At 67.1% G+C, this 54,771-nt stretch carries 52 protein-coding genes and 1 tRNA gene (2 of these 53 running past the window's edge); 27 read left to right on the forward strand and 26 right to left on the reverse strand.

Annotated features, from left to right (window positions below):
• The 4 genes from atpA to ACQKLX_RS13400 all read left to right on the forward strand — a co-directional run.
• A protein-coding gene (atpA, locus tag ACQKLX_RS13385; RefSeq protein ID WP_427362059.1) for a F0F1 ATP synthase subunit alpha crosses the window boundary here: on the forward strand, positions 1-1,229 show its 3' portion. 304 nt of this gene lie to the left of the window's left edge; only the last 1,229 of its 1,533 coding nucleotides appear in the window; the start codon falls outside the window, past its left edge; the stop codon is at positions 1,227-1,229.
• A gap of 97 nt (positions 1,230-1,326) precedes the next feature.
• Positions 1,327-2,196 (forward strand): F0F1 ATP synthase subunit gamma, encoded by an 870-nt coding sequence (locus ACQKLX_RS13390; protein ID WP_427362060.1) that lies wholly within the window; start codon positions 1,327-1,329, stop codon positions 2,194-2,196.
• 63 nt (positions 2,197-2,259) lie between these two features.
• Positions 2,260-3,720, forward strand: a complete 1,461-nt coding sequence (gene atpD, locus ACQKLX_RS13395) for a F0F1 ATP synthase subunit beta (RefSeq protein ID WP_427362061.1) — start codon at positions 2,260-2,262, stop codon at positions 3,718-3,720.
• A gap of 152 nt (positions 3,721-3,872) precedes the next feature.
• Complete coding sequence (locus tag ACQKLX_RS13400; RefSeq protein ID WP_427362062.1) at positions 3,873-4,286, forward strand: F0F1 ATP synthase subunit epsilon; 414 nt, start codon at positions 3,873-3,875, stop codon at positions 4,284-4,286.
• A gap of 79 nt (positions 4,287-4,365) precedes the next feature.
• Here the strand turns inward: ACQKLX_RS13400 and ACQKLX_RS13405 are convergent, their stop codons facing one another.
• The gene (locus ACQKLX_RS13405; protein WP_427362063.1) at positions 4,366-5,241 is read right to left on the reverse strand and encodes an HpcH/HpaI aldolase/citrate lyase family protein; all 876 of its coding nucleotides are present in this window, start codon (positions 5,239-5,241) and stop codon (positions 4,366-4,368) included.
• A gap of 102 nt (positions 5,242-5,343) precedes the next feature.
• On the opposite strand from ACQKLX_RS13405, the gene ACQKLX_RS13410 reads away from it, so the two are divergent.
• From ACQKLX_RS13410 to ACQKLX_RS13420, 3 genes are all read left to right on the forward strand, one after another.
• Positions 5,344-7,056: a serine/threonine dehydratase gene (locus ACQKLX_RS13410; RefSeq protein WP_427362064.1), complete on the forward strand. Its 1,713-nt coding sequence runs from the start codon at positions 5,344-5,346 to the stop codon at positions 7,054-7,056.
• Positions 7,053-7,781: an aspartate/glutamate racemase family protein gene (locus ACQKLX_RS13415; RefSeq protein ID WP_427362065.1), complete on the forward strand. Its 729-nt coding sequence runs from the start codon at positions 7,053-7,055 to the stop codon at positions 7,779-7,781. Before ACQKLX_RS13410 ends, ACQKLX_RS13415 begins: the two co-directional genes overlap by 4 nt.
• Positions 7,782-7,856: 75 nt before the next feature.
• A complete protein-coding gene (locus ACQKLX_RS13420) occupies positions 7,857-8,918 on the forward strand; it encodes a MaoC family dehydratase (protein WP_427362066.1) in 1,062 nt (353 codons plus the stop codon).
• An 8-nt stretch (positions 8,919-8,926) separates the two neighbouring features.
• On the opposite strand, the gene ACQKLX_RS13425 is transcribed toward ACQKLX_RS13420, so the two are convergent.
• Positions 8,927-9,163: a hypothetical protein gene (locus ACQKLX_RS13425; RefSeq protein ID WP_427362067.1), complete on the reverse strand. Its 237-nt coding sequence runs from the start codon at positions 9,161-9,163 to the stop codon at positions 8,927-8,929.
• Positions 9,164-9,291: 128 nt separating this feature from the next.
• Positions 9,292-10,116 carry a hypothetical protein gene (locus tag ACQKLX_RS13430; protein ID WP_427362068.1) on the reverse strand — a complete coding sequence of 275 codons (825 nt, stop codon included), beginning with the start codon at positions 10,114-10,116 and terminating at the stop codon, positions 9,292-9,294.
• A gap of 261 nt (positions 10,117-10,377) precedes the next feature.
• Here ACQKLX_RS13430 and sdhC point away from each other — a divergent pair, with 261 nt between their 5' ends.
• Genes sdhC through ACQKLX_RS13450 form a run of 4 tightly spaced genes read left to right on the forward strand, consistent with a single transcriptional unit; the run spans position 10,378 to position 13,809 of the window.
• Complete coding sequence (sdhC, locus tag ACQKLX_RS13435) at positions 10,378-10,770, forward strand: succinate dehydrogenase, cytochrome b556 subunit (RefSeq protein WP_126114902.1); 393 nt, start codon at positions 10,378-10,380, stop codon at positions 10,768-10,770.
• A gap of 11 nt (positions 10,771-10,781) precedes the next feature.
• Entirely contained in the window at positions 10,782-11,174 is a 393-nt protein-coding gene (gene sdhD, locus ACQKLX_RS13440) for a succinate dehydrogenase, hydrophobic membrane anchor protein (protein WP_236846383.1), read from the forward strand.
• Between the two features lie 2 nt (positions 11,175-11,176).
• Positions 11,177-13,009 (forward strand): succinate dehydrogenase flavoprotein subunit, encoded by a 1,833-nt coding sequence (gene sdhA, locus ACQKLX_RS13445; RefSeq protein WP_427362069.1) that lies wholly within the window; start codon positions 11,177-11,179, stop codon positions 13,007-13,009.
• A gap of 14 nt (positions 13,010-13,023) precedes the next feature.
• Positions 13,024-13,809 carry a succinate dehydrogenase iron-sulfur subunit gene (locus tag ACQKLX_RS13450; RefSeq protein WP_091832860.1) on the forward strand — a complete coding sequence of 262 codons (786 nt, stop codon included), beginning with the start codon at positions 13,024-13,026 and terminating at the stop codon, positions 13,807-13,809.
• Between the two features lie 160 nt (positions 13,810-13,969).
• On the opposite strand, the gene ACQKLX_RS13455 is transcribed toward ACQKLX_RS13450, so the two are convergent.
• Positions 13,970-15,214: an NAD(P)/FAD-dependent oxidoreductase gene (locus ACQKLX_RS13455; RefSeq protein WP_427362070.1), complete on the reverse strand. Its 1,245-nt coding sequence runs from the start codon at positions 15,212-15,214 to the stop codon at positions 13,970-13,972.
• The gene (locus tag ACQKLX_RS13460; RefSeq protein WP_427362071.1) at positions 15,211-16,008 is read right to left on the reverse strand and encodes a glutamine amidotransferase; all 798 of its coding nucleotides are present in this window, start codon (positions 16,006-16,008) and stop codon (positions 15,211-15,213) included. Before ACQKLX_RS13460 ends, ACQKLX_RS13455 begins: the two co-directional genes overlap by 4 nt.
• Positions 16,009-16,258: 250 nt before the next feature.
• Here ACQKLX_RS13460 and ACQKLX_RS13465 point away from each other — a divergent pair, with 250 nt between their 5' ends.
• Genes ACQKLX_RS13465 through ACQKLX_RS13475 form a run of 3 tightly spaced genes read left to right on the forward strand, consistent with a single transcriptional unit; the run spans position 16,259 to position 21,337 of the window.
• Positions 16,259-16,900: a TetR/AcrR family transcriptional regulator gene (locus ACQKLX_RS13465; RefSeq protein WP_427362072.1), complete on the forward strand. Its 642-nt coding sequence runs from the start codon at positions 16,259-16,261 to the stop codon at positions 16,898-16,900.
• Between the two features lie 15 nt (positions 16,901-16,915).
• On the forward strand, positions 16,916-18,100 hold the full coding sequence (locus ACQKLX_RS13470; protein ID WP_427362073.1) for an efflux RND transporter periplasmic adaptor subunit: 1,185 nt from the start codon (positions 16,916-16,918) through the stop codon (positions 18,098-18,100).
• A 12-nt stretch (positions 18,101-18,112) separates the two neighbouring features.
• On the forward strand, positions 18,113-21,337 hold the full coding sequence (locus ACQKLX_RS13475) for an efflux RND transporter permease subunit (protein ID WP_427362074.1): 3,225 nt from the start codon (positions 18,113-18,115) through the stop codon (positions 21,335-21,337).
• A gap of 45 nt (positions 21,338-21,382) precedes the next feature.
• Here the strand turns inward: ACQKLX_RS13475 and ACQKLX_RS13480 are convergent, their stop codons facing one another.
• Positions 21,383-21,904, reverse strand: a complete 522-nt coding sequence (locus ACQKLX_RS13480; protein ID WP_427362075.1) for a hypothetical protein — start codon at positions 21,902-21,904, stop codon at positions 21,383-21,385.
• 195 nt (positions 21,905-22,099) lie between these two features.
• On the opposite strand from ACQKLX_RS13480, the gene ACQKLX_RS13485 reads away from it, so the two are divergent.
• A complete protein-coding gene (locus ACQKLX_RS13485) occupies positions 22,100-22,660 on the forward strand; it encodes a dihydrofolate reductase family protein (protein WP_427362076.1) in 561 nt (186 codons plus the stop codon).
• Positions 22,661-22,692: 32 nt separating this feature from the next.
• Here ACQKLX_RS13485 and ACQKLX_RS13490 read toward each other — a convergent pair whose 3' ends face one another.
• A complete protein-coding gene (locus ACQKLX_RS13490) occupies positions 22,693-23,580 on the reverse strand; it encodes a DMT family transporter (protein ID WP_427362077.1) in 888 nt (295 codons plus the stop codon).
• A 253-nt stretch (positions 23,581-23,833) separates the two neighbouring features.
• Between ACQKLX_RS13490 and ACQKLX_RS13495 the strand changes: the two genes are divergently transcribed.
• Positions 23,834-24,700, forward strand: coding sequence for a LysR family transcriptional regulator (locus ACQKLX_RS13495; RefSeq protein ID WP_427362078.1), 867 nt, complete (start codon positions 23,834-23,836; stop codon positions 24,698-24,700).
• A 9-nt stretch (positions 24,701-24,709) separates the two neighbouring features.
• On the opposite strand, the gene ACQKLX_RS13500 is transcribed toward ACQKLX_RS13495, so the two are convergent.
• Together ACQKLX_RS13500 and hppD are read right to left on the reverse strand one after the other, a co-directional pair.
• A complete protein-coding gene (locus tag ACQKLX_RS13500) occupies positions 24,710-26,035 on the reverse strand; it encodes a dicarboxylate/amino acid:cation symporter (RefSeq protein WP_427362079.1) in 1,326 nt (441 codons plus the stop codon).
• A gap of 145 nt (positions 26,036-26,180) precedes the next feature.
• Positions 26,181-27,314 carry a 4-hydroxyphenylpyruvate dioxygenase gene (gene hppD / locus ACQKLX_RS13505; RefSeq protein WP_427362080.1) on the reverse strand — a complete coding sequence of 378 codons (1,134 nt, stop codon included), beginning with the start codon at positions 27,312-27,314 and terminating at the stop codon, positions 26,181-26,183.
• A gap of 126 nt (positions 27,315-27,440) precedes the next feature.
• Here hppD and ACQKLX_RS13510 point away from each other — a divergent pair, with 126 nt between their 5' ends.
• The 7 genes from ACQKLX_RS13510 (at position 27,441) to ACQKLX_RS13540 (ending at position 32,924) form a co-directional block, all read left to right on the forward strand.
• Positions 27,441-27,911: an Lrp/AsnC family transcriptional regulator gene (locus ACQKLX_RS13510; RefSeq protein ID WP_427362081.1), complete on the forward strand. Its 471-nt coding sequence runs from the start codon at positions 27,441-27,443 to the stop codon at positions 27,909-27,911.
• Between the two features lie 43 nt (positions 27,912-27,954).
• Entirely contained in the window at positions 27,955-28,536 is a 582-nt protein-coding gene (locus tag ACQKLX_RS13515) for a cob(I)yrinic acid a,c-diamide adenosyltransferase (protein ID WP_427362082.1), read from the forward strand.
• Between the two features lie 118 nt (positions 28,537-28,654).
• Positions 28,655-29,356, forward strand: a complete 702-nt coding sequence (locus ACQKLX_RS13520) for a rhomboid family intramembrane serine protease (RefSeq protein WP_427362083.1) — start codon at positions 28,655-28,657, stop codon at positions 29,354-29,356.
• 135 nt (positions 29,357-29,491) lie between these two features.
• Complete coding sequence (locus tag ACQKLX_RS13525) at positions 29,492-30,238, forward strand: electron transfer flavoprotein subunit beta/FixA family protein (protein WP_427362084.1); 747 nt, start codon at positions 29,492-29,494, stop codon at positions 30,236-30,238.
• Positions 30,238-31,185 carry an electron transfer flavoprotein subunit alpha/FixB family protein gene (locus tag ACQKLX_RS13530; protein WP_427362085.1) on the forward strand — a complete coding sequence of 316 codons (948 nt, stop codon included), beginning with the start codon at positions 30,238-30,240 and terminating at the stop codon, positions 31,183-31,185. The genes ACQKLX_RS13525 and ACQKLX_RS13530 overlap by 1 nt, the downstream gene beginning before the upstream one ends.
• A 71-nt stretch (positions 31,186-31,256) precedes the next feature.
• Entirely contained in the window at positions 31,257-32,138 is an 882-nt protein-coding gene (locus tag ACQKLX_RS13535; RefSeq protein WP_427362086.1) for a 3-hydroxybutyryl-CoA dehydrogenase, read from the forward strand.
• Positions 32,139-32,366: 228 nt separating this feature from the next.
• Complete coding sequence (locus tag ACQKLX_RS13540) at positions 32,367-32,924, forward strand: HNH endonuclease (RefSeq protein ID WP_427362138.1); 558 nt, start codon at positions 32,367-32,369, stop codon at positions 32,922-32,924.
• Between the two features lie 12 nt (positions 32,925-32,936).
• Here the strand turns inward: ACQKLX_RS13540 and ACQKLX_RS13545 are convergent, their stop codons facing one another.
• The 6 genes from ACQKLX_RS13545 to ACQKLX_RS13570 are packed head-to-tail and all read right to left on the reverse strand — an operon-like array spanning position 32,937 to position 38,660.
• On the reverse strand, positions 32,937-33,803 hold the full coding sequence (locus ACQKLX_RS13545; RefSeq protein WP_427362087.1) for an ABC transporter permease: 867 nt from the start codon (positions 33,801-33,803) through the stop codon (positions 32,937-32,939).
• Positions 33,800-34,744 carry an ABC transporter permease gene (locus ACQKLX_RS13550; RefSeq protein WP_427362088.1) on the reverse strand — a complete coding sequence of 315 codons (945 nt, stop codon included), beginning with the start codon at positions 34,742-34,744 and terminating at the stop codon, positions 33,800-33,802. The genes ACQKLX_RS13545 and ACQKLX_RS13550 overlap by 4 nt, the downstream gene beginning before the upstream one ends.
• Positions 34,741-35,871: an NAD(P)/FAD-dependent oxidoreductase gene (locus ACQKLX_RS13555; RefSeq protein WP_427362089.1), complete on the reverse strand. Its 1,131-nt coding sequence runs from the start codon at positions 35,869-35,871 to the stop codon at positions 34,741-34,743. Before ACQKLX_RS13555 ends, ACQKLX_RS13550 begins: the two co-directional genes overlap by 4 nt.
• The gene (locus ACQKLX_RS13560) at positions 35,868-37,268 is read right to left on the reverse strand and encodes an FAD/NAD(P)-dependent oxidoreductase (RefSeq protein WP_427362090.1); all 1,401 of its coding nucleotides are present in this window, start codon (positions 37,266-37,268) and stop codon (positions 35,868-35,870) included. Before ACQKLX_RS13560 ends, ACQKLX_RS13555 begins: the two co-directional genes overlap by 4 nt.
• A complete protein-coding gene (locus ACQKLX_RS13565; RefSeq protein WP_427362091.1) occupies positions 37,265-37,561 on the reverse strand; it encodes a (2Fe-2S)-binding protein in 297 nt (98 codons plus the stop codon). Before ACQKLX_RS13565 ends, ACQKLX_RS13560 begins: the two co-directional genes overlap by 4 nt.
• Positions 37,542-38,660, reverse strand: a complete 1,119-nt coding sequence (locus ACQKLX_RS13570; protein WP_427362092.1) for an NAD(P)/FAD-dependent oxidoreductase — start codon at positions 38,658-38,660, stop codon at positions 37,542-37,544. Before ACQKLX_RS13570 ends, ACQKLX_RS13565 begins: the two co-directional genes overlap by 20 nt.
• Positions 38,661-38,750: 90 nt before the next feature.
• On the opposite strand from ACQKLX_RS13570, the gene ACQKLX_RS13575 reads away from it, so the two are divergent.
• Positions 38,751-39,674 carry a LysR substrate-binding domain-containing protein gene (locus ACQKLX_RS13575; protein WP_152013397.1) on the forward strand — a complete coding sequence of 308 codons (924 nt, stop codon included), beginning with the start codon at positions 38,751-38,753 and terminating at the stop codon, positions 39,672-39,674.
• A gap of 159 nt (positions 39,675-39,833) precedes the next feature.
• Here the strand turns inward: ACQKLX_RS13575 and ACQKLX_RS13580 are convergent, their stop codons facing one another.
• The 8 genes from ACQKLX_RS13580 to ACQKLX_RS13615 form a co-directional block, all read right to left on the reverse strand.
• Positions 39,834-41,384: an ABC transporter substrate-binding protein gene (locus tag ACQKLX_RS13580; protein ID WP_427362093.1), complete on the reverse strand. Its 1,551-nt coding sequence runs from the start codon at positions 41,382-41,384 to the stop codon at positions 39,834-39,836.
• Between the two features lie 122 nt (positions 41,385-41,506).
• Entirely contained in the window at positions 41,507-43,684 is a 2,178-nt protein-coding gene (locus ACQKLX_RS13585; protein WP_427362094.1) for a tetratricopeptide repeat protein, read from the reverse strand.
• Positions 43,675-44,694: a family 8 glycosyl hydrolase gene (locus tag ACQKLX_RS13590; protein WP_427362095.1), complete on the reverse strand. Its 1,020-nt coding sequence runs from the start codon at positions 44,692-44,694 to the stop codon at positions 43,675-43,677. Before ACQKLX_RS13590 ends, ACQKLX_RS13585 begins: the two co-directional genes overlap by 10 nt.
• Positions 44,691-47,144 (reverse strand): cellulose biosynthesis cyclic di-GMP-binding regulatory protein BcsB, encoded by a 2,454-nt coding sequence (locus ACQKLX_RS13595; protein ID WP_427362096.1) that lies wholly within the window; start codon positions 47,142-47,144, stop codon positions 44,691-44,693. Before ACQKLX_RS13595 ends, ACQKLX_RS13590 begins: the two co-directional genes overlap by 4 nt.
• On the reverse strand, positions 47,141-49,324 hold the full coding sequence (gene bcsA, locus ACQKLX_RS13600; RefSeq protein ID WP_427362097.1) for a UDP-forming cellulose synthase catalytic subunit: 2,184 nt from the start codon (positions 49,322-49,324) through the stop codon (positions 47,141-47,143). The genes ACQKLX_RS13595 and bcsA overlap by 4 nt, the downstream gene beginning before the upstream one ends.
• A 21-nt stretch (positions 49,325-49,345) precedes the next feature.
• Positions 49,346-50,071, reverse strand: a complete 726-nt coding sequence (gene bcsN, locus ACQKLX_RS13605) for a cellulose biosynthesis protein BcsN (RefSeq protein ID WP_427362098.1) — start codon at positions 50,069-50,071, stop codon at positions 49,346-49,348.
• A gap of 403 nt (positions 50,072-50,474) precedes the next feature.
• The gene (locus ACQKLX_RS13610) at positions 50,475-51,005 is read right to left on the reverse strand and encodes a disulfide bond formation protein B (RefSeq protein WP_427362099.1); all 531 of its coding nucleotides are present in this window, start codon (positions 51,003-51,005) and stop codon (positions 50,475-50,477) included.
• A gap of 8 nt (positions 51,006-51,013) precedes the next feature.
• Positions 51,014-51,625, reverse strand: a complete 612-nt coding sequence (locus ACQKLX_RS13615; protein WP_427362100.1) for a YqaA family protein — start codon at positions 51,623-51,625, stop codon at positions 51,014-51,016.
• A 116-nt stretch (positions 51,626-51,741) separates the two neighbouring features.
• Here ACQKLX_RS13615 and ACQKLX_RS13620 point away from each other — a divergent pair.
• The 3 genes from ACQKLX_RS13620 (at position 51,742) to ACQKLX_RS13630 (ending at position 53,291) form a co-directional block, all read left to right on the forward strand.
• Positions 51,742-51,826 (forward strand) — tRNA-Leu (locus tag ACQKLX_RS13620).
• A 97-nt stretch (positions 51,827-51,923) separates the two neighbouring features.
• Complete coding sequence (locus ACQKLX_RS13625) at positions 51,924-52,694, forward strand: class I SAM-dependent methyltransferase (RefSeq protein WP_427362101.1); 771 nt, start codon at positions 51,924-51,926, stop codon at positions 52,692-52,694.
• 105 nt (positions 52,695-52,799) lie between these two features.
• Positions 52,800-53,291 (forward strand): DUF3617 domain-containing protein, encoded by a 492-nt coding sequence (locus tag ACQKLX_RS13630; protein ID WP_427362102.1) that lies wholly within the window; start codon positions 52,800-52,802, stop codon positions 53,289-53,291.
• Positions 53,292-53,303: 12 nt separating this feature from the next.
• Here ACQKLX_RS13630 and ACQKLX_RS13635 read toward each other — a convergent pair whose 3' ends face one another.
• The 3 genes in view from ACQKLX_RS13635 to ACQKLX_RS13645 are tightly spaced (at most 4 nt apart) and all read right to left on the reverse strand, a layout consistent with a single transcriptional unit that may run on beyond the window.
• A complete protein-coding gene (locus ACQKLX_RS13635) occupies positions 53,304-53,759 on the reverse strand; it encodes an RbsD/FucU family protein (protein ID WP_427362103.1) in 456 nt (151 codons plus the stop codon).
• A 1-nt stretch (position 53,760) separates the two neighbouring features.
• On the reverse strand, positions 53,761-54,600 hold the full coding sequence (locus tag ACQKLX_RS13640; protein ID WP_427362104.1) for an amidohydrolase family protein: 840 nt from the start codon (positions 54,598-54,600) through the stop codon (positions 53,761-53,763).
• Positions 54,601-54,604: 4 nt separating this feature from the next.
• Positions 54,605-54,771: the 3' end of an aldo/keto reductase gene (locus tag ACQKLX_RS13645; RefSeq protein ID WP_427362105.1), read on the reverse strand. It continues 856 nt past the right edge of the window; only the last 167 of its 1,023 coding nucleotides appear in the window; the start codon falls outside the window, past its right edge; its stop codon occupies positions 54,605-54,607.

Below are 54,771 nucleotides of genomic sequence, written 5' to 3' on the forward strand. Positions count from 1 at the left end.
AGCTGCTCGGCCGCGTCGTCGACGCGCTCGGCAACCCGATCGACGGCAAGGGCCCGATCAAGTCCAAGACCCGCGCCCGCGTCGACGTCAAGGCGCCCGGCATCATCCCGCGCAAGTCGGTGCACGAGCCGATGGCGACCGGCCTCAAGGCGATCGACGCCCTGATCCCGATCGGCCGTGGCCAGCGCGAGCTGATCATCGGCGACCGCCAGACCGGCAAGACCGCCGTGGCGCTCGACGCGATCCTGAACCAGAAGCCGCTCAACGTCGAAGGCGCCCCGGAGAGCCAGAAGCTCTACTGCGTCTACGTCGCCGTCGGCCAGAAGCGTTCGACCGTCGCCCAGCTCGTGAAGGTGCTCGAGGAGCGCGGCGCGATGGAGTATTCCATCGTCGTGGCGGCCACCGCCTCCGACCCCGCCCCGATGCAGTTCCTGGCGCCGTTCGCCGGCTGCTCGATGGGCGAGTATTTCCGCGACAACGGCATGCACGCCGTGATCATCTATGACGACCTGTCGAAGCAGGCCGTCGCCTATCGCCAGATGTCGCTGCTGCTGCGCCGCCCGCCGGGCCGCGAGGCCTATCCCGGCGACGTGTTCTATCTCCACTCCCGTCTGCTCGAGCGCGCCGCCAAGATGGGCGACGCTGCCGGCAACGGCTCGCTGACGGCGCTGCCGGTCATCGAGACCCAGGCCAACGACGTCTCGGCCTACATCCCGACCAACGTGATCTCGATCACCGACGGTCAGATCTTCCTGGAGACGGACCTTTTCTACCAGGGCATCCGCCCGGCGGTGAACGTCGGTCTCTCGGTGTCGCGCGTCGGCTCCTCGGCGCAGACCAAGGCGACCAAGAAGGTCGCGGGCAAGATCAAGGGCGAGCTCGCCCAGTATCGCGAGATGGCCGCCTTCGCCCAGTTCGGCTCGGACCTCGACGCGGTCACCCAGCGCCTGCTCAATCGCGGCGCCCGCCTGACCGAGCTCCTGAAGCAGCCGCAGTTCTCGCCGCTGAAGATGGAAGAGCAGGTCGTGGTGATCTATGCCGGCGTCAACGGCTATCTCGACCCGCTCCCGGTCAACAAGGTGCGCGCGTTCGAGGACGGGCTGCTCTCGCTCGTTCGCGGCAAGCACACCGACCTCCTGAACGAGATCGGCTCCTCGAAGGACCTTTCGGACGCGAACGCCGCGAAGCTGAAGGGGATCGTCGAAGGCTACGCCAAGTCCTTCGCCTGATCATTGCGAGCGCAGCGAGGCAATCCAGCCCCGCTGCGCACCAGTTCTGGATTGCTTCGTTGTTGCCTGCCAATGACGGATAGGGGATCAAGACCGGATGCCGTCCCTTAAGGACCTACGCAACCGCATCGCCTCGGTGAAGGCGACGCAGAAGATCACCAAGGCCATGCAGATGGTCGCGGCGGCGAAGCTGCGCCGCGCGCAGACCGCGGCCGAGGCGGCCCGTCCCTATGCCGAGCGCATGGAAGCGGTGCTGGCCAACCTCGCCGGCGGCCTCGCCAATGGCAGCGCCCCGCGCCTGATCGCCGGCACGGGCTCGGACAAGGTCCAGCTGCTCGTCGTCTGCACGGCCGAGCGCGGCCTGTGCGGCGCCTTCAACTCCTCGATCGCTCGTCTTGCCCGCGACAAGGCGAACGCGCTCAAGGCCGAAGGCAAGACGGTCAAGATCATCTGCGTCGGCAAGAAGGGCTATGACATCCTGCGCCGGCAGTTCGCCGCGGATATCATCGAGCTCGTCGACCTGCGCGCCTTCAAGCAGCTCGGCTTCGTCAATGCCGAGACGATCGCGCAGAACATCCTGACGCGCTTCGCGGGTGGCGAGTTCGATGTCGCGACGCTGTTCTTCTCGAAGTTCAAGTCGGTGATCGCGCAGATCCCGACGGCGCAGCAGATCATCCCGGCCGAGATTCCGGCTGGCGCCAAGACGACCGACGCGGTCTACGACTACGAGCCGGAAGAGAGCGAGATCCTCGAGACGCTGCTGCCGCGCAACCTGACCGTTCAGGTGCTGCGGGCGCTGCTCGAGAACGCCGCCTCCGAGCAGGGCGCGCGCATGTCCGCCATGGACTCCGCCACGCGCAATGCCGGCGAGATGATCAAGAAGCAGACGACGATCTACAACCGCTCGCGTCAGGCGATGATCACCAAGGAACTGATCGAGATCATCTCCGGCGCGGAAGCGCTCTAACCGCCTAACTATTCAGGCCGGCGTGCCGGCCACCCGACACGCTTCGCATCCGAGGTTCGAACCATGGCCAAAGCCGCTACCAAGACCAAGACCGACAAGCCCGCCAACACCGGCACCGGCCGCGTTTCGCAGGTCATCGGCGCCGTCGTCGACGTGCAGTTCGACGGCGCGCTGCCGGAGATTCTGAACGCGCTCGAGACCGAGAACCTCGGCAACCGCCTCGTCCTCGAGGTCGCCCAGCACCTCGGCGAGAACACCGTTCGCACCATCGCCATGGACTCGACCGAAGGTCTGGTCCGCGGCCAGTCGGTGACCGACACCGGCGCGCCGATTTCGGTTCCCGTCGGCGACGAATGCCTCGGCCGCATCATGAACGTCATCGGCGAGCCGGTCGATGAGGCCGGCCCGATCAAGACCACCAACACCCGCGGCATCCACCAGCCGGCTCCGTCCTATGCCGAGCAGGCGACGGACGCGCAGATCCTGGTCACCGGCATCAAGGTCGTCGACCTGCTGGCTCCCTACGCCAAGGGCGGCAAGATCGGCCTGTTCGGCGGCGCCGGCGTCGGCAAGACCGTGCTGATCATGGAGCTGATCAACAACGTCGCGAAGGCCCACGGCGGCTACTCGGTGTTCGCCGGCGTCGGCGAGCGCACCCGCGAAGGCAACGACCTCTATCACGAGATGATCGAGTCGGGCGTCAACAAGAAGGGCGGCGGCGACGGTTCGAAGTGCGCCCTCGTCTACGGCCAGATGAACGAGCCCCCGGGCGCCCGCATGCGCGTCGCCCTGTCCGGCCTGACCGTCGCGGAAGACTTCCGCGACCGTGGCCAGGACGTGCTGTTCTTCGTCGACAACATCTTCCGCTTCACCCAGGCCGGCTCGGAAGTGTCGGCGCTGCTGGGCCGCATCCCGTCGGCGGTCGGCTATCAGCCGACGCTCGCCACGGACATGGGCAATCTGCAGGAGCGGATCACGACCACCAACAAGGGCTCGATCACCTCGGTGCAGGCGATCTACGTGCCGGCGGACGACCTGACCGACCCGGCGCCGGCGACCTCCTTCGCCCACCTGGACGCGACGACTGTGCTCTCGCGCTCGATCGCGGAAAAGGGCATCTACCCGGCGGTCGACCCGCTCGACTCGACCTCGCGCATGCTCTCGGCCGCGATCGTCGGTGACGAGCACTACGGCGTCGCCCGCCAGGTCCAGCAGATCCTCCAGCGCTACAAGGCCCTGCAGGACATCATCGCGATCCTGGGCATGGACGAGCTCTCGGAAGAGGACAAGCTCGCCGTCGCCCGCGCCCGCAAGATCGAGCGCTTCCTCTCGCAGCCGTTCTTCGTCGCGGAAGTCTTCACCGGCTCGCCGGGCAAGCTCGTCGCGCTCGAGGACACGATCAAGGGCTTCAAGGGCCTGGTCGAGGGCAAGTACGACCACCTGCCGGAGGCCGCCTTCTACATGGTCGGCTCGATCGAGGAAGCGGTCGAGAAGGCCCAGCGCCTGGCTGCCGAGGCGGCGTAAGTTTCACGGGCCGTTCCGGTCGGCTTTGGCTGGCCGGGGGGCGTGACACGCGTCATTCTCGGGCTTGCCCCGAGAATCTCTGGACGAGCAGACACTGGTTTCAGGGATGGTCGGGTCAGGCCCGACCATGACGAGCCTGGAGAGATTTTACGATGGCCACCTTCACATTCGAACTCGTCTCACCGGAGCGCATCCTGTTCTCGGGTGAAGCCGTCAGCGTCATCGTGCCGTCGGTCGAGGGCGAGATGACCGTGCTCGCCGGTCACGCGCCGGTCGTCGCCGTGCTGAAGCCCGGCATCGTCCTGGTCCAGACCGACTCCAGCAACGGCAAGGAATTCTTCGTCTCGGGCGGCCTCGCCGAGGTCAACGCGACGAGCGTCACCATCCTGGCCGAGCAGGCCCGCTTCCTTGAGGACGTCGACAGCGCCGTTCTCGATGCGGAGATCCTGACCGCCGAGACCCGCCATGCCGGCTCGCATGACGAGGCCGAGAAGAAGCGCCTGCACGACCAGCTCGTGCAGCTGCGCGAGTTCAAGGGCGTGTTCGAGCAGCGCAAGGCGGCTTGAACCAAGCTTTTTATCTGACGGAATCGAAAAGGCCGAGAGCTTGCTCCCGGCCTTTTCGTTTGGCCTCAGTGGGGCGTGATCAGGCTGCGATCGCCTCGGCGAGCGCCACCACGCGCTTGGCCATCTCGGCGTGCAGGCGCTCGACCATGCGGCCGTCGAGCTGGATCGCGCCCTTGTCGGCATTCGCCGGCTCGGCGAAGGCGGAGATGATGGCGCGGGCGCGGGTCAGCTCGCTTTCCTCCGGCGCGAAGACGGTGTTGGCCACCGCGACCTGGTTCGGATGGATCAGGGTCTTGCCGTCGAAGCCGAGGTCGCGGCCCTGCTCGCATTCGGCCCTGAAACCGGCCTCGTCCTTGAGGTCGTTGTAGACGCCGTCGACCACATCGACGCCATGGGCGCGGGCGGCGAGGATCGCCGTGGTCAGCCAGGGCAGCATCGGCGCGCGGCCCGGCACGAAGCGGGCGCGGGTTTCCTTGGCGAGGTCGTTGGTGCCGAGGATGAAGCAGGCGAGGCGGGTCGAGGGATCGCGGGCGGCGCGTGCGATCCTCTCGCAGTCGAGGATGGCGAGCGGCGTCTCGATCATCGCCCAGACCCGCGTCTCCGGCTTGGCCCAGAGCCCGGTCAGGCGATGGCCGATCTCGACCAGCGTCTCGGGCGAGGAGACCTTCGGGATCAGGATCGCATCGGGGGCAGCTTCGGACGCGGCGGCGAGGTCGGCGTCGAACCAGGGCGTGTCGATGCCGTTGGTGCGGATGACCAGCTCGCGCCTGCCATAGCCGCCGGCCTTGACCGCGGCGCAGACTTGGCTGCGCGCCAGCTCTTTGGCGTCGGGGGCGACCGCATCTTCGAGATCGAGGATCAGCGCGTCGGCGGCGATCTCGCGGGCCTTTTCGAGGGCGCGGGCATTGGAGCCCGGCATATAGAGGACGCTGCGGCGCGGACGGATGTCGGTCATATTGTCTCTCCGGATTGAAGGGTCGCCGGGTTCGCTGCAGTGCACACTAGACTGCGCCGCAATGCAATGTCAGTTCTGCGAAAGACGGATGACGGGCCTGTGATGCGCTGGATTGTCGGTGTCGACGGCTGCAAGGCGGGCTGGATCGCGGCCTTCGCCGACCAGACGGGGCAGGGGCCGCCCTTCTTCCGTGTCTTTTCGCGTTGGAGCGATCTGCTCGCCGGGCCGCCAGTGCCGGAGCTGATCGCGGTCGACATGCCGATCGGCCTGCCCGATCGGATCGCCGGGTCCGGGCGCGGACCGGAGCAGGCGGTTCGGGCGCTGCTCGGCGACCGGCAGTCCTCGGTGTTCTCGATTCCCTCGCGCAGCGCCGTCCATGCGGCCGATTATGGCGATGCCTGCCGACTGGCGCTGGCGACGTCGGAGCCGCCGCGCAAGGTCTCGAAGCAGGGCTTCCATCTCTTCCCGCGCATCCGCGAGATCGACGCGCTGCTGCGGACAGAGCCCGGCTGGTGCGAGCGCATTGTCGAGACGCATCCCGAGCTCGCCTTCCGGACCATGCGGGGCGCGCCGCTCCTGCATCCCAAGAAGATCAAGGGCGTGGTCAACCCGGCGGGGATGGCCGAGCGCCGGGCGCTATTGCTGGCGGCCGGGCTGCCGACCGAAATCGTACATGCCCGGCCGCCGCGCGGCGCCGCCGCCGACGATGCGCTCGATGCCCTCGCGGCGTTGGTCGTCGCCCGGCACATTGCCGCCGGGCGCGGGAAGCCCTTCCCCGAACCGCCGGGACGCGATAGCCACGATCTACCTATCGCGATCTGGACCTTCGTCGCGGATCGTTCCCTCGTCCAGGATATCGCCATGACAGAGAAGCCTGTGCCGCGCTCGATGATCGAGGCCGCGGCCGATCGCATTGCCGGCCATGCCCGCACCACGCCGGTGATGCGACTCGGCACCGGCGCTTTCGGCTCGCGCGCCGATGTCTCGCTCAAGCTCGAAAGCCTGCAGCATGCCGGCTCCTTCAAGACGCGCGGCGCCTTCAACAACCTGCTCTCGCTCGATGTTCCCGCCGCCGGCGTCGCCGCGGCCTCGGGCGGCAATCACGGCGCGGCCGTCGCCTATGCCGCCGGCAAGCGCGGGGTGAAGGCGACGATCTTCGTGCCGGAGATCTCGCCGGCGGCAAAGATCGAGGCGATCCGCCGCTTCGGCGCCGAGGTCCGGATCGGCGGCGCGCAGTATGACGATGCCCAAGCGGCCTGCGACAAGTTCGTGGCCGAGACCGGCGCGCTCAAGATCCACCCCTTCTCGGCCAAGGAGACGATCGCCGGCCAGGGTACGCTCGGCCGCGAATGGCAGAGCCAAGAGCCCGATCTCGACACCGTGCTGGTCGCGGTCGGCGGCGGCGGATTGATCTCCGGCATCGCTGCCTGGTTCGCCGGCACCAGCGTCAAGGTCGTCGGTGTCGAGCCGGAGGGCTCGCGGGCGCTGCAGGCGGCGTTCGAGGCGAAGGGGCCGGTGACGGTGACCGTCGCTTCGGTCGCGGCCGATTCGCTCGGAGCCCGCAATGTCGGCCAGCTGGTCTATGATGTCTGCAAGGACGCGGTCGATCATGTCGCTTTGGTGCCGGATGCGGCGATCGTCGAGGCGCAGCGCGTGCTCTGGCGCGATTTCCGCCTCGCGGTCGAGCCGGGCGGCGCTGCGGCGCTCGGCGCACTGATCGGCGGTTCCTACAAGCCGCAGCCCGGCGAGCGCCTCGGCGTCCTCGTCTGCGGCGCCAATGTCGATCTGACGAAGCTGGTCGAGATCACCGCATGAGCAAGCGGGGCATCGCGAAGGGCGGCAAGGCGCTCTATGGCGCGCCGCTCGGCGTGCTGATGCTGGAGGCGCGCTTTCCGCGCATTTTCGGCGACATGGGCAATGCCACGACCTGGCCCTTCCCGGTGCTCTACCGCGTCGTGCAAGGCGCAAGCCCCGAGAAGGTGGTGCTGAAGGGAGCAGCAGGGCTGCTCCCTGACTTCGTCGTGGCCGCGCAGGAGCTGGTCCGGCTCGGCGCCGAGGCGATCACCACCAATTGCGGCTTCCTCTCGCTGTTCCAGCTGGAGCTGGCTTCTGCTGTCGGCGTTCCCGTCGCGACCTCCTCGCTGATGCAGGTGCCGTGGGTGCAGGCGACCCTGCCGCCCGGCAAGCGCGTCGGCCTCGTCACCGTCTCGGCGGCGACGCTGACGCCGCAGCATCTTCGGGCGGTCGGTGTCCCCGCCGATACGCCGGTGACCGGCACCGAGAACGGCCGCGAATTCTTCCGCGTTCTGATCAGGGCCGAGAAGGAGGATATGGATATCGACCTCGCCGAGCAGGACGTGGTCGAAGCAGCCCGGCGGCTGGTCAAAGAGCATCCCGAGGTCGGCGCCATCGTGCTTGAATGCACCAATATGCCGCCCTATGCCGCGGCAGTGCAGGCGGCGACGGGGCTGCCGGTCTACGACATCTATTCGATGATCACCTGGTTCCATGCCGGCCTCAGGCCACGCGACTTCCGCTAGCCTTCGACTTCGGACCAGCTTTACGACGGCCCGCGCCGCAGCGCACAATGAAGGCCCGCCGCGAAAGCCGAGCCGATGTCCGAGATCACCAGCAAGACCAATACCGGCCGCTTCTTCGAGGATTTCCGGCTCGGCGAGACCATCGCCCATGCGACGCCGCGCACGGTCACGGTCGGTGACGTCTCGCTCTATACCGCGCTCTACGGGCCGCGCTTCGCTGTGCAGTCCTCCGACGCCTTCGCCAGCGCGATCGGCTATCCCGCCGCGCCGGTCGACGATCTCCTGGTCTTCCACATCGTCTTCGGCAAGACGGTGCCGGACATCTCGCTCAATGCGGTCGCCAATCTCGGCTATGCCGATGGCCGTTTCCTCAAGCCGGTCTTCCCGGGCGACACGCTCTCGACGACGTCCGAGGTGATCGGGCTGAAGCAGACCTCGGGCGGCGATGCCGGCATCGTCTATGTCCGCTCGATCGGTCGCAATCAGCGTGGCGAGATCGTGCTGAGCTATGCCCGCTGGGTGCTGGTGCGCAAGCGCCGGCCCGGCACACCGGCAGAGTTCGAGCAGGTGCCGGAACTGCCGAAGAGCGTCGCGCCGGAAGCGCTGGGCGAAGGCTGCCCGCCGCTGCAGCTTGCCGCCTATGACGACGCGCTCGCCGGCTCGCCTTTCCGCTGGGGCGACTACCGGGCGGGCGAGCGCATCGACCATGTCGACGGCATGACCGTCGAGGAAGCCGAGCACCAGATCGCGACCCGGCTCTACCAGAACACCGCCAAGGTGCATTTCGACGGTTATGGTGCCCGCGAGACCCGCTTCGGCAAGCGCCTGATCTATGGCGGGCACGTCATCAGCCTGGCGCGCGCCCTGTCCTTCAACGGGCTCGGCAATGCCTTCCACATCGCCGCGATCAATGCCGGCCGCCATGTCTCGCCGCTGTTCGCCGGCGACACCGTCTTCGCCTGGAGCGAGGTGCTGGAGACCGCGGAGGTGCCGGGGCGTTCGGATGCCGGTGCGCTGAGGCTGCGCCTCGTCGCGACCAAGAACCTGCCCTGCAACGAGCACCCGCTGAAGCACGCCGACCAGTATGCCGACGGCGTCATCCTCGACTTCGACTACTGGGCCCTGCTGCCGCGCTGAGGCATCCCTCAGCGCGACTTCGTGTCCTCGCCGGTCTTCCTGACGCTGACCTTGCCCTTGGCGTCGACCGTGGCCTCGTAGGTCAGGAGGTCGACCCGTTCCTCCTGCGAGATCGAGACGGTGAAGGACGTCGTCGAGTTCTGCTTGATCGCGCTGATGCCGCCGCCGCCGACCTGGCTGTAGGTCCGGCTGATATCGGCGAGGATCGCCTCGATGATGCACTTGGAGCGTTCGATCGCGTTCATCTGGCAGCGCTTTCCTGTGGCGTGGGCGGGGCCGAGGAGTCCGGCCATCCCGCTGAGAACGAGAATGAGCATCGAAAGGTTTCGTCGGGTGAGGCGCATCATCGCGGTCCGAACAGGCTGGATGAAGGTCATTTGCGCAGGGGCCGGTGCGTGAGCATGGCGTTGGTGGCGACTTCCGCCGGGATGCGTGGATAGATGCGCTGCATCTTGGCCTCCCAATCGGTCGCCGTCAGCACATTGCCCTTGCCGGACAGCGCGACCATCGCCTTGCGCCAGGGCACGGCATGGACGAGGCGCAATTGCATGCCCTGGCCCATCACCGAATATTTGTCGACATCGGCGACGCCATAGCAGTTCGAGGCATTGGTGTTGCCACCGGGGGGGCAATGCGCCTTGCCGATGTCGACATGGCCGAGGCCGAGCAGATGGCCGACCTCGTGGACATGGGCGCGCTGCATGATCGCTTTGCCCTTGCTGTTGGTGCCCTTCTTCACCGAATTGGTGTCGAGGCTGTCGTAGAGCTTGGAATGCGAGCCGAACCAGGTCTCGCTGCTGTGCAACCGGACGACGTCGATGACGTGATGATGGCCGCCGAGCGCGATGTCGCGATCCTCGATCTTGATCAGGCACCAGATGTTGGGCCGGTACTTCGTGCCGTTTTTCTCGAACTCGTAGACCGGGAAATTGTTCGACAGCCAGAACTTGCCGTTCCAGAAGCGGGTCGCGGTGTCGACGAAGTTCTTCTTCCACAGGTTCCAGCTGCCGACCGTCCATTTGATGATCTTGCGGGTCGGCTCCGTGGCGTCACCATAGTCGTGATAGGTGCCGTTGGCGGCGCCGGCAGCTGGATTGATCTGCCGGAAGCCGAGCTTCAAGGTCAGCGTCAACTCGGCGTTGTTGTAGGGATCGCAGCAATCCGTATTCAGTTCGGCCTCGAACTGCGAAAGGCTCATGCCCAGCTTCATGGATGGTCCTCGCTTGTGCGATACGCCCTGAGGATAGGTGGCGGATGGCGCTTGTCGGGCTTTAGGCTGTTTTCGCAGGCCGTCGGCAGTCAGCCTTCACGGGAAAGAAAGTTACAGATTTTGATTTCTGTAATCGCGCAAATGCCTATCGCATTGCAGCGAGGAGATGGTTTCGTTAGAGAGCCATTCACTCTAGAACGATACCAAGCGATCTTCGCTTCGTGAGCTTGAAGGGTCGGGAGTCTTAACTTGGCCGAGTCCAGACCGGCGGCGCGCCCGCTTTCCCCGCATCTGCAGATCTATCGCTGGTCCTGGACCATGGCGGCGTCGATCGCCCACCGCGCCACCGGCGTGGCGCTCTATGGCGGCACGCTGCTGATCGCGCTCTGGCTGATCGCGGCCGCGTCCGGCCCCGCCGCCTACGAAACCGCGCAGTGGATCGCGGGCTCGATCCTCGGCCGCCTCGTTCTGTTCGGCTACACCTTCGTGCTGCTGCATCATATGGTCGGCGGGCTCCGCCATTTCGTCTGGGATCTCGGCTACGGCTTCGACCCGCAGACCCGTATGAACCTGGCCAAGTACAACCTCGTCGCCTCCGGCGTGCTCACTGTGCTGGTCTGGCTCGTCGTCCTGACGCGCTGAGGAACACGAAGATGCTCTCCAACTCCTCGATGCGCACCCCGCTCGGCCGCGTCCGCGGCCTCGGTTCGGCGAAGTCCGGCACCGGCCATTTCTGGCTGCAGCGCGTCACGGGCGTCGCCAACGTCATCCTGACGCTGGCCTTCCTGTGCGTCGTCATCTCGCTGATCGGCAAGCCCTATGGCGCCGCCATCGCGACGCTGTCGAACCCGATCGTCGCCATCCTGATGCTGCTCTTCGTCATCTCCGGCGCGGTCCACATGCGCCTGGGCATGCAGGTCGTCATCGAGGACTACGTCCATCACGAGGGGCTGAAGCTCGTCGCCGTGATGGCCAACACCTTCTTTGCGATCGCCGTCGGCGCCGCCTGCGCCTTCGCGCTCCTGAAGATCTCGTTCGGAGGCTGATCATGGCGATCACCCGCGCCCGCCCCGTCCCGGCTTACACCGGCCAGGCCTACGCCATCACCGACCACACCTTCGACGTCGTCGTCGTCGGCGCCGGCGGCGCCGGGCTTCGCGCCACGGTCGGGTGCTCGCAGGCCGGCCTGCGCACCGCCTGCATCAGCAAGGTCTTCCCGACCCGCTCGCACACCGTCGCGGCCCAGGGCGGCGTCGCCGCCTCGCTCGGCAATATGGGCAAGGACACCTGGCAGTGGCACATGTACGACACCGTCAAGGGGTCGGACTGGCTCGGCGACCAGGACGCGATCGAGTACCTCGTGCGCAACGCGCCGGCCGCCGTCTACGAGCTCGAGCACTGGGGCGTGCCCTTCTCGCGCACCGAGAGCGGCAAGATCTACCAGCGCCCCTTTGGTGGCATGACCACCGATTTCGGCAACGGCCCGCCGGCCCAACGCACCTGCGCCGCGGCCGACCGCACCGGCCACGCCATGCTGCATACGCTCTATGGCCAGGCGCTGCGCTACAACACCGAGTTCTTCATCGAGTACTTCGCCATCGACCTGATCATGGACGAGGATGGCCATTGCCGCGGCGTGATCGCGCTCAAGCTCGATGACGGCACGCTGCACCGCTTCCGCGCCCAGCAGACCATCCTGGCGACCGGCGGCTATGGCCGCGCCTATTTCTCGGCGACCTCGGCCCATACCTGCACCGGCGACGGCGGCGGCATGGTGCTGCGGGCTGGACTGCCGATGCAGGACATGGAGTTCGTGCAGTTCCACCCGACCGGCATCTACGGCTCGGGCTGCCTGATCACCGAGGGCGCGCGCGGCGAGGGCGGCTATCTCACCAATTCCGAGGGCGAGCGCTTCATGGAGCGCTACGCTCCCTCGGCCAAGGACCTCGCCTCGCGCGACGTCGTCTCACGCTCGATGACGATGGAAATCCGGGCCGGCCGCGGCGTCGGCAAGGACAAGGATCACATCTACCTGCATCTCGACCATCTCGACCCGAAGATCCTGCATGAGCGCCTGCCCGGCATCTCGGAGAGCGCCAAGATCTTCGCCGGCGTCGACGTCACCCGCGAGCCGATCCCGGTGATCCCGACCGTGCACTACAACATGGGCGGCATCCCCACGAATTTCCACGGCGAGGTGCTGACCAAGGTCGATGGGGATCCGGACCGGGTCGTGCCCGGCCTGATGGCGATCGGCGAAGCGGCCTGCGTCTCCGTGCACGGCGCCAACCGCCTCGGCTCGAATTCGCTGATCGACCTCGTCGTCTTCGGCCGTGCGGCTGGTCTGCGCTGCGCCGAGACCGTCAAGGCCGGCGAGAAGCAGCCGGAGCTGCCGGCGAACTCGGCCGATCTCTCGCTCACCCGCCTCGACAAGTACCGCAACGCCAAGGGCGGCACGCCGACCGCGGTGCTGCGCGACAAAATGCAGCGGACGATGCAGGCCGATTGCGCCGTCTATCGGACCGGCGAGACGCTCGAGGCGGGCCACAAGGCGATCCACGAGGTCTGGGCCGGCATCACTGATATCGGCACCACCGATCGCTCGCTGATCTGGAATTCCGACCTGATCGAGACGCTGGAGTTCGAGAACCTGATCACCCAGGCGGTGGTCACCATGGACTCGGCGCTGCAGCGTCCGGAGAGCCGCGGCGCCCATGCCCGCGAGGATTATCCGGACCGCAACGACAAGGACTGGATGAAGCACACCCTCGCCTGGATCGACGACGAGCAGCGCACCGTCACGCTCGATGACCGTCCGGTGCACACCTACACGCTCTCGAACGACATCGAATACATCAAGCCGAAGGCGCGGGTGTACTGAGGACGATCTGACCGATGGCCGAATTCAATCTTCCGCAGAACTCCCGCCTGACCGAGGGCAAGGCCTGGCCGAAGCCGGCTGGTGCCAAGAAGGTCACCGAGTTCAAGATCTATCGCTGGAACCCCGACGATACCGCCAATCCGCGCACCGACACCTATTATGTCGACCGCGACGATTGCGGGCCGATGGTGCTCGACGCCCTGATCTGGATCAAGAACAAGGTCGACCCGACGCTGACCTTCCGGCGCTCCTGCCGCGAGGGCATCTGCGGCTCCTGCGCCATGAACATGGACGGCAAGAACGGGCTCGCCTGCACCACCGGCATCGACGAATGCGGCGGCAAGGGCAAGGTCGCGATCTATCCGCTGCCGCATATGCCGGTGGTCAAGGATCTCGTTCCCGACCTGACCCGCTTCTACGCCCAGCATGCCTCGATCGAGCCCTGGCTCAAGACGACGACGCCGGCGCCCGAAAAGGAGTGGAAGCAGGCCAAGGACGACCGCGAGAAGCTCGACGGGCTCTATGAGTGCATCCTCTGCGCCTGCTGCTCGACCTCCTGCCCGAGCTATTGGTGGAACGGCGATCGCTATCTTGGGCCCGCGGCGTTGCTGCAGGCCTATCGCTGGCTGATCGACTCGCGCGACGAGGCCACCGGCGAACGCCTCGACGATCTCGAGGACCCGTTCCGGCTCTATCGCTGCCACACCATCATGAACTGCGCCAACGCCTGCCCGAAGGGCCTCAACCCGGCCAAGGCGATCGCCGAGGTCAAGAAGATGATGGTGGCGCGGCAAGTCTGAGAGGCGCAAATCCGCGAGCGCGGCCGCCTGACGCGGCTGGCTGCGCTTCCGGTGCTCACGGACAGAAAGTCCGCTCCGCTCCGGTTCTCGCCAACCACGCCAGCCGACTCACGCTGGCGAATTTTCGCGGCGCTTTGGCGGGATCGGGCGCGTTTCCGCGCTATTTTAGATACCGTTCCGGCCGGAACGGTGCCGGATCGGCTGCGGGTGTCTCGCCGCAGACCAGAGCGGCCAAGATCTCTCCGGTCACGGGTCCGGTCGAGAAGCCGATATGCTGGTTGCCGAAGGCGAGCCAGAGGCCGGGATTGCGCGGCGCCTCGCCGATCATCGGCAATGAATCGGGCAAGGTCGGGCGCGAGCCGCGCCAGGTCCTGTCCTCGGCCGGTTCCGTCAGCGGAAAAGCCTCGCGCGCCCGCGGCAGCACCTGTTCGATCTGGGCGTGATCGTCGAGCGCATCGCGATGGGCGAGCTCGACGCCGCTGGTCAGGCGCAAGCCAAGCTCCATCGGCGCCAGCATGTAGGACGCCTCGACATCGTAGATCGGCCGGTTGAGGAAGCGGCCCTGCGCCGGCTTGTAATGGCGGTGATAGCCGCGCTCGACATTGAGCGGCACTTTCAGACCGAGCGGCTTGAGCAGATCGGCGCTCCACGGCCCGAGCGCGACGACCGCGAGATGGGCATCGTGCTGCCCACCTTTGGTGGTGACGCGCCAGCCTTCGCCCTGCTTCGACAGGGCGGTGACCTCGTCGCGCAGGATCGTGCCGCCACGGGCGGCGAACAGCGCCGCATAGGCCTCTACCACCGCTCCGGGCCAATCGACCGAGGCGCTGTCCTTGTGGTGCAGCGCCGCCGAGAAGATCGGGTTCAGGCTCGGCTCCAGCGCCGAGAGTGCCTGGCGGTCAAGCGCCTCGACCCGCACGCCGTGATCTTCGAGAAAGGTCCGGCGCGCCTCGGCTGCTGTCCGCCCGGCCTCGCTGCGCCAGAGTTCGAGGAAGCCGGTGTCGCGCAGGCGCCAGGCGATGCCGGCCTCGGTCATCAGGCGCTTGTGCAGGGGCAGGGAAGGGGCAATCAGGCTCTCCAGCGCCGCGACGCGCGGGGCGAGCCGGTCCGCCTTGGCCTCGCTGAGGAAGCCGAGGATCCAGCCGGGATTGGCCAAGAGATGGCCGAGCCGGTAGCGCACCGCCGCGTGCCGGTTGCTCAGATATTTCGGCAGGTTCTTCCACAGGCCGGGATTGTTGAGCGGCATAATCGAGGAGCGGCTGATCACGCCGGCATTGCCGTAGGAGGTTTCGCGGCCGGGTTCGCGCCTGTCGATCAGGGTGATCTTGAGGCCGCGCTTCTGCAGCGCGAGCGCGCAGGAGACGCCGACCATGCCGGCGCCGAGGACGATGATGCTGCGGCTCACTTGGCGAGGTCCGGGGAGAGAACGGGCTCGGCGAGCCAGTGATCGAGGAAGCTGTCGAGCCAGGCGCGCACGGGCGGATCGTACTGGTACCAGCCTTCGAGATGCTGGTGGCGCAATTGCGCGCCCGGCATCAGCGTGCGCTCATGAGCGCGCACCGACCAGCGGCACATCATCGCCAGCGTCACCTCGGGGTGGAACTGCAGCCCGTAAGCCTTGCTGCCGACGCGAACTGCCTGGACAGGGAAATCGCCGCCGGTCGCCAGGCATTCGGCGCCTGTCGGGCAATCGAAGCCCTCGCGATGCCATTGATAGACCGTGTCCGGCCAGATGCAGCCGGTCGCGGTGGCGTCGGCATGGCCGGCCTCGGTCAGGCTGAGCGGGTAATAGCCGATCTCGGCCCGGCCCTCGGCATGGGTGTAGACGGTCGCACCGAGATGGCGGGCCAGCATCTGCGCGCCCAGGCACAAGCCGAGAAAAGGCGCCTCCTCCTTTAGGCAGACGCCGATCCAGTCGGTCTCGGTCTTGACGAAATCGTCGGGGTCGTTGGCACTCATCGGCCCGCCGAAGATCACAGCACCGGCATGGTCCCGCATGGTCTGCGGCAGCGGGTCGCCGAACCGGGGCTTGCGGATATCGAGCGCGTGGCCGCGCTCGGCGATCAGGCGACCGACGCGGCCGGGCGTCGAATGCTCCTGATGGAGCACGATCAGCACGGGCTTCTTCGGCGGCGGCAGGCTGTCGAGGCGGGGGCGGAGCCGGCGACGGGTCGGGAAGCGATAGGACAGATCGTTCATCGCGATGGTCGGTTGCGCTCCCGAGGCCGGATTCCCGCGCCGGATCGCATCTAAAATGCGGTTTGTCGGCCCCTGCGGCAAGCAAATTATGCGCCATGGCCGGCATGGCAGAGGCCAGCACCGTGCATGCTTCGTGCAATCCTCCATCAATAAAGTTCCGGCAATGCAACCTCCAGTGATGACGTTGGTTGACTTTCGAGCTGGGGTCAGGCATGAGAATGAACGTTCATTCTCATCATTCAAAAGAAGCATGTCCCAGGTCGTCACATCCTTCTCGGCCGAGCGCGGCCTGTCAGAACGTCATGTCCATATCCTGGATGCGGCCGAGCGCGTCTTCGCGCGTGCCGGGTTCCATGCCGCGACGATGAACGACATCGCGGTGGAGGCCGGGATGAGCCCGGGCAATCTCTATCGCTACTTCTCTTCGAAGGACGCGATCATCGCCGGGATCAGCGAGCGCGACCGGACCGAGGTCGCGGCCGATTTTGCCCAGCTCGATCCGGGCAAGGGCGGCTTGCTCGACCAGCTCGAGGAACTCGGCCGCCAGCACATGGTGCGCAAGCCGCGCGAGAAGGCGGTCATCGCCCTGCAAATCTGGGCGGAGGCCTCGCGCACGCCGGAGATGGCGCGAATCTGCGCCAGCTTCGACGAGGTGGTCGAGCACGGCCTCGCCGCCGCTGTCGAGGCCGCCAAGCAAAGCGGAGAGCTGCCGAGCAATCTCGATCAAGCGCGCTTCCTGACGGCGTTGTTCATGATGGCGGACGGCTTCTTCTGCCGGCGCGCCGTCGATCCCGATTTCGACGCCGCTGTCGGCGCCGAAGCCCTATTCGCCGCGATGCGCGGTCTGACGCAGACCATGCTGCTGCCGTCCGCCGGCGAGCCAACCCCTTAAAGACGAAGACCGACCATGCCCGTCTCACCCAAGACCGTGATCCTGCTGCCGCTCGTCGCGCTCGCCTTCACGCCTGCGACCGCCTTCGCGCAGGCTCCGGCCTCCGCCGCCGCCACCCAGCAGCCCTCCGCCGGCCCGGCGATCACCGTGACCTCGGCCAAGCGCGACGAGATCGTGCAGAGCGTCGTCGTCTCCGGCTCGATGGTCGCGCGCGACGAGGTGCTGGTCACGCCCGAGGTCGACGGCTTCGTCATCACGGAACTCCTCGCCGAAGAGGGCGACCGTGTCGCTGCCGGCCAGGTGCTGGCCAAGCTGTCGCGCACCACGCTCGAAGTGCAGCGCGCCCAGAACGAGGCGCAGAGCGCCAAGGCGCAGGCCGCGATCGACCAGGCCAAGGCGCAGATCGTCGAGGCGGAGGCCAATCTCGTCCAAGCCAACAACGCCTTCGACCGCACCAAGGCGCTGCGCGACAGCGGCAATGCCAGCCTGGAGACCTTCGACCAGCGCGCCGCCGTGGCCCGTGGCAGCCAGGCACGGCTGAACTCGGCCAAGCAGGCGCTGGCGATGGCGCAGGCCGATCTTGCGCTGTCGCAGGCGCAAGGCCGCGATATCGAGGTCAGGCTGGCACGTACCGAGATCAAGGCGCCGAAGGCCGGCATCGTCAGCCGCCGCAATGCCAGGCTCGGCGCCATGGCGACGATGGCGGCCGCCGAGCCGCTGTTCAAGATCATCGCCGATGGCGCGATCGAGCTTGAAGCCGATGTCGCCGAGGTCGAACTGGCCAATCTCAAGGCCGGGCAGGCGGTCGCGGTCACGCCGGCTGGCGCCGACAAGGCGCTCGCAGGTACCATCAGGCTGATCTCGCCCGAGGTCGACCGGGCCTCGCGCCTCGGCAAGCTGCGCATCTCGCTCACCGGCAATCCGCCGGTCGCGGTCGGCTCCTTCGCCCGCGGCGTGATCGAAACCGGCCGCAAGACCAGCATCGTCCTGCCGTTGTCGGCGATCACCTATGCCCGCGGCGGCGCCATGGTGCAGGCCGTCAAGGACGGCAAGGTGACGACCAAGAAGGTCACGCTCGGCCTGATCGGCGGCGGGCGCGCCGAGATCGCGTCGGGCCTCGCCGAAGGCGAGAGCGTCGTGGCGCGCGCCGGCACCTTCGTGCGCGACGGCGACATGATCACGCCGGTCGCGGCGAACTGACGGGAGCCACGCGTGAACGTCAATTTCTCCGCCTGGTCGATCCGCAAGCCGGTTCCGTCGATCCTGCTCTTCGTCGTGCTCTGCGTGCTCGGGCTGCTCTCGTTCTCGAAGCTGCCGGTGACGCGCTTCCCGAATATCGACGTGCCGCTGATCTCGGTGACCGTGACCCAGTCCGGTGCTGCGCCGGCCGAGCTCGAGAGCCAGGTCTCAAAGCGCGTCGAGGATGCTGTCGCGAACATCACCGGCGTCAAGCATGTGATGTCGACGCTGACCGACGGCTCCTCGGTGACGCTGGTCGAGTTCAGGCTCGAAACCAACACCGACCGTGCCGTCAACGACGTCAAGGATGCGATCGCCAAGATCAGGGCCGATCTGCCGCGCACTATCGACGAGCCGGTGATCCAGCGCATCGACGTCGAGGGCCAGTCGATCCTGACCTATGGCGCCTCCTCGCCCGGCATGACGCTGGAGCAGCTCTCCTGGCATGTCGACGATGTCGTCGCGCGCGAGCTTCAGGGCCTGAAGGGCGTCGGCCGGGTTGAGCGCTATGGCGGCGTCGATCGCGAGATCCGGATCTCGCTCGATCCGGATCGTCTGCTGGCGCTCGGCACCACCGCGGGCGAGGTCAACCGCCAGATCCGCGCCACCAATGTCGATTTGGCCGGAGGGCGCGGCGAGGTCGGCGGCCAGGAACAGGCGATCCGCACGCTCGCCAGTGCCAAGACCGTGGCGGAGCTCGCCGACAGCAAGATTCAGCTCACCGGCGGCCGCGAGGTCCGCCTGAAGGAGCTCGGTCGCGTCGAGGACGCCAATTCCGAGCCGCGCGCCTTCGGCCGGCTCGACAAGCAGCCGGTCGTCTCCTTCGCCGTGTTCCGCTCCAAGGGGTCGAGCGAGCTCTCGGTCAAGGACGTCGTCGCCGCCAAGATCGACGATCTCAACAAGCGCTATCCGGAGATCCAGCTCAAGCCGATCGACGATGCCGTGGCCTATACCCACGGCAACTACAAGGCGGCGATGGAGACGCTGCTGGAGGGCGCGGCGCTCGCCGTGCTCGTCGTCTTCGCCTTCCTGCGCAACTGGCGAGCGACGCTGATCACCGCGATCGCCCTGCCGCTATCGGCCATCCCCACCTTCTGGGCGATGGAGCTGATGGGCTTTTCGCTCAATCTGGTCAGCCTGCTCGGCATCACGCTGGTGACCGGCATCCTCGTCGACGACGCCATCGTCGAGATCGAGAACATCGTCCGGCACATGAAGATGGGCAAGTCGCCCTATCGCGCCGCGATGGAGGCGGCCGACGAGATCGGCCTCGCCGTCATCGCGATCACGCTGACCATCGTCGCGATCTTCGCGCCGGTCTCGTTCATGGGCGGCGTCGCCGGCCAGTATTTCCGCCAGTTCGGCCTCACCGTCGCGGTCGCCGTGCTGTTCTCGCTGCTGGTCGCGCGGCTGATCACACCGATGATGGCGGCCTATCTGATGAAGCCGGTCAGGCATGACGAGCCCAAGGACGGCTTCATCATGCGCGGCTACACTTGGTTGCTCGAAGCCTCGCTGAAGAAGCGGCGCATCCCGCTGCTGCCGCGCTTCGACGGCTCGCGGCGCTGGCGGACGATGCCGTTCAACACCGCCTATCTCACCCTGGTCGTCGGTTTCGCCTTCCTGATCGGCTCGATCCAGGCGACGCAATTGCTGCCGACTGGCTTCATCCCGGACGAGGACACCTCGCGCGTCGTCGCCAGCGTCGAGCTGCCGCCCGGAGCGACGCTGGAGGACACCCGCGTCGCGACCGACACCATCGTCGACCGGCTGCGCGAGATTCCCGAGGTGACACGCGTCTTCGTGCTCGGCGGCGCCTCGCCGACCGGCCAGCGCGAGGTGCGCCGCGCCGCGGTCTTCATCCTGCTGAAGCCCAAGGCCGAGCGCGACATTGCCCAGAAGGAGCTCAAGGTCACCATCGCCGAGAAGCTGGCGAGCGTCCCCGATGTGCGCGCCTGGTACGTCAACGAGCGCGGAGAGCGCGAGATGGCGTTCTCGATCCTGTCCAAGGACGGCGATGCGCTCGACGAAGCCGTGGCGAAGATCGAGGCGCGCATGCGCCGGGTCGAGGGCTATCTCAACGTCGCCTCGGCCGGCTCGCTCGGCCGGCCGGAGCTGCGCGTCACGCCGAAGCTGGAGCAGGCGGCGAGCCTCGGCGTCACGCCGGAGGCGATCTCGGAAGCCATCCGCGTCGCCACCATCGGCGACATCGGCGCCAACCTCGCCAAGTTCAACGCCGGCGACCGGCTGGTGCCGATCCGCGTCCAGCTCGACGAGCAGGCCCGCACCGATATCCGCAATATCGCGGCGCTGCGTGTGACCAATGCCAATGGCGTCTCGATCCCGCTGACCGCCGTCGCTCAGATCGATTTCGGCGAGGGCCCGAGCTCGATCGACCGCTACGACCGAGAGCGTCGCGCCACGATCGGCGCCGATCTGAAGCGCGGCTTCGAGCTCGGCACGGCGCAGGACAAGTTCCACGAGATCGTCAAGGAGGTCGGCCTGCCGCAGGGCGTGCGCATCGCCGCCACCGGCGACGCCGAGATCCAGGGCGAGGTCGTGCAGGGTTTCGTCCAGGCCATGACCACCGGCCTGATGCTGGTGCTCGCGGTGCTGATCCTGCTGTTCGGCTCGGTGTTCCAGCCGATCACCATCCTGCTCTCGCTGCCGCTCTCCTTCGGCGGCGTGGTGATCGCGCTGCTCGCCACCAACAATCCCGTCTCGATGCCGGTCTATATCGGCCTCTTGATGCTGATGGGCATCGTCACCAAGAACGCGATCATGCTGGTCGATTTCGCGGTCGAGGAAGTCGGGCGCGGCTCCGAGCGCCTGCACGCGCTGCTGGAAGCCGGGCGCAAGCGGGCGCGACCGATCGTGATGACGACGATCGCGATGGGCGCCGGCATGCTGCCTTCGGCCTATGGCGTCGGCGACGGCGGCGAGTTCCGCGCGCCGATGGCGATCGCCGTGATCGGCGGTCTGATCGTCTCGACCGTGCTCAGCCTCGTCTTCGTGCCGTCCTTCTATGTGGTGATGGACGATCTCGGCCGGCTGACCGGCTGGGTTTTCGGCCGCTTCTTCGGCAAGGCCGAGGACGAGAGCGCCTGGACCGCGATCAGCGACGAGGAGACGCCCGGCGAAGCCAGCGCCAAGGCGATGGCGGGCAAGCTGCCGCCGCCGCGACTGGCGGCAGAGTGAGGAAACCAGGGGCCCGCCTGCGAGCGGGCCCTTTTGCTTTCCGGATCAGTTCTCCCGCAGCGACAGGTCGAGGTTCTGTCCCTTGCCCGGCTGGCTGCCGCGCAGGGTCAGCGCCACCCCGCTTTGCTGGCTGGTGATCGTCAGCGTCGCCGGCGGGTTCGGGCGCACGCTCTCCGCCGTCTCGTTGAAGGCGAGCGTCAGCCGCTGGCCTTGCCGCTTGCCGGAGAGGCTCGCCACCGTGCCGGTGCTCTCCCTGAAGGTGCCGGCATAGCGCCCGCTCTTCGGATCGTGGCGCAGCTCGATCTTGATCGTGGCGCTGAGGATGGCCGCGGTGGTGCAACTGCCATCGAGGCTGAGGCGGGAGCCCTGCTGGTCGCCGTTGAACGTGCACGTCAGCGAGCGGCGGCTGCCGCCGGCGTTCTGGAGCGTGCCATTGCCGCTGAAGCGGCCCTCCAGCGAGCCGAGGAATGTCGTCTCGCCGCCGGCTTCCTGTTCGGCCAGTCCCGGCGTAGTCAGCATCAGCGCCGCCGCCGCGGCGAACGCCTTCGCCATATGATGTCCTGTCATGATCGACCCTCCTGCCGGCTAAACGTCTCAGGAGCGATTTTGATCGATGCGGATGCGCGATCATCGATCGGAGAGAGCGTCGAGTGCCTCCTTGAAAAACCGATTGCATTTCGAAACTGGTTTCGTTAGACAGGCACTGCTTGCAGATCGCAAGCGGTTTTGAAGCGCCGAACCGGCGCCGACATGGAGGATGTGATGGCCAAGGTGATCGTCTGGAACCTCGTGACGCTGGACGGCTATTTCGAGGGCAAGGAAAAATGGGATCTCTCGTTCCACAACGACGCCTGGGGCGAGGAGCTCGATGCGCTCAGCAAGGAATTCGGCCAGCGCGCGCAATGCCTCGTCTTCGGCCGTGTCACCCATGACGGGATGAAGGCCTATTGGGCCTCAGCCGAGGCCAACGAGGACAGCGAGGTCACGCGCTATATGAACGCGCTGCCCAAGCTCGTCGCCTCGCGCAGCGTTCAGAGCTCGGACTGGAACAACACCCGCGTCACCGCCGATATCGTCGGCGAGATCGCCAAGCTCCGGGCCGCGCCAGGCAAGGACGTGTTGGTTTTTGGTAGCGCGGAACTCTGCGACACGCTGCTGAAGAAAAAGCAGGTCGACGAGTTGATGCTGGCAGTGGTGCCGGTGCGACTCGGCGCGGGCACGCTGTTCTTCAAGGGCGGCAGCGAGCGCCAGAAGCTCGATCTGCTGGAAAACCGGCCGCTCAAGAACGGCACGGTGATCCTGCGCTACGCGCCGGTAGGTTGAGTGTGCGCCGGCCCGGCTGCGGAGGGGCGCGACTAGCCCTTCCGCACCATCAGCACCGCCGCCAGGATTGCGACGCCGCCGAAGGCCTGGGCGGGGGAGGGCTGCTCGGCGAAGATCGCCCAGGCGGCGAGCACCGAGACCAGCGCCGGCCAGACCATCACCAGTGAGGCAGCGTTCGCCCCGTAATGGCCGAGCGCCAAAGTGATCAGGCCCTGGCCCATCGCATGTGAAACGAGGCCGAGCGCGGCGACGGCAAGCCAGCCGGTCAGGCTCTGCGGCAGGATGGTCTCGTTAAGGCCGAATGCGGCGACAAGGCAGAACACCGCGCAGATCGCGCTGGAGATCAGCCCGATGCGGCCGGCCGCGGCGCGATTGCGGGCGCGGCGGACGGCGAGGATATAGGCCGCGTAGGAGAAGGCGGCGCCGATCGCGAGGCCGTCACCGAGCATGCCGCCAGTGAGCGGTGCCGCCGCGCCGAGCTTCGGCAGCACCAGCATGCCGGCGCCGCCGATGGCGAGCAGCAGCGCGCCGAGGATGCGCCGGGTCGGTTTCTCGCGGAACAGCAGCCAGCCGCCGAGGATGACGCCGACCGGCGAGAGATTGCCGAGCAGCGAAGCATTGGCGATCGAGGTGAAGCCGAGCGAGGCATTGTAGAGCACGACGTCGACGCCGAAGGCGAGACCGGCGAGCGCGATCGGCAGCATGGCGCCGGGCCTCACGCCCTCGGGCCGGCCGCGACGGTCCTCCAGCGCCATCCAGGCGGCGAGCACCGGCAGCGCAAAAGCCATGCGCCAGAAGCCGGCAGCGGCCGGGCCGACATCGGCAAAGCGAACGAAGATGCCGGAGAAACCGATACAGGTCGCGCCGAGCAGCAGCACAAGGAACATGCCGAGCGCCGGCGCGGCGGGCCGATCGGGCATGGAGAGGCTCGGGGCGGACATGGGGCAGGCTTTCGGGTGTGATTTCAGTAGCCCTCATCCTGAAGAGCCGCGCAGCGGCGTCTCGAAGGATGCTTCAGGAGGCAAGGGAACCATCTGGAGCATCCTTCGAGATGCGATCTGCGATCACTCCTCGGGATGAGGGCTGTTCTATTGCCCCAGATATAAGGCGCTTTCAGAAATCGGAAAAACGGATTATCCTGATTTATCTATTGGCTATTCCGATGGAGCGATGATGTCGACCCATCTCGATCTCGATGCGCTCGCCATGCTCGTCGCCGTCGCTGAGACCGGTGGCTTCACAGCTGCCGGGCAAAAGCTTGGTCGCACGCAATCGGCGGTCTCCGGCCGCATCCAGGATCTCGAGGCCATACTCGGCAAGCAGTTGCTGGAGCGCTCGCGCCGCGGCGTCACGCCGACCGAGGCGGGCGAGCGCCTGATCGCCCAGGCGCGCCGCTTGCTCTCGATCGAGCGCGAAGCCAGGGCGGAGCTCGACGGCGACAAGGCGGTAGGCCGCCTGCGCATTGGCCTGCCCGACGACTATGTCGACGCGTACCTCAGGCCGCTGATCGTGCGCTTCGCCGAGGAGCATCCGCGCGTCGAGATCGAGGTGCATTGCGAGCTCTCGAAGCGGATCGAACCGGCGGTGGCGGCCGGCGAGCTCGACCTTGCAGTGATCACCCAGGATCCCGGCCGGCCCAAGGGCGAACGCCTTCGGCGGGAGCCGCTGGTCTGGGTCGCGGCGCGCGGCCATCGACCGGAGCTCAGCGAGGTGCTGCCGCTCGGCCTGTTCAATGAGGGCTGCCGGGCCCGCCCGCGCATCCTGAACGCGCTGCAGGCGGCCGAGCGGCCGCACCGGCTGGTGTTCTCGTCATCGCATATGGCCGGCTTGCTCTCGGCGGTCGAGGCGGGGCTCTGCGTCACCGCGATCACTGAGAGCGCGGCGCCTGCCTCTTTGCGTCGCCTGGAGCCGTCCGAGAATCTGCCTGTTCTGTTCGAGCTTTCGGTCGCACTGGTGATCGCGCCGCAGGCCGGCATCGCGGCGCGCCATTTCGCACAGGCGCTGCGCGAGGCGATGGCGGCGCCGCGGCTGGTGGCCTGAAACGTCGGACTAGACCGCGATCCGCTCCGGCTCGTCGGCGTCGAAGCCGGTCTCCTTGGCGAGGATGCGCTGCATCCTGGCCTCGTCGAGCGAGTTCTCCCATTTCGAGACGACGATGGTGGCAACGCCGTTGCCGATCAGGTTGGTGAGGGCGCGCGCCTCCGACATGAAGCGGTCGATGCCGAGGATCAGCGCGATCGAGGCGACCGGGATATGGCCGACCGTGGCGAGCGTCGCCGCCAGCACGATGAAGCCGGAGCCGGTGACGCCGGCGGCGCCCTTCGAGGTCAGCAGCAACACGGCGATGATGCCGATCTCCTGCGACAGCGAGAGATCGGTGTTGGTCGCCTGCGCCAGGAAGACGGCGGCCATGGTGAGATAGATGCAGGTGCCGTCGAGATTGAACGAATAGCCGGTCGGGATGACCAGGCCGACCACGCTCTCCTTGCAGCCGAGATGGGTCATCTTGGCGATCATGCGCGGCAGCACGCTCTCGGAGGAGGAGGTGCCGAGCACGATCAGCAGCTCCTCCTTGATGAAGGCGATGAACTTGAGGATCGAGAAGCCGGTCAGCCGTGCGATCGTGCCGAGCACCAGGAAGATGAAGATCAGGCAGGTCGTATAGAACGAGGCCATGAAGGAGCCGAGCGAGAGCAGGGTCCCGACGCCGAACTTGCCGATGGTGAAGGCCATGGCGCCGAAGGCGCCGATGGGGGCGGCCTTCATGATGATGCCGACGATCTTGAAGAAGATCTGGGCGATGTCGTCGATGAAGTGCAGCACCGGCTTGCCGCGCTCGCCGAGCATCTGCAGGCCGAAGGCGAAGAGCAGGGCGAAGAACAGCACCTGCAGGATTTCGCCATTGGCGAAGGCGCCGACGACCGTCTCCGGGATGATATTCATCAGGAAGGCCAGCGTGCTCTGGTCATGCGCCTTGGAGGTGAAGGCGCTGATCCCGGCGGTGTTGATTGTCGAGGGATCGACGTTCATGCCGGCGCCAGGCTTCCAGAGGTTGACCACAACGAGGCCGACGATCAGCGCCAGCGTGGTGACGGCCTCGAAATAGATCAGCGCTTTCAGGCCGACGCGGCCGACCTTCTTCATGTCATCCATCGAGGCGACGCCGTGCACGACGGTGAGGAAGATGATCGGGGCGATGATCATCTTGATCGCCTTGATGAAGGCGTCTCCCAGCGGCTTCATCGCTTCGCCGGTCTGGGGGTAGAAATGGCCGAGCAGCACGCCGATGGCGATCGCGGTCAGCACCTGGACATAAAGATGGGTCCACCATGGGCCCTGATGGCCCCGCATGACCTCTGCCGACGTGGTCGCCATGGCCGCTTCCCCTTGCTGGCGCGCCTGTTGTGCAGCGCGTCAGTAAAGGGCTACGCCCATTCCGGGAGAGCAGCAAGCGTGGGTTGAGGCTCGTCGATCACGGGAAAGCGAGAGCCCTCTCCCGTTCAGGAGAAGGCTCTGCCCATCACTCCGCCGCCTGCGGTTTCAGTACGCCACGGCGGATCTGGTCTTCCTCGATCGACTCGAACAAAGCGCGGAAATTGCCCTCGCCGAAGCCGTCATCGCCCTTGCGCTGGATGAACTCGAAGAAGATCGGTCCGACCACGGTGGCCGAGAAGATCTGCAGGAGCACCTTGCTCATCCGGCCTGCCTTGTCGCCGAGCGCGACCGCGCCCTCGCCGTCGATCAGGATGCCGTTCTGCTTCAGGCGGGCGACCGGCTCGCCATGGTTCGGCACGCGGCCGTCGACCTTTTCGTAATAGGTCTCGGGCGGCGAGGGCATGAAGGGCAGGCCATTCTGGCGGAGCTGCTCGACGCTGGCGTAGATGTCGCGCGAGCCGAGTGCGACATGCTGGATGCCTTCGCCCTTGTACTGGCGCAGGTACTCCTCGATCTGGCTCTTGTCGTCGAGGGATTCGTTGATCGGGATGCGGATCTTGCCGCAGGGCGAGGTCAGCGCCCGCGAGATCAGGCCGGTCAGCTTGCCCTCGATGTTGAAGAAGCGGATCTCGCGGAAATTGAAGAGCTCGCCATACCAGTCGGCCCAATGGTCCATGCGGCCGCGCATGACGTTATGGGTGAGGTGGTCGAGATAATACATCCCGGCCTGCTCGGGATGCGGGTCGCTCTCGCCGATCCATTCGAAGTCGACATCGTAGATCGAGCCCTTCTCGCCATAGCGGTCGACGAAATAGAGCAGCGAGCCGCCAATGCCCCTCACCGCCGGGATCTGCAGTTCACCGGGGCCGACCTTGCTCTCATAAGGCTCGGCGCCGAGCGACACGGCGCGCTCGAAGGCGTGCTTGGCGTCGACGACGCGGAAGGCCATGGCGCAGGCGCAGGGACCGTGCTCGGCGGCGAAGCCCTGCGCGAAAGACTCAGGCTCGGCATTGACGATGAAATTGACGTCGCCCTGACGATAGAGCGTGACCTTCTTGGAGCGATGCTTCGCAACCTTGGTAAAGCCCATGGTCTCGAACAGCGCGCCGAGCTTCTCCGGCTCGGGGTGAGCATATTCGACGAACTCGAAGCCGTCCGTGCCCATCGGATTGGCGGCGGAAATGGCCGGCGGGGCGGAATCGTGCGGGAACGGTCCCATATGCGTCCTCCTGAAGATGTGGTTGGCTGATCCTCGCGCATTGGTGAGGCAAAAGGTTTGCAAAATTCCGTATTGTCGGATTGAATTTGCACGAAACGTGCACGTAAGTGCTGGAAGGCTCACGGAATGCTGCAGCTCGACGCTTTTGACTGGCGCCTGCTCGAAGCGCTCCAGCAGGATGCCTCGCTGACCAATGGCGCGCTCGCCGAGCGGGTCGGACTCTCCGCCAGCCAGGTCTCGCGGCGACGCCAGGCACTGGAAAATTCGGGTGCCATCCGCGGTTATCGCGCGCTGATCGATCCGGAGGCGATCGGGCTTTCCGTCACTGTCTTCATCCATGTCGCGCTCAATACCCATTCGCGCGACAATGCCCGGCGCTTCCGCGATCTCGTGAAGCTGACGCCCTCGGTGCTGGAAGCGCATGCGCTGACCGGCGAGGCCGACTACATGCTGAAAGTGGCGGTCGGCGATCTCAAGGAACTGGCGCGCCTGGTCAACGAGGTGTTGCTGCCGCATGAGAGCGTGGCGCGGGTGCGCTCTGAGATCGCGCTGGAGACGCTGAAGGAGCCGGGACTTTTGCCCTTAGCGATGGGGTGAGATTGCCCCTTCCGCCGATGCTGCAGCGCGCTATAACTCGTCCATGGTCGTTCTCAACCGCATCTATACCCGCACCGGCGACGACGGCACCACGGCGCTCGCCACCGGCGCGCGCCGGGCCAAGTTCGATCTGCGCGTCTCCGCCTATGGCACCGTCGATGAGACCAATGCCTGCATCGGGCTGGCGCGGCTGCATTGCGCCGGCGAGGATCCCGAACTCGACGCGATGCTCGGCCGCATCCAGAACGATCTCTTCGATCTCGGCGCCGAGCTCGCCTCGCCCGACACCGGCGAGAAGCCAGCCTGGGAGTCGCTGCGAATCGTGCAGGCGCAGGTCGACCGGCTCGAGGCCGAGATCGACCAGCTCAACCGGCCGCTCGGAACGTTGCGTTCCTTCGTCTTGCCGGGCGGAACGCCGGGCGCCGCCCATCTGCACCTTGCCCGCACGGTCAGCCGCCGGGCCGAGCGGCTGATGGTCGAATTGTCGCAGGGCGAAGGCGAAAGCGTCGCCCTGCCGGCGCTGAAATTCATCAACCGGCTCTCGGATTTCCTCTTCGTCGCCTCGCGCCACCTCAATGCCAGGGCTGGGGGCGACGTGCTCTGGACGCCCGGCCAGAACCGCTAGAGCAGGATGCGAAAAAGTGGGAACCGGTTTTTCGCAGAGATCCTGCTCTAAACTCTCAGAATCGATTACGTTTGATGGTTTTGGATCGATGCGATCCAAAACCATCGTGATCTAGTCCATGTTCGTCCCGCTGCATGACGGCGTGCCGATGCGCTTCATCCGCGTCGCCTACGTCACCTATGCGCTGATCGCGCTCTGCATCCTGCTGCGTCTCATGTTGATGCACTGGACCAGCGAAGCGAGCGAGGTCGCGATCCTGGCTGGCTTCGGCACGATTCCCGCGGTGCTGTTCGGCGAAGCGCAATTGCCGCCGGAACTGCTCAAGGCGCCGCCCTGGCTGACGTTGATGACCGGCATCATGCTGCATGCCAGCTTTGCCCATCTGGTCGGCAACATGCTGTTCCTCTGGGTCTTCGGGGACAATGTCGAGGATGCGATGGGGCATTTGCGCTTCCTCGTCTTCTTCGTGCTCTGCGGCATGGCCGGGGCAGTATTGCACGCGCTGATGAATCCCGAATCGGAGCAGCCGCTGATCGGCGCCTCTGGTGCGATCTCCGGCGTGATCGCCTCCTACCTTATGCTCTATCCGCGCGTGCGCGTCTGGGGGCTCGCCTTCAAATGGATCCCGCTGCACATCCCGGCGATGTATGCGCTCGGCGCCTGGATCCTGTTCCAGCTCGTCTCGGCGCTGTTCGACCAGCAGGGCGCCGTCGGCTGGTGGGCGCATCTCGGCGGGCTCGGCGCCGGGGCGGCGCTGACGCCGCTGCTGATCCGGCGTGAGCTGCGCCTGTTCGGTCGTGGCGTGCGGGGGCTGCCGTGAGTTTCATGGCGTTGACAAGCGCAAATCCCCGTCGCTACGGTCCGTCCGCATTTCAGCCGGGTGCCGCGATGCTGGCCGTCGCTTGGCCGGCGGATCGGCATCAGATCGCATCTCTCCACAACCGGTGACGCCCTTATGAAGATACTTGTGCCAGTGAAGCGCGTGGTCGACTTCAACGTTAAGATCCGGGTGAAGGGCGACGGATCGGGGGTCGAGCTGGCCAATGTGAAGATGTCGATGAATCCGTTCGACGAGATCGCCGTCGAAGAGGCGCTGCGGCTCAAGGAAGCGGGCAAGGCGACCGAGGTGATCGTGGTCTCGGTCGGCCCGGCGCAGGCGGCCGAGACGATCCGCACCGGCCTCGCCATGGGCGCCGATCGCGGCATCCTGGTGAAGACGGATGCGCCCGTCGAGCCGCTCGCCGTCGCCAAGCTCTTGAAGAAGATCGTCGAGCAGGAGACGCCGGAACTCGTCATCCTCGGCAAGCAGGCGATCGACGACGACTGCAACCAGACCGGCCAGATGCTCGCCGCTTTGCTCGGCTGGCCGCAGGGCACGTTCGCCTCGAAGGTGGTTCTGGACGGCGGTTCGGCTGACGTTACCCGCGAGGTCGATGGCGGCCTGCAGACGGTTGCGCTCAAGCTGCCGGCGATCGTCACCACCGATCTTCGCCTCAACGAGCCGCGCTATGCTTCGCTGCCCAACATCATGAAGGCGAAGAAGAAGCCGCTCGACGAAACCACGCCGGAGACGCTCGGCGTCGATGTCGCGCCGCGCCTCAAGGTGCTGAAGACGGCCGAGCCGGCCGGACGCTCCGCCGGCGTCAAGGTGGCCAATGCCGCCGAACTCGTCTCCAAGCTCAAGACTGCCGGGGTGCTGTGATGACGACCCTTCTGCTCGCCAAGCACGACAACAAGGCCCTCAACGAGGCCACCCGCAAGGCCCTGACCGCCGCCAAGGATCTCGGCGCGCCCGTGCATGTCCTGGTCGCCGGCCACAATGCCAAGGCCGTCGCCGAGGCCGCTGCCAAGCTCGACGGCGTCGAGAAGGTGCTGCTCGCCGACGATGCGTCCTATGAGCATCGCCTCGCCGAGCCGCTGGCCGCGCTGATCGTTTCGCTCGCGCCTGCTTACGACGCGCTGGTCGCGCCCGGTACCACCACCGGCAAGAACGTGATGCCGCGCGTCGCAGCCTTGCTCGACGTGATGCAGGTCTCGGAAGTTACGAAGGTCGTCTCCGCCGACACCTTCGAGCGGCCGATCTATGCCGGCAACGCCATCCAGACGGTGCAGTCCGCCGACGCCAAGAAGGTGATCACCGTGCGCGGCGCCTCCTTCCAGGCGACCGGCGACGGTTCCGCCAGCGCCCCGATCGAGGCCGTTTCCGCTGCCGCGAACCCCGGCACCTCCTCCTTCAAGGGCGAGGAAGTCGCCAAGTCCGACCGGCCGGAGCTGGCCTCGGCCAAGATCATCGTCTCGGGCGGGCGCGCGCTCGCCTCGGCCGAGAACTTCGCCAAGGTGATCGAGCCGGTGGCGGATCGCCTGGGCGCCGCCATGGGCGCCTCGCGCGCCGCGGTCGATGCTGGCTACGCCCCGAACGACTGGCAGGTCGGCCAGACCGGCAAGGTCGTCGCCCCCGAGCTCTATGTCGCGGTCGGCATCTCCGGCGCGATCCAGCACCTCGCCGGCATGAAGGATTCGAAGGTCATCGTCGCCATCAACAAGGACGAGGAGGCCCCGATCTTCCAGATCGCCGATTACGGCCTCGTCGGCGACCTCTTCGCCATCATGCCCGAGCTTGAGAAAGAGCTCGAAAAGGCCGGCAAGTAAGCGGAAGTTAAGTCGCGCCGCGGGCGGCCATGAGCCGCTCGCGCCAGCTCCCTCGGGAACAGAAGCGTCACATGGATCACCAGATCAAGACCGTCGGCATCATCGGGGCCGGGCAGATGGGCAACGGCATCGCCCATGTCGCCTCGGTCGCGGGCTTCGACATCAGGCTGCACGACATCGCCGAAGACCGCATCAACGCGGCACTGGCGACGATCGACGGCAATATGGCTCGGCAGGTCGCCAAGGGTGCCATTGCCGACGAGGACCGCCGCACGGCGATGAGCCGGATCGTCTCGGCGCCGAAGCTCGAGGATCTCGGACCGTGCGACCTCGTGATCGAGGCAGCGACCGAGAGCGAGGAGGTGAAGCGCAAGATCTTCACCGCCGTCTGCCCCCATCTGCGGCCTGACGCGATCCTGGCTTCGAACACATCGTCGATCTCGATCACGCGGCTTGCGGCTGCGACCGACCGCCCCGAGCACTTCATCGGCATTCACTTTATGAACCCGGTGCCGCTGATGCAGCTCGTCGAGCTGATCCGCGGCATCGCTACCGACGACGGCACCTTTGAACGCGCCAAGGACTTCGTCGCCGCGCTGCACAAGACGGCGTCGGTCTCCGAGGATTTCCCGGCCTTCATCGTCAACCGTATCCTGCTGCCGATGATCAACGAGGCCGTCTACACACTCTATGAAGGCGTCGGCTCGGTCGAGGCGATCGACACCGCGATGCGGCTTGGCGCGAATCACCCGATGGGCCCGCTCCAGCTCGCCGACTTCATCGGCCTCGACACCTGCCTGTCGGTGATGCAGGTGCTGCATGACGGGCTCGCCGATTCGAAGTACCGGCCGTGCCCGCTGCTGGTGAAATATGTCGAGGCCGGGTGGCTCGGCCGCAAGACCAAGCGCGGCTTCTACGATTATCGCGGCGAAAAGCCGATTCCGACGCGCTAGAATTCGCTCGTCATGCTCGGCTTTGAGCCGAGCATCCCCGAATCCAGTTTCTTCCGCATGATATTCCCGGGTCTGCGCTGCGCTCCGCCCGAGAATGACGGCTGCCGTCTGCCTATTCGCGTCGCAACATCGTCGCTTCACATTCCTGTCGCATCGCGCTTACATTGATGCGTCAGGATTCGTGCGAGCCCAAGAAGCGGAGGCGCGATACGGGTGACGGCGCATGTGATGCATCCGATGGCCTCGCCGGACGGTTGTCCGGCGCTGGTGCTCAACGCCGATTTTCGGCCGTTGAGCTACTACCCGCTCTCCTTGTGGAGCTGGCAGGACGCGATCAAGGCGGTCTTCATGGACCGGGTCAACATCGTCTCCGAATACGACACGGTGGTGCGCAGCCCGAGCTTCAACATGAAGCTGCCCTCGGTGGTCTCGCTCAAGACCTATATCAAGCCCTCGCGCACCCCGGCCTTCACCCGCTTCAACGTCTTCCTGCGCGACCGCTTTGCCTGCCAGTATTGCGGCACGCGCGAGGAATTGACCTTCGACCATGTCGTGCCGCGCTCCAAGGGCGGGCTCACCACTTGGGAGAACGTCGTCGCCGCCTGCTCGCCCTGCAATCTGATGAAGGGCGACAAGATGCCGGCCGCGGTCGGCATGATCCCGATGCAGAAGCCGTTCGCGCCGTCGATCAACGACCTGCACCGCAACGGCAAGCTGTTCCCGCCGAACTATCTGCACGATAGCTGGCTCGACTATCTCTACTGGGATTCCGAGCTGGAGCCGTGAGCTCTCGCCTTTTCATCGCGATCGCGAGCGCGGGTCCGAGGCATCACGCAGCGCATCGCCGAGCAGGTTGAGCGCCAGCACCGTCGCGAGGATGGCGAGGCTCGGGAAGACCGCGAGCCACCAGGCGTCGAGGATGTTCTCGAAGCCCTCGCGGATCATCGCGCCCCAGGTCGGCGTCGGCGGCGGCACGCCGAGGCCGATGAAGCTGAGCGAGGCCTCGGTGCGGATCGCCGAGGCCAGCCAGAGCGAGCTCATCACAACCACGTCCGAGATCATGTTCGGCAGGATGTGGCGGGTCATGATCCGGAACGGGCCGCAACCATAGGAACGGCTGGCCTCGACGAAATCGCGTTGGCGCAAGGTGATCGTCGGGGCGCGGGCGACGCGGGCGAAGGGCGCGACCTCGGTCACCGCGATCGCGATGATCAGGTTTTCGAGACTCGCGCCGAGCATGGCGGCGATCATCAGGCCGAGCAAAAGGGTCGGGAAGGCGAGCAGCACGTCGAGCACGCCCATGACGAGCTGGTCGAAGACGCCGCCGATGTAACCGGCGAGCACGCCGATCGCGGTGCCGACCAGCATGGCGATCAGGATGGCGACGAAGCCGACGAAGAGCGAGATGCGGGCGCCGTAGATCAGGCGCGAGAGCACGTCGCGGCCATAGGAATCGGTGCCGAGCCAGAATTCGGCCGAAGGCGGCTCCAGCCGTGCCACGATGTTCTGCTCGAGCGGGTCGTAAGGCGCGAGCCAGGGCGCGAACAGGGCGATGCAGACGATCAGCGCCAGCAGGACGAGGCCGACCCAGGCGAGCCGGTTCTGCGTGAAGGCGAGCCAGAGGCCGCCGGGCTGGATCGCGACGGGGGTGTCGGCGGCGCTCATGAGTATTTCACCCTGGGATCGACGAGGCCGTAGGCGAGATCGGTCAGCGTGTTCACGACGATCACGCAGATCGCGAAGATGATCATCAGCCCCTGCAGCAGGGTATAGTCGCGTGCATTGAGCGCGCCGATGATCAGCTTGCCGAGGCCGGGCCGGTTGAAGATGATCTCGGTCAGCACGGAATTGCCGATCAGCGTGCCGAAATAGAGCCCGACCACGGTGATGATCGGGATCAGCCCGTTGCGCAGGGCATGGGTGACGACGAGCTGGGCCGGGCCGACGCCCTTGGCGCGAGCGGTGCGGATATAGTCCTCGGTGAGCACGCCGAGCATGGCGGCGCGGGTCACGCGCATCACATAGGCGGTCATGATGATGCCGAGATTGAGGGCGGGCAGGGCCAGTGCCCGCATGCGCTCGGCGAAGCTGCCGGCGCCGCTGGTGTTGCCGAGCACCGGGAACCAGTTCAGCTGGATCGCGAAGACGATCAGCATCAGGATGCCGGAGACGAAGGCCGGGAAGGACAGGCCGACCAGCGAGACGACGCGCGAGACATAGTCGACCCAGCCATTGCGGCTGAGCGCGGCGGCGACACCGAGTGGCAGGCCGAAGAGAAGCCCGATCGTGATGGCGGCGACGGTCAATTCGATCGTCGAGGGCAGGACGAGCAGCACCTCGCGGATGACGCTGCGCCCGCTCGACAGTGACTGCCCGAAATCACCGGTGAGTATCTTGCCGAGGAAGGCGAGGTACTGGACGTGGACCGGCTGGTCGAGGCCGAGTTTTTCCCTGAGCGCGGCGAGCGAGGCGGCGCTGGCCTGATCGCCGAGGATGACCGAGGCGGCATCGCCCGGCACGAGGCGGACCAGCACGAAGATCGCGGTCAGCATCACGAACAGAGTGGGGATGGCGAGCAATATGCGCCTGATAAGATAGCCGATCATGCCACCGCCCTTTCCTGCATCAGCCGCCCCGGAGCGAAGGCGGCGATCTCACGGCGCGTCCGGCCCTCGGTGACGAGCTCGGCCAGGATCGCGCCGACCACCGGGACGAGCTGGAAGCCATGGCCGGAGAAGCCGAAGGCATGGACGAGGCCGGGCGCATTCGGCGAGAGGCCGATGACCGGTATGTGGTCGCGGGTTTCCGCCTCGATGCCGGTCCAGCAGCGGGCGATGCGCACGCCCTGCACGGCCGGGAAAAGATCGCTGGCGGCACGCGCGCCTCGGGCCAGCTGACGGAAATCCACCGTGCTGCGCTCGCGCTCGAGATCGGCCGAGCCTTGCAGGCCGCCGCCGATCACCAGTGTGCCCTGGCCTGCCTGCTTGAAGGAGAGCGCCCGGCCGACGACGCTGACGACGGGATCGAGCAAAGGCGCGAGCCGTTCGGTGACGATCATCATCGAAGCGCGGACGCCGAGCGGGATCACATCGCCGAACAGAGCGGCGAGCCGCCCGGCCCAGGCGCCGGCGGCGTTGACGACCTGGGGCGCGCGGAAGCGTCTGATGCCGCAGACGAGCAGCCAGTCGCCGCCCTGCCGCTCGACGGCCTCGACGCCGCAGCCCTCGGCGATGACGACGCCTTCCGCCTCGCAGGCGCGGCGGAAGGCGGCGATGGTGCGGTGCGGGTCGGCGGCGCCGTCGCGCCGCGCCACCAGCGCCCCGATGCAATGCGGGCTCAGCGCCGGCACGAGGCGGCGTAGCTCGGCGGCGTCGATCAGCTCCTCATGGCTGTAGCCGAGGGCGCTGGTGCGCGCCTGCCGCTCGATCAGGGCTGGCATGTGTTCGGCCTTCTCCGCGACGCGCAGCTGCCCATGGGCGTGGAAGCCGCAATGATCGCCGACGATCGTCTCGATCCGGTGCCACATCGCCATCGCTTCGAGCGAGATCGGGATCTCGGCGATGTCGCGGCCGAGGGTGCGCACGCCGGCTGCGGTGGCGCCGGAGGCGTGGCGACCCGTCCAGCGCCGCTCGACCAGCGCGACCTTGCGGCCGGCACGGGCGAGATGCAGCGCGGCGGAAAGGCCATGCAGCCCGCCGCCGACCACGATGACGTCGAATGCGGCCTCGCTCATGCCGCCGGCTCCTGCTCGTCGAGGCTGGCGAGCTCGCCGAGCGTCACCGGCTTCAATGGCGGCCTGATCCGGTAGAAGCCGACCTCTTCGACGGAGCGGCCCTGCGCGGCGGCGACGATATGGGCCATGGAGTAGCCGCATTGCCGGCCCTGGCAGGGGCCCATGCCGGCGCGTGTGAAGGCCTTGAGCTGGTTGGGGCCGGGTCGCCCCTCGACGGCGCGGGCGCGCAATTCGCCGGCCGTGACCTCCTCGCAGCGGCAGACCAGCGTCTCGTCGGGCGGCGCATAGAGCTGCGGACGCGGCGCGTAGAACGCATCGAGGAAGGGCCGCAAAGCGAGTGCGCCGGAAAGGGCACTTCGCTCAGGTGCAGCGGCGGTTTCGGCAGTGGCAGTATCGAGCCGGCCGAGCTTCGCCGCGACCCGCAATGCCGCGAGCCGCCCGCGTGGTTCGGCCGCCTCGGCTCCGCCAATGCCGGCGCCGTCGCCGGCGACGAAGATGTTGGCCTGCGAGCTCTCGCCCCAGGCGTCGAGTACCGGGACATAGCAGTGCTGGCCGGCATGCCAGTGCACGGCGCAGCCGAGCGCCAGCGGCGCATGGATGTTCGGCACCACGCCCTCATGGACGAGCAGCACCTCGGCGGCGACTTCGGCCTCGCGCCCGTCTTCCGTGCGGTAGCGCAGGCGCTGGAGGCGGCCATCGCCTTCGGCACGCAGTTCGGTGACATGGCGGATGATCGGCACCCCGGCCCGGCGCAGCGCCAGCGACCAGGACAAGCCTTTCAGGAGATCGCCGAGGCGGCCGAGACCTTGCGGCAGGTGGCGCAGGGCCGCTCCGATACGTCCACGTGGGGTGGTGTCGAGGAAGCCGGCGATGCGGCCGCCCGCGGCCAGAAGCTGGGTCATGTAGAGCAGCGGCAGCGGCCCGCAGCCAGCGATCCAGACCGGCTTCTCCGGCACGGAATCGGCCGTCTTGAGCAGGATCTGCGCGGCGCCGACGGTCAGCACGCCCGGCAGCGTCCACCCCGGGAAAGGCATAGGCCGCTCCTGCGCGCCGGTGGCGAGGATGATCGCCTGCGCCGTCACGATGCGGGCCTTGCCGCCGCGCGTGACGAAGGCGCGGAAGCCCGGCTCGATCTGCCAGAGCTGGCTTTCCGGCTCGTAGAGGGCATCGCAGGCGCGGAAGGCCGCGGCGCGCTCGGCGCCGGACAGGTAGCTCTCGCCGAGACGCTTGGCGCGCGGCGTCGCGGCGACGGTCTCGATGCCGCGCCAAATCTGGCCGCCGGGCGCCGGCTGGTCGTCGACGACGCGGACGGAGAGGCCATGGCGGCGGGCGGTGACGGCGGCGGCCATGCCGGCCGGGCCGGCGCCGACGATCAGGAGATCGGTGTGCTCGCTCATGCCGACAGGCTCCGGCGGCCCTGCTGGCGGGCGATGCGCATGCCGCCCGCGACCGGCGTCAGGCAGCTCTGGACCGAGCCCTGGCCGTCGATCTCGACCAGGCATTCGAAGCACACGCCCATCATGCAATAGGGTGCGCGCGGGCTCTGCGAGACCGGCGTAGTCCGGCTCCAGCCCTCCTGCTGGCGCAGCAGCACCGCGGCGACGCTCTCGCCGAGCTCGGCGACGACGGGGCGCCCGTCGATGAAGATGGTGACCGCCTGCGGCCCCGGATCATGCAGCTTGCGGAACATCGAACCGACTCTGGTGGAAGGGAGAAAAGCGCTCGGGCAGGCTGCCTGCGGCGATGGCCTCGGCCAACTCCTCGGCGTGGAAGGCAGCGAGCGTCACGCCGGAATGGCAGAGGGCGACGAAGGCGCCGGGATGGCTCTGCGACTGCGCATAGATCGGGTAGCTGTCCGGCGTCATGATGCGCAGGCCGGCCCATTGCCTGACGAGGCCGACCTGCGCGAGCGCAGGAACGATCTGCACCGTCTTGCGGCTGAGCCGCGCCGCTGCTTCGCCAGTGGTCGAGACGTCGAAGCCGGGATCGTCCTTGGTCGCGCCGATCATCACCGTGCCTTCGCCGGTCTGGCGCAGGCCGCTTGCCGGCAGCGGCAGGAAGGGCGCGAGCCGCTCGGTGACCAGCACCTGGCCGCGCTCCGGCCGCAAAGGGACATCGAGCCCGACCTGACGCGCCAGCTCCGGCGAGCCGAGCCCGGCGGCGATGACGATCCGCGGCGCCGTGAGCGTCTCGCCGTCGAGCAATAGCCTGAAGTCAGTGCCGGCGCGCTCGATCCGCTGGACGCGGGCGCGATGACGCAGCGCGCCGCCATGGCGGAGGACACCGGCATGGAGCGCCGCCAGCAGCCGCAATGGGTTCGCGTGCCCGTCGCGGCGGCCGAAGCTGGCGCCGGCGACGTCCGGGCCAAGCGTCACCTTGGGCAGCAGCCGTGCCAGCGCCGGGCGGTCGAGCATTTCCCAATCCGGCTCGCCATCGCCGCGCTGGTTATGGAGCCGCAGCAGGTCGATGCGGCGCTTCTCATAGCCTTCTTCGCCCAGGCAGAAGGCGAGCCCGCCATTCTGCTCGTAGGTCAGGTCGATCCCCGTCTCGGCTTCCAGCTGGTCGGTGAAGCCGCGCCAGAGTGCAATGCTGTCTCGGGTCAGGGCCTGATAGGCCGGCATGCCAAGGCCCTTGCCCTGCAGCCAGACCAGCCCGAAATTCGCCCGCGCCGCACGGAAATCGCCATCGTCGCCGTCGAGCAGCAGGACCTTCTGCTGCTTGCGGGCGAGGCCGTAGGCGATGGCGGCGCCGACCGTTCCTCCCCCGATGACGACGATGTCCGGCCGCATGAAATTCCCTTTCGCCCTTTGACGTTAGGGAGGGACATTGTATTTCGTCAAAGTCGTTTTTCTCTGCACTCTATTCCCAGAGGTTATGTCATGGTGAGGCGGCTCAACCTGCGCCAGGTCGAGGCCTTCAAGGCCGTGATCGAGTACGGCACCGTCAGCCGCGCGGCCGAGATGATGAATGTCTCGCAACCGGCGATGAGCAAGCTGATCGCCCATCTCGAAGAGGATACCGCCTTACGCCTGTTCGACCGGGTCAAGGGCCGGCTGGTGGCGACGCGGCGCGGCATGCGCCTCTATGAGGAGATCGATCGGATCTTCGCCGGCGTGCGCCAGGTCGAGAACGCGGTCGAGGCGATCCGCCGCGACGAGCAGAGCCGCCTCTTGATCGGGGTGATGCCGGCGCTCTCCGGCTCCTTCATCCAGGAGGCGACCTCGCGCTTCCTCGCGCGGCAGCCCGGCGTGTTCTGTTCGGTCCAGTCGCGCAGCTCGCAATGGATCTCCGACGCATTGGTCACGCACAGGCTCGATGTTGGCCTGATCATCGCCCCGGTTGACAACCCCTATGTCGCCGCCGAGCCAATGATGGGCCATCCGGTGGTCTGCATCCTGCCGCTCGGCCACCCGCTGACGGCCAAGGAGGTGATCACCCCGCGCGATCTCGCCGGGGTCCCCTTCATCTCCTTCGATCCGGAGAGCCATACCCATCGCAGCATCAGCCGGGTGCTCGAAGGCCATGGCGTCACGCCTGAGGTGGTGATGATCGCGAACGTCTCGCCGACGCTCTGCGAGTTCGTCGCGGCCGGCGTCGGCGTCTCGCTGGTGCATCCGCTGATCGTCGGCGGCCTGCGCGACAAGATCGCGATCCGCCGCTTCGAGCCGGAATTCCAGCTCGACTTCCAGCTCTGCCGTAACCGCGACAGCCGCAATGCCCGACTGGTCGCGGCTTTCCTGGAGAGCGCCCGCGAGGCGGCGGCAGAAATCTCGCGGACTATCCTGACGCCGAATCCGGCCTGATCGTCGCGCTTGACCGCTATCCGATCAGGCCAAACCGTCATTGCGAGCAAAGCGAAGCAATCCAGGGGGGCGTGGAGTGCCGCCGCCCCTGGATTGCTTCGTCGCTTCGCTCCCCGCAATGACGGCCTTGCGAGCAAGGCAATCGAGGATGCTCCAGCCTCAGCGTGCCTTCAGCGTGGTCTTTTCCGTGATCGGCGGGGCGAGGTTGAGCGCGCCCTTCAGCTCGTAGCCGAAATCGAGCTTGTCGCTGCGGGCCCAGACCTGGCGCAATTCGAACAGCGGAATCGCGCAGACATCGTCCATGATCTTGCGCTGTGCCTCCTTCCAGAGCGCCTTCTGGGCGTCGGCGTTCGGTGCGACCCGCGCTTCCTCGATCTCCTTGTCGGCGATGGCGCAGTGCGAGAAGTTCGTCGCCGCGGTCGGGGTGTTGACCGTCGCGCGCGAGTGGAAGAACTCGCTGAGATAGGTGTCGGCGATCGGGAAGCGCGCCGCGCCGTAGAAGACGAGGCCGCTAAGGTCCTTGCGGCTCTGGCTCTGATAGGTCGCGTGGTCGACGACCTGCATCTCCAGCTTGATCCCGGCCTTGGCGAGTTGGGCCTGGATGATCTCCATGAAGGGCTGCTGCGCCGAGATGTTGGAGACGATCGCCTTGATGGTGATGCCGTCCTTGTGGCCGGCCTCAGCCAGCAGGGCCTTGGCCTTGGCGAGGTCGAAGCCGTAGCGCACCGTGCAGTCTTCGCCGAGATAGCCTGGCGGCACGATCGAACAGCCCTTGGGTCCGACATCCTTGCCGACGAAGCGCACGAGGTCGTCGACATTGACCGCAGCCGCGATGGCGCGGCGGACGCGGATGTCGTCGAGTGGCGGCTGGCTGCGGTTGATGTGCAGCAGCCGGTATTCGCCAGGCTGGAAGATCTCGACATTGAAGCCGGGGCGCTTGCGGGCGGAATCGACCCAGCGCTGCTCGCGCTTGCCGTAGAACAGGTCGAGTTCGCCGGAGGTGAAGGCGAGCTCGCGCGCGCTGTCCGACGGAATGGCGCGCATCATGATCGTGTCGATCTTCGGCTTGCCGCGGAAATAGTCGGGATTGGCGGCGAGCTTCACATATTGCTGGGTCACCTGCTCGACGAAGGTGAAGGGGCCGGTTCCGACGGGCTTGGCGCCATAGCGATCGCCGAGCTCCTCGCCGGCCTTGCGGCTGACGATGTTGCCGCCATGGTAGTTGGAGACGCGGCCGAGGAAATTGACGTCCGGATATTTCAGCGTGACCCGGACGGTGAGGTCGTCGACCTTCTCGACCTTGTCGATCGCCGAGAAGTCGGAGGAGAAGGTCGAGCGCTTCGGATCGCCGGCGCGCTGCAGCGAGTAGACGACATCGTCGGCATCGAGCGTGCCCCAGTCGCCGTGGAACTTGACGCCCTTGCGCAGATGGAAGGTCCAGGCCTTGCCGTCCGGCGAGGTCTCCCAGCGCTCGGCGAGATCGGGCTCGAGATCCTTGGGATCGGCGCTGCCGGGCTTGAAGCGGACGAGACCGTTATAGAGCCAGCCGATCAGCGACTTGTCGTCGGTCGCGCTGGCGCGATGGGCATCGAGCGTCGAGACGTTGCTGGCGCCGGAGCTGACCCGAAGGACCGTTTCCTGCGCCCATGCCTGCCCCTGGAGGCCTGCGAGCAGCATCAGGCCGGCAAGCCCGGCGGCATGCGTTCTCATTGTCTCGTCCCCTCGTTCCTTGTTGGAGCGATAGTGGGGACGGTGATCCCAGTCTGTCCAAGTCGAAATCTGGGATGGCGTATTCCGTGTGGTTATGGCGAACGGCGTTGTCGCTGCGCCTCTCAGTAGCGATTCCGCTGGGTGATGTCGCGGATCGCGGTCAGGCCGGACATCGCCTGTGGCGAGCCATTGGCCCGGTAGAGCGCCTGGAAGACCTGCGCGGCGTCGTCGAAGCGGCCTAGATTGAAATAGGACCAGCCGCGCATCAGCATCAGGTCGGTGCTCTCGGAGGCATATCGCGCCCGCTCGCCGAGCGTGATCAGCGCACCATTGTAGTCCTTGGCATCGTACTGGGCATAGAAGCGCTCGGAGAGCAGCAGGCTCTGAAGCTCCTTGCGGCGCGCCGGGGGCAGGTTGGCACTGGCGGCAGCGGCGCTGGCTTCGCCCGCCAGCCCCTGCTGAAGCTTCGCATAGGCCTTGCCTGCGGCGGCGTCGGCGGCGACCTGGGCGTTGCCGCTGCGCTGCGCGGCGTCGAAGGCCTCGGCCGCAGCTGCCGGCCGTTTCAGGTTGAGCAGGCACCAGCCGCGCTGCAGCGCCGCCGCCCCGCCTGTACCCGAGCCGCAGGAGCCGCTTCGCGGCCGTTCGACCACTGGGCGGCGCGTCACCGCCGCGGCGGGGATGTCGTCGTCGTAGCGCATCGTCGGTGCGGGCTCGGCCCGAACGATGCGACGTGGCGCCCGCTCGGCGGGCTCGGGGATCGGGGCCGTCCGCGCGATCGGGAGCGTCTCCGGCAACGGTCGGGTTTCCCGCTCCAGCGCTGGGGGATGTCTGCGGTTCGGATTCAGCAAATCGGCGATGCGCGGCGAGCGGTTGCGCCATTCGGCGATGATGGCGCGCAAGCCCGCCTGGTCGCGCAGGCGCTGATGCACCAGGGCGAGGCCATAGGCGGCCGGCTCGTAATTGCGATCCCAGGCGAGGGCGGTCTCGAACCAGGTCTCGGCCGGGGCGATCTGCCCGGAATTATAAGCATACCAGCCGAGGGCGGCGCCGCCCGGCGCGTAGCGGTCGACGCCGACCGTCCTGGCGATGCGCTCGATCACGGCGCGTTCGAGCCGCGGCGCCGGCTCCTGCGCGATCAGCGCGGTCGCGACGTCGAGATAGGCTTTTCTGTTCGCCGGGCCGGCTTCCAGCCATTGCGCGCCGAGAGTCTCGGCTTCCTGGTATTTCTGCTGCGCGCCGAGCGCGAGCACTGCCCCTTCCGCCGCCTTGGCGCCGCCATTGCGCGCGAGCGCGGTCTGGAACCAGGTCACGGCCTTGGCTGCGTCGTTATGGCGGAAGAAATAGAAGCCGAGCAGGATCGGATCGTCCGGCGTCGTCGCCGCATTGGCGAGAGCCTCGATGCGGCGGAGCTCGTCCGGTGTCGCTGTTAAGGTGGGATCGTCAGCCGCCTTGCCGACATGCCGTCGGGCGATCTCGTCGCGGATTCCTGAGAATTCGCTCTGCCGCTCTTGCGCCAGCAGCGGGCCGAGCTGTGCTTCGGACAAGGTGGCGAGCGCCTTCTGCATCGTCCCGACCCGCTCGGCCGGATTGGTGCAGTTGGTCAGCACGTAGGAATAGGCGTCGCGGGCCCGTTCCGGCGCGCCGGTCTGGGCGAAGGCCTCGGCCACGCGCCAAAGCGCGTCGACATTGGCGCAGGTCAGCAGGGCCGGCGTTTCGGTGCCGATCCGGATCACTTGCTCCCATTGCTTGGCGTTCGAGGCGTTCACCAGGCGCTGGCCCGCCTCGGCCCGGTCGAGCTGGGCGATGAGGTCGGCTGGAACCTGCCAGTTCGGATCGGCGCTGCTGCGCTGGGCGATCGCGGCCCGTGCCTCGCCGAACTTGCCCTCGGCGAACAGTTTCCAGATCCGCTCCAGCTCGGGATCGCCGGTCGGTTGCGGCGAGGTCAGATCCGTCGGCGGCTTCCATTCCGGATAAAGTGCGCGCAATCGGGCGAGCTCCGCCTCGTAGCGGCGTGTGTCGCCCTGGCTGGCGAAATAGCGCAGAGCCGTCTCGTCGACCCTCTGCTGCTGTCCTGGCGCCGCCGGGCGTCCGGGCGCGGCCGGCACCTGGGCCAGTTCGGTCTCGGCCTGCTCGGCCGCAGGCGGGGCCGGCTGGGCAGGATCGGGATGCGTCTCGGCCTGCGCTTGCTGGACGGCTGGCACCGGCGCTTCGGGCCAAGGAAGGCCATGGCCATAGCGGCCCAGCCCGTAGAAGGCGGCGCTGGAAGCCGCGACGGCGATCAGCACGGATTTCACATGCATTGCGGATACCTCTCGCTCAGCATCGAGAGGGCGAGCAGGTGCAGTGTCGATGGGTAATAGGCTGTCGGCTGAAAGGTCTTCAGTTCGGCCGGGATCGGGGTGCGCTCGAGCGCGCAGGCCATCGCTGCGGACAGGATGCGATAGCCGGCGTCGGGCAGCGGCTCGGCCGGCTTGCCGCTCGGCACGTCGATCACGGCGGTGCCATTGGCCCAGGCTTGCCGGAATGGCTCGAGGCGCTGCCTGTCGGCGAGGCCGGCGCGCAGCAGGTAGAGCGGGATGCGCAGCGCGTTGTAGCCGAACTGCGGCGGGAACCCTTCGGCCGGCTTCGGCTCGCCCTTGAGCGAGAGCCAGTCGGCGGCGGGGATCTTTTTCCTGGCGAGGTCGTCGAGCAGCTTCAAGCCGCTCGCCTGGACCTGCATCCAGCCCTGATCGCCGGTGAGGCGCGTCAGGATAGGGAAGGCTTCGAACACCCAGTAGGACGGGTTGACCACCGGCCCGTCCGGGCGCTCCTGCTCCGAAAAACCCTTCGCCGCCGGCATCAGCCAGGTCTCGCTGCCCCGCTTCACCAGCGCGACCTTGGCGAGCGAGCGGGCGATCTGGCGGGCCGCGGTGGTGTAGGCCGGCATCCCCCAGCGCGTCCCGGCACAGGCGAGGGCTTCTGCGATCAGGAGGTCGCCGTCGCTTGCGTTGTTGATGTCGCTGATGCGGGGCGTTGCCTTCGGATCCCAGCGCCAGGCGGCGAGCCCGTCGTCGCGGATCAGGAGCTCGGTCCGGGTGAAGGAGAGGATGCTGGCGAAGCTGCCGCGGTCGCCGGCGAGGCAGGCCAGCAGCAGCCCGTAGCCCTGGCTCTCGCTATGGCTGATGCCGCCATTGGCGTCGTCGACCACGCGGCCTTCTGCCGTGACGAATTTCTGCCGGTAGAGTTCCCAGGCGCCGGCCGGAAGCGCCGCCTGCGCGCCGGAGGCGAAGCCGAACAGGGTTGCGGCCAGGGTTGCGACGAAGCGCTTCATGAACGCCTCCCCAGGCGGCCGAGCATCAGCGAGGTGCCGATCCCGAGGGCGATGCAGGCTGCCAGCAGCGTCAGCGCGTAGATGCCGATATTGCTCGACATCCAGTTGGCGAAGACCAGGCGCATATTGGCGAGGCTGAATGCCCGAGTCATGACGAAGGATGTGCTGTCCGCCGAGATGACGTGATTGTCCTGCCCGCTGCGGAAGGCCGTGATCTTGCCGGCGATGCCGGCCCAGTTGCCGGGGGTTACGAGCCTGTCGATGTTCTTCTCCAGAGCCTCCTCCTGGCGCACCACGAAGGCGGTCCAGACCTGGCGCGTGTCGGGGTCGGTTGCCTGGGCGGCGATCAGCTCGGCCCCTTCGGCGGGTTCATACAGCGAGGGCGCGCGCGAGGGGGTGCGCAGCTGTGCGAAGGACAGGTCGAAAGTGCGCTGCAGCCATTGGTCGAAGCCGATGAAGTAGCGGGCGAGCGGGCCGCCGAGCGAGCCGCGCCAGCGGTCGCGGATCGCCTCCGTGGTGGGCGCGGCGCCGCCGGAATCCTCGGGCGTGACCTGCCGGCCCTGGAAGCGGTTGATAACCGCGTCGAAGACTGCGGTGCCTTCGGTCTCCGGCACGACGACGACCGCGTCCGCGCGCTGCGGCCAGGTGTTGCGGATGTTGTCGGCGATGCCGACGCGCGGCAGCAGCCCGGCCGGCAATTGGCCGGCGGCGCCGACGATCAGGGCAGGGCGGTTGCCGACGGTGGCGGCGCTGCCGAGAAGGTCGACCGGGAGCGGCCGGTCGGCGCGTTGGGCCAGCCTTGCGAGCAGGGTCGCGGCGGCGCCGAGATTGGGCAGGTCCTGCCGGCCCATGATCAGGCCGACATGCGCCGCGATCGAATAGGGGAAACCGGTGCCGGCCACGGCGGCGAGGTTCGGGCTCACCCCGATCTTGGCGAAGTCCGGGATCGCCAGCGCGGTCGTGTCGAACAGGGCGAAGCGGTTCTTGCCGGGCAGGGTCGCACCCGGTCCGCAGGCAAGGTCGGAGCGCGCCAGCGTGACGGCCTCGAACCAGATCTCGTTGATCCCGGGCCGGAAATGCCGGAGCGGGATTGGAATCGGGGCTTGCTGGAATAGCCCGCCGCTGGCTGCGTTGAGCGGCACGGTCGCCGCGACATTGCCGTTGACGAAGATTTCGATTCGGCTGGCGCCGGGGAGGACTTCCTCCGAATAGGCGCCGTCGAGATAGAGCGTCGCCTCGCCATAGGCGTTGGCGTAGAAATCCCCCGGCATGGCGATGACGGTACGCACGCGCATGCGCCGCCCGGAGGATTCCTGGGTGGACACGCCGAGCTCCGAGAAACGCAGCACTTGGCTGTTGGAGATGAAGGGCGCTTCGGGCACGTGCCAGCTCGACGTGTCCATCGTCTTGCGGTTGATGTTGGTTGGCCGCAAGACCGGTCCGGTCAGCAGCTTGGCGACGATAGCCTCGAGGTCCGGCCAGGTCTCTCCGGTGACCAGCAGCGCGGCAGGTCCGAGCTTGGGATTGGCGACGAAGCCGAGGAAGCTGCCGGCTCCGGCCTCCGCCGGCAGCGTGCCGAGGAGCTCGCGCAGTTCCTTGCTCGTACCCAGCAGGACGGTCAGTACGCCGGGGCGGATACGCTCCGGCAAACGCTCGGAGACCCGGACCGCCGCCTGGCTGTAGCGGCCGCGCAGCGCCACGCCTTGCGCCACCGCGAGGATACTGTTCGCCGCCACGGCGCGGGTCGCGCCGGGCGCGACGATGTGGATCGTCGTCTGCCCGGTCTCGTCACCGCCGACGGATGGCAGGTCGTCGATACTGCGCAGGCGCGATTGCTGCGCCGGATTCCTGAAGCTGAGCCGCGTGCCGGCGCCATCGACGCGCGTCCACAATTCATAGGTGGAGGCGACAGTGCAATCGGTACGGTGGCGCTGCGCGGCTTCGAAGCGGATCGTGTTCTGGCCGGGCCTCAGCAGGCCTTTGCGGATTGCGGTGGAGGTCCGCTTCAGGCGGTCGGAGGAAGCGATCGGCGCTTCCATGATGCGCTCGCCATTGATGCGTACCGTCAGGCGTGAGGCTTCGGGCATCACCACCAGCGCATTCTGGAAAGCGAGGTCGAGATTGAGGTCGGCGCTGGCCTCGTCCTGGGTCAGGTAGAAGGCCCAGCTGCGGCTATCGTTCTCGCCTTCGAGCGTGACGCGGGCGGCCGGCAGCAGCGGCTTGAAGGCGAAGCTGGCGGGAACCGCCGGCGCAACCGGCGCCGGCTCGGTCAGTGGTCTGGGCTCGGCCGGACGCGAGGCCGGCGGTTGCTGACCCGGCGGCGCGATCATGAACGGCGCCGGCTCGCGTGGCGGGGTCGGCTGAGCCTCCTGCGCTCGGGAGCCGGAGCCCGGATTCCCGAGCGGGATGATCGCCGCTGCGGCGAGGATAGGAAGGAGACGCGCCCTCATTCCGCTGCTCTCCGCGCAGGATTGGAGCGGGCGAAGCGGGAGAGGCCGAAGAAATAGGACAGGCCGCGGCTGGTCTGGAACACGGCGATGCGCAGGAAGCGCAGGGTGCCGTAGACGACGCCCATGTTCTGGCGTCGCGCCTTCTGGAAGTTGCTCCAGATCCCGGCATCCGAGAAGGCGAGGTCGGCGATGATGCGGCTGTGCAGCGGCTCGCTCGGTTCGTAGCGGCAGCCGAGCACCAGCCCCTTCTCGTCCGCGGCGAGGCGGACGATGCGGACGGGGAGCGCCCCTCTCGGCATCGCGATCGAGGTTTCGAACGAAATCTCACCCTGGCTGTTGACCGGCAGTTTGTCGAAGCCCTTGGACAGGACCCGGATGGCGACGCCGTCGACGGAGACATTCTCGGTGATGACGGGTGCTGTCCGGCCGTCGATGCTGATCTCGCCGCGACGCTTCACCGGGAATCGCCGGGCGCCACGCCCTTCCGGCCGCTCCGAGACCACGCCGAGCGCGCAGCCCGCCATCAAGAGGTTGAGGATGTTCCACAGCCCGACCACCAGCGTGGTGTCGGCATTGTAGGGCTGGACGATGGTGCGCCAATAGGTGGCGACGACGCCGAGCGCCAGCACGGCGAAGATGATGAAGAAGGGCAGGCCGAGCTCGGAGATGCGCCGCGTCCCGAGCTCTTCACTCTTGGCGGTGACCTTGAAGGTCGGCTTGCCGGGATTGATCAGGACCGAGATCACCGCCGGCAACAGGTAGACCGACTGGATGAATTCGTAGAGCTCGGAGATCCATGGCCAGCGATAGCGGCCATACAGGTAGTTCTGCATCATCAGGTTCACGGCCATGTAGCTGAAGACATAGGCGATGAACTCGGCGCCCGAGGCGGTGAAAATCTCCAGCCCGAAGAAGAGATAGCAGAGCGGCGCGACCAGGAAGGTCAGGCGCACGAACGGGAACAGCCAGAACAGGGCCGAGGAGGAGTAGCACAGGCGCTGCGGCAGCGAGAGGCCGCTTTTGAGCATCGGGCGGTGGTAGATCAGGATCTGCATCATGCCCTGCGCCCAGCGCGAGCGCTGGCCGATGAAGCTCGCGAAGGTGGCGGGCTGGAGCCCGGCGATCAGCGGCTTGTCGACATAGATGCTGTTCCAGCCGGTGGCGTGCAGGGTGATCGCGGTCTCGGCATCCTCCGTGATGCTGCGGCCGGAGAAGCCGCTGGTGGTCTGCAGCGCGGTGCGGCGCAGCACGGCGGCTGAGCCGCAGAAGAACGAGGCGTTCCACTTGTCGAGACCGCGCTGGATGATGCCGTAGAACATCTCGTTCTCGGATGGCATCGCCTTGAAGGTCTTGAGGTTGCGCTCCAGCGGATCGGGATTGATGAAGAAGTGCGGCGTCTGCACCAGGAACAGCTTCGGGTCCTCGGCGAAATAGCCGATGGTCTCGGTCAGGAAGTTGCGGGCCGGCGCGTGGTCGGCGTCGAAGACGACGACGAGATCGCCGCTGGAATTGGCGAGGCCGTTGTTGAGATTGCCGGCCTTGGCGCTGAGGTTGCGCTCGCGCGTCAGATAGGTGCAGCCGAGCCCCTCGCAGAGCTTCTGCAAGGTTGCCCGGCGCTCCCGCGCCGCGCTGGCGGCGACGAAGTTGTCGGCGTTGCACTTCTCGTCGGTGCCGCCGTCGTCGAGCAGATAGACGGTGAGGCGACCAGCCGGATAGTCCATGGCGAGCGCTGCCGACAGCGTCGTCGCCAGCAGCTCAGGTTCCTCGTTGTAGGAGGGCACGAAGACGTCGACCGCGGGGGCGTCAGCGGGAATCGGCGGCGCGCTCTTGCGCCGCGGCAGCGGCATTGCCACGACGAACAGGCTTAGGAAGAGCATGCCGATATTGTAGAGTTCGGCCAGATAGAGGATCAGGCCGGGGATGAAGTCCTCGAGTTGGTTGACCGGCGGCAGCGTGCTCGTCGTGCGCCAGTAGATATAGCGCAGCACCATCGCCGTCCCGAGGCCGAGCGCGATCAGCCGCCAGACGCCATAGGGGCGCAGGAACTTGAGCAGGATCATCGCCCCGACCACGATCGTCCCGGCGATCAGGTGCGCCTGCAGGCTGATCGGCAATGTGATCAGCGCGACGACCACTGCCGTGGCGATAGCCCAGAAGATGACGTAACTCGCGGTTCGCATCGGCTCGGACGCTTCGCTTCCTCAGGGCGTTGGGGGCGGTGGAACGGTCGGGTATCCCTCCAGCGGCCTGTCGGGAACCGGCTGCGGGTCGTGGGAGCGATCGGTTTCGGCCTGCGGGGCCCGCGCTGGCCGCGGCCGGGCAACTCGCCGGGGCGCGGGAGCATCCGGTGCCTGCAGCATCGGATAGATCGGCGCTCCGGCCTTGCCTAGCTCGGGCGCAGGGGCCGGCGCATTCCCGGCCGGGTTCCAGCCGCTGCGCCGCAGCGAGGCGTTGAGCGAATACTCGTAGGCGAGGCGCAGCAGCACGGCTTCGCTCGCCTTGGGATCGCAGATGCGCATGCGGACCGAGACCGCCCCCGATTTCGGCCGGAAGATGCTGTCGCCGTCGGCGATGCGCTGCCAGGCATAAAGGCAGGCTTCTCCGCCTGGTCCACGGCCGAAGGCGTAGCCGAACGGACCATATTTGTTCTGGACGAAGACGGCCGAGGGCGACATGGCGACGCCGGGCAGGCGCTCTTCCATGTCCTGCGCGACCGCAAAGTCGTCGATCCCCGGCAGCTTGAGCAGGTTGCCTTCGACGCCGGTGCTGTCCGGCAGGTCGGCCGCGGTGAAGAAGGCGACCTGGATCGTATTCTCGCCGGGTGTGCGGCCACGCGTCGCCAGCGAGATCGTCTGCGCCACGGCGTTCTCGTAGCTGCGCTGGGTGACGCCGATCACCGGCGGGCTGCCGGGAGGCAGGACGATCATCGCCCGGCTCGGGTCGACGGAAAGCGAGCGGGTGGCGGTGACCAGTTCGGAATCGGCTAGTCTCTGTTCGCCGCAGCCTGCAACTGTCAGGCACAGGCAACCGGCCACGACAGATATCGCCGCGCGCCGCTGCGCCGTATGGCATCGTCCCGAACGTATGGCCGGACCCTGTCCTGCGACGTTCATTGGCGCGCCGGTCGATGTCTGATCGGCATCGTCATATGTTGACCATCGATTAATACAGGTTAACGCGAGCTTACTGTCCGCTGCGCATCGGCAATGCGGCCTGAGCCTCCGATTCTCTGCTGCAATACAGATGATTCGCACGATTATTCCAACCGCCGATGATGGCGGCTGGTTGCGCAGTGGCTCGGCTCGGCCGGCCAGCGGGTGCTTCGGCGATCTAGTTTTGCGAGGATTCCGGGCGCTGCGCTGCGCTCTTCAGCCCCAGCAGCGCAAGGGCCAGCAGCGCGAGCGAGGCGAGCGCATTCCAGCCGGCGAGCGAGAGGCCGAGGAAGCGCCAGGCGGCCTCCGTGCAGGAGACGATGCGGGTCGTCTGCAACTGCTTCATCAGGTCCTGGACGCCGGCGCCCGCGGGGGCAGGCGTGCCGCCGCAGTCGTTAGGGCCGGCGAATACACCCCATTCCACGCCGGAATGGTAGACGCCGAGCCCGGTGCTCCAGGCCATCAGCAAGGCGAGAGCGATCAGCGCGGCGATCTGGAGCCGGCGCGAGCGGGCGAAGAGCAAGGCGAGCGTGGTGAGGCCGATCACGGCGTAATGCGGCGCGCGCTGCTCGAGGCAGAGCTTGCAGGGTCGCAAATGCAGGACCAGCTCGAAGAACCAGGCGCCGGCGATGAGAGCCAGGCTCGCGAGCCCGATCAGGGCGATCAGGCGGCGGGGATCGGCGAGGAGGCGCGAGACGGAGCCGGTCATGGGGTGCTTCAGCAGGAGAACATCTGGCCCGAGCCTGTCAGCAGCTTGAGGCCGAAATAGAGCAGTATCAGCAGCGCCGCGCCGCCGAGCGCGATCAGCTTCAGCCGCTTCTCGATGAAGTGCCGGATCGTCTCGCCATAGCGGCGCAGCAGGAAGGCGAGGGCGAAGAAGCGGGCGCCGCGCGCCAGGATGCAGGACAGGATGAAGAAGCCGAGCCCGATATGGACGGCACCGGCCAGGATCGTCACCACCTTGATCGGCGGCAGATGCGCCAGGCCCGAGGTGGTCAGCAGGAGCAGGGTGGTGTCGGGACCGGCGCAGGCGCGCAACTGCTCGAAGGCGTCGAGCTTGCCGTAGAAGGCGAGCACCGGCCGCGCCAGCGCGTCGAAGGCATAGTAGCCGAGCGCGTAGCCGGCGATGCCGCCCAGCGTCGAGAACACGGTCGCGATCAGCGCGAGGCGATAGGCCCGCTCGGGCTTGGCCAGCGCCATCGGCACGAACAGCACGTCGGCCGGGATCAGGAAGAAGGAGCTCTCGATGAAGGCGACGACGGCGAGCCAGGCCTGTGCGCTGCGGCGCGCGGCGAGCGAGAGCGTCCAGAGATAGAGGCGTTCGAACATGCCGCCCCTTAACGGGCGCCGGGCCTTCCGTCCATGGGGCCGATGCCGCGGGGAAAGGCGATCACGCGAGATTGACCGGCTCTTGCCGATCGCTATAGTCCGCCCGCCCGAAAGGGGCCCCTGTGGCGGAATTGGTAGACGCGCTCGACTCAAAATCGAGTTCCGCAAGGAGTGCTGGTTCGATCCCGGCCAGGGGCACCATTCAGGTCGTGTCTTCACCATTCGGCAGCGGCCGGATTCAACGGTCAGCGCCATGCATCCCACAGTTGAGAGAATTCTGCGCCGCCGCAATATTCCGGTGGCCGATTTCAGCGCGGCCGTGGCCGAAGCCCTTCGCCTGCTTGGTGACCAGTCCACGATCAGCGCGCGCATGCAGGTCGCCGCGGCGCTGTCGGCGCATCCGGGCGGACGGCTCTGCGATGTCGGCGGAAGCACCTCGGCCTATCTCGTCGTCGCGCATGCGCTCGGCACCGCCGTGACGGTGGTCGACACCCTGCCCTATGCCGACGACGATACGCCGGGTTTCCCGGACGAGGTCAGGCGCCGGCTGGCGCTGTTCGACAAGCTCGGCATCGAAATCCAGCGTTCGGATATCTTCGCGACGCCGCTGCCGTCCGCCACCTTCGACGTCGCCGTCGCCTTCGAGACGATCGAGCATTTCGACCATTCGCCGAAACCGGTGCTGAGCGCGATGGTGGATGCGCTGGTGCCGGGCGGCCGGCTCTGCCTGTCGACGCCCAATATCGCCCGCATCGACATGCGGATGCGCCTGCTGCGCGGCAAGACGGTCCACGAATATTTCCCTGCCTTCTTCCATGACGGCAACCCGTTCCTCGGCCACCATCGCGAATACACCCTGTCGGAGTTCCAGGCGCTTCCGGGCATGCTCGGGCTGGAGCCGGTCGAGGTCTTCGCCGTGAACGCCGCCTATGAGAGCCGCAAGACCAAGAATGCCTGGCAGCGCTTCATGATCGGCCTGGAGGAGCGCCATGGTCTCGGCGACCGGCTGCTTCCGCGGAGCTGGCGCAAGCATGTCTGGCTCGATGCCCGCAAAGAGGGCGGCGCCTAACGGAGCGGCATGCCGCCTCGTTCGGGTCGCTGCCCTAAAATCGCCTTTCGCGCTGGCTCTGTCTGCGTCCGAATCGTTCAGGACGGACAGCCGAGGAGTCACAGCATGAGGCCAATCGCCATCGCCGTCGCAGCCAGCGTTCTCGCGGCCATTCCGGCCTTCGCCCAGGAACTTCCGCAGCGCAAGCCGGGCTTGTGGGAAACCAAGTCGATGAGTGCCGAGGGAGAGACCGTTGCCAAGCAGTGCGTCGGGCCGGGCACCGACCGTGCCATGTTGGGCGGGATGACCGGCGGAGCCTGCTCCAAGGTCGAGGTGAAGAAGTCCGGTACCGGCTATACGGTCGCGACCGAGTGCACGGTCGGCCAGATCAAGGCGGTCGGCAACAGCGTCATCACCGGTGATTTCCAGGCGACTGTGCGCACCGAGGGCGTGACCACGCTCACCGGCATGCCGGGCCAGGCGGGGTCCGTCGAGCGCAAGCTCGTGGTCGAGGCCAAGCGCGTCGGCGACTGCGGGCCGGGCCAGAAGCCCGGCGACGTCATCCTGTCCGACGGAAGGGTGATCTCGATGCCGGGGGCGGCTGCTCCCAAGCAATAGCTGACAAGCCAGTCAGCCCTGTTCGCCCGCGATCACGCCCTTGCGGAACAGGAAGCAGCCATAGGGGCGGGGGTCGCCGACCTGGACCACGGCGAAGGCCTGCTTGGCCGCTTCGTAGAAGGCAAAGCGTTCGATGCCGGCGAGCGGTTCCGCTCGGCCGAGTGCGCGGTCGAGTTCCGCCTGTACCTGTGTCTGCACGTCCGGGATCGCTGCGGCATCGCCGACGACCAGCATGCGCCGTGCCGGTCGGGGCTCGAAATCGTCGATCGGCAGCACCGAGAGGATGGCGCGCGCCGCCCGCGCCATGGTGAGGCCGGGCAGGCGCACCAGCCGGCCGCTCGTGGTCGCGCGGGCGATCTTCTCGGCCGGGTGATTGGCGTCGACGAGCGCGAGGTCGTCGCCATGGCCCATCGCCGCGAGCACCCAGAGCAGGTCGGCGGAGAGGATCGGGTCGATATTCCTGAGCATGTCACTGGCGTCCGCGCTGCGAGAGGTAGAGTTTTGCCGCATTGCCGCCGAAGACGGCAGCGCGCTGCGCTTCGGTTAGGCCAGCTAGCAGCGTTTCGGCGGCCTCGAACCATTGCGCATAGGAGGCGCGCAGCGTCACAACCGGCCAGTCGCTGCCGAAGATCAACCGCTCCGGGCCGAAGCTGGCGAGGAGGTGCTCGACGACCGGCTTCAGCGTCTCAGGCGTCCATTCCGGGCCGGCTTCGGTGACCAGCCCGGAGAGTTTGCAAGTGAGGCGAGGGTGCTCAGCGAGCGCGCTCATGCCGTCGCGCCAGATGGCAAGGTTGCCGATGACGAGGTCGGGCTTGGCGCCATGGTCGATGACGCAGGCAAGCTCGGGATGCCGCTCCAACGCAGTGAGCATCGCCGGGATATGGCGCGGCTTCAGCAGTGCGTCGAAGACGAGGCCATGTGCTGCCATCGCTTCGAAACACGGCGCCAACTCGGGGCGCGCCAGCCAGTTGTCGCCCGCGATATCCTGGACCATGGGCCGCAGGCCGACGAGCAGCGGATCGTTCGCCAGGACCGCGATGCGTTCTGCCGCATCGTGCGCATCGAAATCGGTCCAGCCGACGACGCCGGCGACGAAGGGCGTCTTCGCGGCGATGTCGAGCAGATAGGCCGTCTCGGCCTCGGTCGGTGCCGCCTGGACCAGGATGGTGCGCTCGATACCGTGCGCAGCAAGCAGAGGGGCGAGGTCAGCGGGGCCGAAATCGCGATGGATCACGCCCAGCGCCGGTGTCAGCCAGCCATAGTCGCCGCGGGCGAGGCTCCAGAAATGCTGATGGGCGTCGATGCGCATGGCGTCAGACCGGGACCGGAACATCGGCGCCGAGCAGGCCTTCGGTCCTCAGCTCTGTCCAGAGCGCTGCCGGAATGGGTGCCGAGAGCTCGGCGACCTGATCGGCGACCTCCTCCGGCTTGACCGCGCCCATGACGAGGCACGCCACCGCAGGATGGCCGAGCGGGAATT

Source organism: Allobosea sp. NPDC003192 (genome assembly GCF_050275675.1).
Lineage (GTDB): Bacteria > Pseudomonadota > Alphaproteobacteria > Rhizobiales > Beijerinckiaceae > Allobosea.

What these genes read in the sequence shown, in the direction of transcription:
- ACQKLX_RS13390 (WP_427362060.1), top strand. Translation starts at nt 1,327, where the DNA reads ATGCCGTCCCTTAAGGACCTACGCAACCGCATCGCCTCGGTGAAGGCG.
- atpD (WP_427362061.1), top strand. Translation starts at nt 2,260, where the DNA reads ATGGCCAAAGCCGCTACCAAGACCAAGACCGACAAGCCCGCCAACACC.
- ACQKLX_RS13400 (WP_427362062.1), top strand. Translation starts at nt 3,873, where the DNA reads ATGGCCACCTTCACATTCGAACTCGTCTCACCGGAGCGCATCCTGTTC.
- ACQKLX_RS13405 (WP_427362063.1), bottom strand. Translation starts at nt 5,241, where the DNA reads ATGACCGACATCCGTCCGCGCCGCAGCGTCCTCTATATGCCGGGCTCC.
- ACQKLX_RS13410 (WP_427362064.1), top strand. Translation starts at nt 5,344, where the DNA reads ATGCGCTGGATTGTCGGTGTCGACGGCTGCAAGGCGGGCTGGATCGCG.
- ACQKLX_RS13415 (WP_427362065.1), top strand. Translation starts at nt 7,053, where the DNA reads ATGAGCAAGCGGGGCATCGCGAAGGGCGGCAAGGCGCTCTATGGCGCG.
- ACQKLX_RS13420 (WP_427362066.1), top strand. Translation starts at nt 7,857, where the DNA reads ATGTCCGAGATCACCAGCAAGACCAATACCGGCCGCTTCTTCGAGGAT.
- ACQKLX_RS13425 (WP_427362067.1), bottom strand. Translation starts at nt 9,163, where the DNA reads ATGAACGCGATCGAACGCTCCAAGTGCATCATCGAGGCGATCCTCGCC.
- ACQKLX_RS13430 (WP_427362068.1), bottom strand. Translation starts at nt 10,116, where the DNA reads ATGAGCCTTTCGCAGTTCGAGGCCGAACTGAATACGGATTGCTGCGAT.
- sdhD (WP_236846383.1), top strand. Translation starts at nt 10,782, where the DNA reads ATGCTCTCCAACTCCTCGATGCGCACCCCGCTCGGCCGCGTCCGCGGC.
- sdhA (WP_427362069.1), top strand. Translation starts at nt 11,177, where the DNA reads ATGGCGATCACCCGCGCCCGCCCCGTCCCGGCTTACACCGGCCAGGCC.
- ACQKLX_RS13450 (WP_091832860.1), top strand. Translation starts at nt 13,024, where the DNA reads ATGGCCGAATTCAATCTTCCGCAGAACTCCCGCCTGACCGAGGGCAAG.
- ACQKLX_RS13460 (WP_427362071.1), bottom strand. Translation starts at nt 16,008, where the DNA reads ATGAACGATCTGTCCTATCGCTTCCCGACCCGTCGCCGGCTCCGCCCC.
- ACQKLX_RS13465 (WP_427362072.1), top strand. Translation starts at nt 16,259, where the DNA reads ATGTCCCAGGTCGTCACATCCTTCTCGGCCGAGCGCGGCCTGTCAGAA.
- ACQKLX_RS13470 (WP_427362073.1), top strand. Translation starts at nt 16,916, where the DNA reads ATGCCCGTCTCACCCAAGACCGTGATCCTGCTGCCGCTCGTCGCGCTC.
- ACQKLX_RS13480 (WP_427362075.1), bottom strand. Translation starts at nt 21,904, where the DNA reads ATGACAGGACATCATATGGCGAAGGCGTTCGCCGCGGCGGCGGCGCTG.
- ACQKLX_RS13485 (WP_427362076.1), top strand. Translation starts at nt 22,100, where the DNA reads ATGGCCAAGGTGATCGTCTGGAACCTCGTGACGCTGGACGGCTATTTC.
- ACQKLX_RS13490 (WP_427362077.1), bottom strand. Translation starts at nt 23,580, where the DNA reads ATGCCCGATCGGCCCGCCGCGCCGGCGCTCGGCATGTTCCTTGTGCTG.
- ACQKLX_RS13495 (WP_427362078.1), top strand. Translation starts at nt 23,834, where the DNA reads ATGTCGACCCATCTCGATCTCGATGCGCTCGCCATGCTCGTCGCCGTC.
- ACQKLX_RS13500 (WP_427362079.1), bottom strand. Translation starts at nt 26,035, where the DNA reads ATGGCGACCACGTCGGCAGAGGTCATGCGGGGCCATCAGGGCCCATGG.
- hppD (WP_427362080.1), bottom strand. Translation starts at nt 27,314, where the DNA reads ATGGGACCGTTCCCGCACGATTCCGCCCCGCCGGCCATTTCCGCCGCC.
- ACQKLX_RS13510 (WP_427362081.1), top strand. Translation starts at nt 27,441, where the DNA reads ATGCTGCAGCTCGACGCTTTTGACTGGCGCCTGCTCGAAGCGCTCCAG.
- ACQKLX_RS13515 (WP_427362082.1), top strand. Translation starts at nt 27,955, where the DNA reads ATGGTCGTTCTCAACCGCATCTATACCCGCACCGGCGACGACGGCACC.
- ACQKLX_RS13520 (WP_427362083.1), top strand. Translation starts at nt 28,655, where the DNA reads ATGTTCGTCCCGCTGCATGACGGCGTGCCGATGCGCTTCATCCGCGTC.
- ACQKLX_RS13525 (WP_427362084.1), top strand. Translation starts at nt 29,492, where the DNA reads ATGAAGATACTTGTGCCAGTGAAGCGCGTGGTCGACTTCAACGTTAAG.
- ACQKLX_RS13530 (WP_427362085.1), top strand. Translation starts at nt 30,238, where the DNA reads ATGACGACCCTTCTGCTCGCCAAGCACGACAACAAGGCCCTCAACGAG.
- ACQKLX_RS13535 (WP_427362086.1), top strand. Translation starts at nt 31,257, where the DNA reads ATGGATCACCAGATCAAGACCGTCGGCATCATCGGGGCCGGGCAGATG.
- ACQKLX_RS13540 (WP_427362138.1), top strand. Translation starts at nt 32,367, where the DNA reads ATGCATCCGATGGCCTCGCCGGACGGTTGTCCGGCGCTGGTGCTCAAC.
- ACQKLX_RS13545 (WP_427362087.1), bottom strand. Translation starts at nt 33,803, where the DNA reads ATGAGCGCCGCCGACACCCCCGTCGCGATCCAGCCCGGCGGCCTCTGG.
- ACQKLX_RS13550 (WP_427362088.1), bottom strand. Translation starts at nt 34,744, where the DNA reads ATGATCGGCTATCTTATCAGGCGCATATTGCTCGCCATCCCCACTCTG.
- ACQKLX_RS13555 (WP_427362089.1), bottom strand. Translation starts at nt 35,871, where the DNA reads ATGAGCGAGGCCGCATTCGACGTCATCGTGGTCGGCGGCGGGCTGCAT.
- ACQKLX_RS13560 (WP_427362090.1), bottom strand. Translation starts at nt 37,268, where the DNA reads ATGAGCGAGCACACCGATCTCCTGATCGTCGGCGCCGGCCCGGCCGGC.
- ACQKLX_RS13565 (WP_427362091.1), bottom strand. Translation starts at nt 37,561, where the DNA reads ATGTTCCGCAAGCTGCATGATCCGGGGCCGCAGGCGGTCACCATCTTC.
- ACQKLX_RS13570 (WP_427362092.1), bottom strand. Translation starts at nt 38,660, where the DNA reads ATGCGGCCGGACATCGTCGTCATCGGGGGAGGAACGGTCGGCGCCGCC.
- ACQKLX_RS13575 (WP_152013397.1), top strand. Translation starts at nt 38,751, where the DNA reads ATGGTGAGGCGGCTCAACCTGCGCCAGGTCGAGGCCTTCAAGGCCGTG.
- ACQKLX_RS13580 (WP_427362093.1), bottom strand. Translation starts at nt 41,384, where the DNA reads ATGAGAACGCATGCCGCCGGGCTTGCCGGCCTGATGCTGCTCGCAGGC.
- ACQKLX_RS13585 (WP_427362094.1), bottom strand. Translation starts at nt 43,684, where the DNA reads ATGCATGTGAAATCCGTGCTGATCGCCGTCGCGGCTTCCAGCGCCGCC.
- ACQKLX_RS13590 (WP_427362095.1), bottom strand. Translation starts at nt 44,694, where the DNA reads ATGAAGCGCTTCGTCGCAACCCTGGCCGCAACCCTGTTCGGCTTCGCC.
- ACQKLX_RS13595 (WP_427362096.1), bottom strand. Translation starts at nt 47,144, where the DNA reads ATGAGGGCGCGTCTCCTTCCTATCCTCGCCGCAGCGGCGATCATCCCG.
- bcsA (WP_427362097.1), bottom strand. Translation starts at nt 49,324, where the DNA reads ATGCGAACCGCGAGTTACGTCATCTTCTGGGCTATCGCCACGGCAGTG.
- bcsN (WP_427362098.1), bottom strand. Translation starts at nt 50,071, where the DNA reads ATGATCGTCCTGCCTCCCGGCAGCCCGCCGGTGATCGGCGTCACCCAG.
- ACQKLX_RS13610 (WP_427362099.1), bottom strand. Translation starts at nt 51,005, where the DNA reads ATGACCGGCTCCGTCTCGCGCCTCCTCGCCGATCCCCGCCGCCTGATC.
- ACQKLX_RS13615 (WP_427362100.1), bottom strand. Translation starts at nt 51,625, where the DNA reads ATGTTCGAACGCCTCTATCTCTGGACGCTCTCGCTCGCCGCGCGCCGC.
- ACQKLX_RS13630 (WP_427362102.1), top strand. Translation starts at nt 52,800, where the DNA reads ATGAGGCCAATCGCCATCGCCGTCGCAGCCAGCGTTCTCGCGGCCATT.
- ACQKLX_RS13635 (WP_427362103.1), bottom strand. Translation starts at nt 53,759, where the DNA reads ATGCTCAGGAATATCGACCCGATCCTCTCCGCCGACCTGCTCTGGGTG.
- ACQKLX_RS13640 (WP_427362104.1), bottom strand. Translation starts at nt 54,600, where the DNA reads ATGCGCATCGACGCCCATCAGCATTTCTGGAGCCTCGCCCGCGGCGAC.